The organism is Sphingopyxis sp., assembly GCF_025869345.1.
Lineage (GTDB): Bacteria > Pseudomonadota > Alphaproteobacteria > Sphingomonadales > Sphingomonadaceae > Sphingopyxis.
Window position 1 is genome coordinate 1 of record NZ_JAOZVW010000070.1, and the last position, 42,051, is coordinate 42,051.

At 66.3% G+C, this 42,051-nt stretch carries 37 protein-coding genes and 1 pseudogene; 20 read left to right on the top strand and 18 right to left on the bottom strand.

Annotated elements, in window-relative coordinates; genetic code table 11:
• The 11 genes from OJI97_RS07480 to OJI97_RS07530 form a co-directional block, all read left to right on the top strand.
• Positions 1-1,482: DNA methyltransferase (locus OJI97_RS07480; protein WP_297662433.1), on the top strand; the 1,482-nt coding region annotated here is incomplete at its 5' end.
• Positions 1,475-3,595 (top strand): DEAD/DEAH box helicase family protein, encoded by a 2,121-nt coding sequence (locus tag OJI97_RS07485; RefSeq protein WP_297662434.1) that lies wholly within the window; start codon positions 1,475-1,477, stop codon positions 3,593-3,595. The genes OJI97_RS07480 and OJI97_RS07485, both read left to right, overlap by 8 nt.
• A gap of 32 nt (positions 3,596-3,627) precedes the next feature.
• Positions 3,628-3,837 carry a hypothetical protein gene (locus OJI97_RS07490; RefSeq protein ID WP_297662435.1) on the top strand — a complete coding sequence of 70 codons (210 nt, stop codon included), beginning with the start codon at positions 3,628-3,630 and terminating at the stop codon, positions 3,835-3,837.
• 297 nt (positions 3,838-4,134) lie between these two features.
• Positions 4,135-4,899 carry an SDR family oxidoreductase gene (locus tag OJI97_RS07495; protein WP_297662436.1) on the top strand — a complete coding sequence of 255 codons (765 nt, stop codon included), beginning with the start codon at positions 4,135-4,137 and terminating at the stop codon, positions 4,897-4,899.
• 10 nt (positions 4,900-4,909) lie between these two features.
• A complete protein-coding gene (locus OJI97_RS07500) occupies positions 4,910-5,542 on the top strand; it encodes a glutathione S-transferase family protein (RefSeq protein ID WP_297662437.1) in 633 nt (210 codons plus the stop codon).
• Positions 5,543-6,523: a thiamine pyrophosphate-dependent dehydrogenase E1 component subunit alpha gene (locus OJI97_RS07505; RefSeq protein WP_297662438.1), complete on the top strand. Its 981-nt coding sequence runs from the start codon at positions 5,543-5,545 to the stop codon at positions 6,521-6,523. It abuts the gene before it with no gap.
• Positions 6,520-7,509: an alpha-ketoacid dehydrogenase subunit beta gene (locus OJI97_RS07510; RefSeq protein WP_297662439.1), complete on the top strand. Its 990-nt coding sequence runs from the start codon at positions 6,520-6,522 to the stop codon at positions 7,507-7,509. The genes OJI97_RS07505 and OJI97_RS07510 overlap by 4 nt, the downstream gene beginning before the upstream one ends.
• Positions 7,510-7,513: 4 nt before the next feature.
• Entirely contained in the window at positions 7,514-7,744 is a 231-nt protein-coding gene (locus tag OJI97_RS07515; protein ID WP_297662440.1) for a biotin/lipoyl-containing protein, read from the top strand.
• Positions 7,741-8,133, top strand: coding sequence for a nuclear transport factor 2 family protein (locus OJI97_RS07520; RefSeq protein ID WP_297662441.1), 393 nt, complete (start codon positions 7,741-7,743; stop codon positions 8,131-8,133). Before OJI97_RS07515 ends, OJI97_RS07520 begins: the two co-directional genes overlap by 4 nt.
• 4 nt (positions 8,134-8,137) lie before the next feature.
• On the top strand, positions 8,138-9,787 hold the full coding sequence (locus tag OJI97_RS07525; protein WP_297662442.1) for an FAD-dependent oxidoreductase: 1,650 nt from the start codon (positions 8,138-8,140) through the stop codon (positions 9,785-9,787).
• Positions 9,784-10,704 (top strand): SDR family oxidoreductase, encoded by a 921-nt coding sequence (locus OJI97_RS07530; protein WP_297662443.1) that lies wholly within the window; start codon positions 9,784-9,786, stop codon positions 10,702-10,704. Before OJI97_RS07525 ends, OJI97_RS07530 begins: the two co-directional genes overlap by 4 nt.
• Before the next feature lie 83 nt (positions 10,705-10,787).
• Here the strand turns inward: OJI97_RS07530 and OJI97_RS07535 are convergent, their stop codons facing one another.
• Both OJI97_RS07535 and OJI97_RS07540 read right to left on the bottom strand, forming a co-directional pair.
• Positions 10,788-12,212, bottom strand: a complete 1,425-nt coding sequence (locus OJI97_RS07535) for an aromatic ring-hydroxylating dioxygenase subunit alpha (protein WP_297662444.1) — start codon at positions 12,210-12,212, stop codon at positions 10,788-10,790.
• Positions 12,213-12,230: 18 nt separating this feature from the next.
• A complete protein-coding gene (locus OJI97_RS07540; protein WP_297662445.1) occupies positions 12,231-13,460 on the bottom strand; it encodes an aromatic ring-hydroxylating dioxygenase subunit alpha in 1,230 nt (409 codons plus the stop codon).
• Between the two features lie 99 nt (positions 13,461-13,559).
• Between OJI97_RS07540 and OJI97_RS07545 the strand changes: the two genes are divergently transcribed.
• A complete protein-coding gene (locus OJI97_RS07545) occupies positions 13,560-14,096 on the top strand; it encodes a VOC family protein (protein ID WP_297662446.1) in 537 nt (178 codons plus the stop codon).
• A gap of 34 nt (positions 14,097-14,130) precedes the next feature.
• Here the strand turns inward: OJI97_RS07545 and OJI97_RS07550 are convergent, their stop codons facing one another.
• The 9 genes from OJI97_RS07550 to OJI97_RS07590 all read right to left on the bottom strand — a co-directional run bounded on the left by OJI97_RS07550 (position 14,131) and on the right by OJI97_RS07590 (position 24,045).
• Entirely contained in the window at positions 14,131-14,901 is a 771-nt protein-coding gene (locus OJI97_RS07550; RefSeq protein ID WP_297662447.1) for a LuxR C-terminal-related transcriptional regulator, read from the bottom strand.
• A gap of 92 nt (positions 14,902-14,993) precedes the next feature.
• The gene (locus OJI97_RS07555) at positions 14,994-16,202 is read right to left on the bottom strand and encodes an acyl-CoA dehydrogenase family protein (RefSeq protein ID WP_297662448.1); all 1,209 of its coding nucleotides are present in this window, start codon (positions 16,200-16,202) and stop codon (positions 14,994-14,996) included.
• Between the two features lie 8 nt (positions 16,203-16,210).
• Positions 16,211-17,359 (bottom strand): thiolase family protein, encoded by a 1,149-nt coding sequence (locus tag OJI97_RS07560; RefSeq protein ID WP_297662449.1) that lies wholly within the window; start codon positions 17,357-17,359, stop codon positions 16,211-16,213.
• On the bottom strand, positions 17,356-17,748 hold the full coding sequence (locus tag OJI97_RS07565) for an OB-fold domain-containing protein (RefSeq protein WP_297662450.1): 393 nt from the start codon (positions 17,746-17,748) through the stop codon (positions 17,356-17,358). Before OJI97_RS07565 ends, OJI97_RS07560 begins: the two co-directional genes overlap by 4 nt.
• Positions 17,745-18,806, bottom strand: a complete 1,062-nt coding sequence (locus tag OJI97_RS07570; RefSeq protein ID WP_297662451.1) for an acyl-CoA dehydrogenase — start codon at positions 18,804-18,806, stop codon at positions 17,745-17,747. Before OJI97_RS07570 ends, OJI97_RS07565 begins: the two co-directional genes overlap by 4 nt.
• On the bottom strand, positions 18,803-20,047 hold the full coding sequence (locus OJI97_RS07575; RefSeq protein ID WP_297662452.1) for a cytochrome P450: 1,245 nt from the start codon (positions 20,045-20,047) through the stop codon (positions 18,803-18,805). The genes OJI97_RS07570 and OJI97_RS07575 overlap by 4 nt, the downstream gene beginning before the upstream one ends.
• A gap of 75 nt (positions 20,048-20,122) precedes the next feature.
• The gene (locus OJI97_RS07580; RefSeq protein ID WP_297662453.1) at positions 20,123-20,899 is read right to left on the bottom strand and encodes a ThuA domain-containing protein; all 777 of its coding nucleotides are present in this window, start codon (positions 20,897-20,899) and stop codon (positions 20,123-20,125) included.
• On the bottom strand, positions 20,896-21,912 hold the full coding sequence (locus OJI97_RS07585; RefSeq protein WP_297662454.1) for an NADP-dependent oxidoreductase: 1,017 nt from the start codon (positions 21,910-21,912) through the stop codon (positions 20,896-20,898). Before OJI97_RS07585 ends, OJI97_RS07580 begins: the two co-directional genes overlap by 4 nt.
• Before the next feature lie 9 nt (positions 21,913-21,921).
• Positions 21,922-24,045, bottom strand: coding sequence for a molybdopterin-dependent oxidoreductase (locus tag OJI97_RS07590; protein WP_297662455.1), 2,124 nt, complete (start codon positions 24,043-24,045; stop codon positions 21,922-21,924).
• Positions 24,046-24,159: 114 nt separating this feature from the next.
• Here OJI97_RS07590 and OJI97_RS07595 point away from each other — a divergent pair, with 114 nt between their 5' ends.
• Positions 24,160-25,158 carry an NADP-dependent oxidoreductase gene (locus OJI97_RS07595; protein WP_297662456.1) on the top strand — a complete coding sequence of 333 codons (999 nt, stop codon included), beginning with the start codon at positions 24,160-24,162 and terminating at the stop codon, positions 25,156-25,158.
• 10 nt (positions 25,159-25,168) lie between these two features.
• Complete coding sequence (locus OJI97_RS07600; protein WP_297662457.1) at positions 25,169-25,978, top strand: SDR family NAD(P)-dependent oxidoreductase; 810 nt, start codon at positions 25,169-25,171, stop codon at positions 25,976-25,978.
• A 9-nt stretch (positions 25,979-25,987) separates the two neighbouring features.
• Here the strand turns inward: OJI97_RS07600 and OJI97_RS07605 are convergent, their stop codons facing one another.
• The 5 genes from OJI97_RS07605 to OJI97_RS07625 all read right to left on the bottom strand — a co-directional run bounded on the left by OJI97_RS07605 (position 25,988) and on the right by OJI97_RS07625 (position 33,181).
• Entirely contained in the window at positions 25,988-27,574 is a 1,587-nt protein-coding gene (locus OJI97_RS07605) for a fatty acid--CoA ligase (RefSeq protein ID WP_297662458.1), read from the bottom strand.
• 21 nt (positions 27,575-27,595) lie between these two features.
• Positions 27,596-29,059 (bottom strand): carotenoid oxygenase family protein, encoded by a 1,464-nt coding sequence (locus tag OJI97_RS07610; protein ID WP_297662459.1) that lies wholly within the window; start codon positions 29,057-29,059, stop codon positions 27,596-27,598.
• Positions 29,060-29,185: 126 nt separating this feature from the next.
• The gene (locus OJI97_RS07615; RefSeq protein WP_297662460.1) at positions 29,186-31,579 is read right to left on the bottom strand and encodes a TonB-dependent receptor; all 2,394 of its coding nucleotides are present in this window, start codon (positions 31,577-31,579) and stop codon (positions 29,186-29,188) included.
• 139 nt (positions 31,580-31,718) lie between these two features.
• The gene (locus tag OJI97_RS07620; RefSeq protein ID WP_297662461.1) at positions 31,719-32,435 is read right to left on the bottom strand and encodes an SDR family NAD(P)-dependent oxidoreductase; all 717 of its coding nucleotides are present in this window, start codon (positions 32,433-32,435) and stop codon (positions 31,719-31,721) included.
• On the bottom strand, positions 32,432-33,181 hold the full coding sequence (locus OJI97_RS07625; protein ID WP_297662462.1) for a glucose 1-dehydrogenase: 750 nt from the start codon (positions 33,179-33,181) through the stop codon (positions 32,432-32,434). Before OJI97_RS07625 ends, OJI97_RS07620 begins: the two co-directional genes overlap by 4 nt.
• Before the next feature lie 140 nt (positions 33,182-33,321).
• Here OJI97_RS07625 and OJI97_RS07630 point away from each other — a divergent pair, with 140 nt between their 5' ends.
• A complete protein-coding gene (locus tag OJI97_RS07630; RefSeq protein WP_297662463.1) occupies positions 33,322-34,953 on the top strand; it encodes a GMC family oxidoreductase in 1,632 nt (543 codons plus the stop codon).
• Here the strand turns inward: OJI97_RS07630 and OJI97_RS07635 are convergent.
• Positions 34,950-35,711: a ThuA domain-containing protein gene (locus OJI97_RS07635; protein ID WP_297662464.1), complete on the bottom strand. Its 762-nt coding sequence runs from the start codon at positions 35,709-35,711 to the stop codon at positions 34,950-34,952. The genes OJI97_RS07630 and OJI97_RS07635 overlap by 4 nt on opposite strands.
• Before the next feature lie 124 nt (positions 35,712-35,835).
• On the opposite strand from OJI97_RS07635, the gene OJI97_RS07640 reads away from it, so the two are divergent.
• Together OJI97_RS07640 and OJI97_RS07645 are read left to right on the top strand one after the other, a co-directional pair.
• The gene (locus OJI97_RS07640; RefSeq protein ID WP_297662465.1) at positions 35,836-36,618 is read left to right on the top strand and encodes an SDR family oxidoreductase; all 783 of its coding nucleotides are present in this window, start codon (positions 35,836-35,838) and stop codon (positions 36,616-36,618) included.
• Between the two features lie 117 nt (positions 36,619-36,735).
• A complete protein-coding gene (locus OJI97_RS07645; protein WP_297662466.1) occupies positions 36,736-38,766 on the top strand; it encodes a TonB-dependent siderophore receptor in 2,031 nt (676 codons plus the stop codon).
• Between the two features lie 2 nt (positions 38,767-38,768).
• Here the strand turns inward: OJI97_RS07645 and OJI97_RS07650 are convergent, their stop codons facing one another.
• Complete coding sequence (locus tag OJI97_RS07650) at positions 38,769-39,998, bottom strand: histidine-type phosphatase (protein ID WP_297662467.1); 1,230 nt, start codon at positions 39,996-39,998, stop codon at positions 38,769-38,771.
• A 151-nt stretch (positions 39,999-40,149) separates the two neighbouring features.
• Here OJI97_RS07650 and OJI97_RS07655 point away from each other — a divergent pair, with 151 nt between their 5' ends.
• The 3 genes and pseudogenes from OJI97_RS07655 to OJI97_RS07665 form a co-directional block, all read left to right on the top strand.
• Positions 40,150-40,464, top strand: coding sequence for a PepSY domain-containing protein (locus tag OJI97_RS07655; RefSeq protein ID WP_257546629.1), 315 nt, complete (start codon positions 40,150-40,152; stop codon positions 40,462-40,464).
• The gene (locus tag OJI97_RS07660) at positions 40,464-41,129 is read left to right on the top strand and encodes a response regulator transcription factor (RefSeq protein ID WP_297662468.1); all 666 of its coding nucleotides are present in this window, start codon (positions 40,464-40,466) and stop codon (positions 41,127-41,129) included. Before OJI97_RS07655 ends, OJI97_RS07660 begins: the two co-directional genes overlap by 1 nt.
• A pseudogene (locus OJI97_RS07665) lies at positions 41,126-42,051 on the top strand (hypothetical protein); the annotation flags it as partial. The gene OJI97_RS07660 and the pseudogene OJI97_RS07665, both read left to right, overlap by 4 nt.

The window sequence follows — 42,051 nt, forward strand, 5'->3', positions numbered from 1 at the left end:
CGGCCGGGCGGCGTCATCGCCATTTGCATCGATAATCGTGAACTCTATCGCCTTGGCATGTTGATGGATGAGATTTTTGGCGAGGACAATCGCCTCGCAATTATTAATTGGCAGAAGACGGCTGCGCCACGTCCCGACAAATCGCACGTATCAACGTCAACAGAGTATGTGCTGGTTTATGCGAAGGATTTGGCCAAGGCGCGCACACTTTCGCCGGGGCGCACTGAGCAGGATAACAAGCGCTACTCGAATCCTGACAACGACAGCAGCGGCATTTGGCGCGAAGGCAATCTGACTGCGCGGAGCTCGTCGCCGAAGGATGAGTACGGGATTCAATCGCCTTTCACGGGCGAGGTCCATTATCCGGCGGGGCATGGCTCTTGGAGGCATCCGAAGAGAAATATCAAAGCGTGGCTCACTCAGTGGGGCACCAGCTATGAGGAGCGCGATATTGGCGATGGTCGCGCGCCCGCTTTGATGGTCAAAGGTGGCTCTTCAAATTCCGTATCAGCCACAGTGGCAAAGAAAGCCAGTGCACGGCTTGGTAAGGATGAATGGCCCTTTGTCTGGTTCGGTCGGGATGGCCAAGGGCGTCCGCGTGTGAAGACCTATCTCGAGGGCATCAAGCGGGGCAAGGTTCCTGTCACCTACTGGGCTGAAGAAGAGGAAGGATACCCGGTGGAGCTGGATGCGGCGTCATGGGGGTATAAAGAGTCAGGACGCACTAGCGACGGCGTGAGCGAACTCACGTCGATTGTCGGGGCTGGGCATGGTTTCACGACTGTAAAGCCACTCAAATTATTCAAAAAGCTGATCCAACTTTGGTGCCCTAACGGTGGCCTTGTGCTTGATGCGTTCGCCGGGTCTGGCACGACTGGTCACGCAGTTTTGCAGCTCAACAATGAAACCGGCGGAACGCGTCGCTTCATCATGATCGAACAAGGCAATAGCGAAAAGAAGGATCACTACGCCAAGACCCTGACTGCAGATCGCATTCGACGAGTGGTTGAAGGAAATTGGGCTTCTGGCTCACAACCCGCACTCGGTGGAGGGTTTCGATTTATTCAGCTCAAAAGGGAGAAGATCGACGCGGTCGCTGTCAAGGCTCTCGCACGCGAGGAGATGATCGACCTGCTCCTTAACAGCTATTGGGACAAGGCTGAAAAGGCACGTTCGTACCTTCATAGATATTCGATCGGGTCACACCAGTATCTTTTTGCCACGAACCCAAAGAACGAGGGCTTTTTCCTCATCTGGGATAACCCTGAAACCCCCTCAGTGCTAAACCGCGAAGCGTTTCGAGCTATAGCTGCCGAAGCTAGTGCAGCAGGGCTCGCGGAGCGTTATCACGTATACGCATCGATAGCGCCCTATACGGGCGCAGGTGTAGAATTTTATAAAATTCCTGATCGAGTATTGGAGCATATCGGATTCAACGCGCGGGCTGACGCCTATACAAATGCGGCGGACGACAATGCTTGAACTCAAGGTATTCCAAGCAGCCGCTGCCAAGCAAATGGTCGACCGGTTCTCGTTCTACGCAAGCCATCCTGACCGCCCCCGCAAAGGAAATATGCCGCGCCCATTTTTCCAAGCGCTCTCAGCTCTGACAGGTGCGGGGAAGACTCCTGTTCTGGCCGAGACGGTTATGCGGATGAGAGCAAACCTCCACGCCGAGCCAATCGTTCTCTGGATGTCAAAGGCTCGCTCGGTGGTGGGTCAAACACTGACCAACTTCTCCGAGGGCGAGAAATACAGCCATTTGGTAGAAGAGTTTCGGGTGCTTCCGATTGGGAACATTACGCCCGCGCTGCTGAACGACCCCACCGCGCCGTTGCTGATCACCACAACAACCGGGCTCTTCAACAACAAGGAGCAGGCCGAGGGTAACCTACACATTTATAAACGAGACAATGACACCTTCGGCGACGAGAGCCCTTGGGAAAGATTGATTTCCCGCCCTGGCGCCGGCGCACGACGCCCTCTCATTGTCGTATACGATGAGGGACATAATCTGTCGGAGCAGCAGGCGGAAATAATAGCAGAGCTTCAGCCCGACGCTTATCTGCTGGCGAGCGCTACGCTGAGGCTTCCGACGAATTTTACAAAATCGGTCGTGAACCCCATCAAGCTGTGGGTCGAAGAAGCCGATGATGTCGACCAATTCCAGAAGTTAGCAGCAGCGGACGATCATGGCACGGTCGAACCGGAATTGTTCATTACTACGTCCGTAGACAGCGAGAAGGTAGTCAAGGCGCAGTTGGTAAAGCTGGCGCTGCAGTTTGATGGAACCACTGCCGCGATGTCGCAGTCTCTCGACGAGCTGTTCGAGCGGTTGAACTTGCTCGAACAGGCTGTGGATGTGGCTCAGCTCAATTTTCGACCCAAGGCAATCTACGTCTGCAAAACGAACATTACGGATGACGGTTCGCGAGACGATCCTTCGCTGCCTTTTCTAAAGCGTGAAGCGCCTCCGATTCGAATTTGGCGCTACCTTGTCGAGCAGAAGGGTGTTCTCCCTGAACGAATTGCGATTTATGCCAACCTTGCCTTTGATGCCGGGACGAAGCCTGACATCGTCAATCTCTTCTCGAAAGGCGACAATGATTTCGATCAATTTGCGGCCGGTGATTACCAGCATGTGATCTTCAATCTCGGCCTACAGGAAGGTTGGGACGATCCTGCTTGTTACCTAGGCTATATCGACAAAAGCATGGGTTCGACTATTCAAGTTGAGCAAATTATGGGGCGCGTGCTCCGGCAATTTGGTGCAAAACATTACGACGATCCGCTCTTAAATACGGCTCATTTTTTTGTTCGGGTAGATCGCGAGAATGTCTTCACCGAGACAATCGACAAGGTCAAAGCAAAGCTCAAATCTGAAGGCGCGCCGCTCACCATCTCCGACAACTTTGGAGGGGCCGGGGCCGCATCGGAAGGTATAGAGCCGCGAGAACTGGAAGGCGTCAGTCTCCATCATATTTTCGTCGATTCAGAGGCCGCACGAACCCGTTTGGCAGAGCTACTCGATGACTTTCCGACGTTCGTCGAGGGCGACGCTAACACCATTGCGGGAGCGAAGGGCGCCTCTGCTGTAATTGAGGTCGTTGGTGACAACGTTCCTCAGCCAGTTTTGTGGCAAGAAGGCGGCAACACCAACCCGGTTAGATTGCGGTGGCTTGTCAGCACCGCAATGAAATCGCGCTCATCGAGAGTTCTGGCGATAGCCGATTTGCATGATTTGAAATTCGATGTGCGGGTTCAGGCACAGAGCAAAGCGGACAAGCTCGCTGACAAGCTTGCTGAGGATGCCACAGAGGCATTCTACGCACTTGCCGAACTAGTTTATGAGAGCAATATGCCATTCACGTTCGGCACGACCCGTGTCGGCAAAAAAGCGATAGGGTTCACTCACTCGCTATATCCTCGGTACAGCGGCCTGAATAAGTTTGAGCTGCCTTTCGCCACGGCGTTGGATACGCAAGGGCTCCCTTGGCACCGAAACCCCTCGTCAGGCGGTTTCACATCCCGCTACTGTCGCAAGGCGATACAGCAAATTTCTACCCCGACTTCATCGTGTGGAAGAAGGGTATGATCTACTGTCTCGATACGAAGGGAAGTCATCTATTGTCCGACGCGGTTGCGCGGAAGCTTTTCGATATCCAAGAGGACCATAAGACGAAGCTTCTCACTCGGTTTATCAGCGAAGGAAAGCAGTCCACGCTTCGCGGCAAGCCGTTGCCGGGCGGCTACACGGTCTGGAAAATGAAGAGCGGAAACCCTACGCCCGTTTATGTGAATTCGCTGGATGCGGCAGTGAAGGAGTGCCTTCGCTAACATCCGCTACGCTGGCAAGGCGCACTACCGTCCGGCGCGATTGGCGAGGCACTTTCATAGCGTTATAGGAAAGGCGTATTGCTCATCTTCGTTGAGAGCGGTGCGCCATTCCTTCCTTTCGCTCTTTCGAGCCGACTTGGCGGTGGCCGGGAAGGCGCGGGTCTTGATGCGCGACCATCACGCACGGCTTTCGCGTCGGCGGCGCCGAAAGCACCTCGTCCGCTCCCATTTTTGCTGATGTCTCGGTTCGGAGGATCGCGTTACTCTTTCCGGCAAAATGCGGATGAGGAGGATGCGATGGATCTGGGTCTGGCCGGCAAGAAGGTGATCATCAATGGCGGGGCGCACGGGCTCGGGCTCGCGTCGCTCAAGGTTTTTGCGGCCGAAGGCGCCGACGTCGCCTTCCTTTCACGCGATGCCGGAAAGGTAGAGGCGGCGGTCGCGGCGATCGACGCCGCGGGGCCGGGCAAGGTGCATGGCGAGCCGTTCGACATGACCGGCAATCCCGACGGCTATCGCGACTGGCTGACCCGGGCGTGCGATACGCTCGGCGGCTGCGACATCTTCATCCACACCGCGAGCTCGTCGGGACAAGGCGCGACCGGCGACTGGCAGCGCGGGCTCGATATGGACATCATGGGCGCGGTGCACGGGGTCGAGACGCTGACCGAGGCGCTCGCGGCGTCGGGATCGGGATCGATCATCTTCATGGCGTCGACCGCGGCGGTCGAGACCTTCATCGTGCCGCAGGCGTTCAATGCGCTGAAGGCGGCGCTGATCACCTATGGCTCGCAGCTCAGCCAGGCGCTCGCGCCGCGGAACATCCGCGTCAACATCGTCTCGCCGGGCGCCATCTATTATCCCGGCGGCAATTGGGAGACGATCAAGGGGGCGGTGCCGGCGCTTTACGATGCGACGCTCGCGCAGATGCCGATGGGGCGCTTCGGCGAGCCCGAGGAGGTCGCGAAGGCGATCGTCTTCATGGCCTCGCCCGCCTGCCCTTATATGACCGGCGCGCATCTCGTCGTCGACGGCGGCTTCACCAAGCGCGTCCAGTTCTAGGCCGCGCGCGGTGAAGCTCTATCAATCGCTCGGCCCCAATCCGCGCGTGGTGCTGATGTATCTCGCCGAGGCCGGGCTGACGGTCGACCGGCAGTTTGTCGATATCATGGCGGCCGAGAACCGCCGCCCCGATTTTCGCGCCAAAAGCCCGCTGGGCCACACCCCCCTGCTCGAGCTCGACGACGGCCGCTGCCTCGCCGAAAGCATCGCGATCTGCGAATATCTGGACGAAACGCGCGCTGCGCACGCATTGCTCGGCGAGGCGGCCGAGGAGCGGGCGCGGACGCGGATGCTGGTGCGGATGATCGACCAGCTCGTCGTCGTACCGATGACCGCGGGCTTTCGCGGCGCCGAGGGCCTGGCGATGTTCGGGAGCCGCCTGCTCTGCCTGCCCGATGCTGCCGCCGACCTGAAACGGCTCGCCGCCGACGGGCTGGCGCAGATCGACGGCATCGTCGGCGCGGGGCCGTGGGTGGCGGGCGCGCGCTTCAGCCTCGCCGACATATTGCTCTATTCTTTCGTCGAGTTCGGCGGCGCGGTCGGCCAGCCGCTCGATCCCGCGCTCGCTCATCTCGCCGCCTGGCGGGGCCGCGTCGCCGCGCGACCCAGCGCCAACCCCCAGCAGGGCATCGGAGACAGCTGAATGACCGATACGACGATCGATCGCGACACGCTTCGCGATATCTATACCCGGACGATGCGCGTCGCGCGCGCCGACGAGAAATTCCGTTCGCTGCTGATGACCGGCAAGCTGGCGGTCATGTATTATACGGTGCGCGGGCAGGAACTGGTGTCGGCGGCGGCGATGGCCGCGCTCGAGCCCGGCGACTATCTCGTCACCACCTATCGCGGCCAGCACGACCAGATCGCCAAGGGCGTGCCGCTGAACCCGCTGTTCGCCGAGATCGCGGGCAAGGCGGGCGGCACCTGCCGCGGCAAGGGCGGGTCGATGCACATCACCCATCCCGAAAGCGGGGTGATGGTGACCACCGGGATCGTCGGATCGGGGCTGCCGATCGCCAACGGCCTCGCGCTCGCGTCGCAGAATCGCGGCGACGGCAAGGTGACGGTCGTCTGCTTCGGCGACGGCGCGACCAATATCGGCGCCTTTCACGAGGCGATGAACATGGCGCAGCTCTGGAAACTGCCCGTCATCTTCCTCTGCCAGAACAATCGCTATGGCGAACATACCGCCTTCGCCGACCATACGAAGGTCGATTCGATCGTCACCCGCGCCGCCGCCTATGGGATGCAGGGGGTCAAGGTCGACGGCAACGACGCGATCGCGACCTACAAGGCGGCCAAAGCGGCGGCGGACCGCGCGCGCGCGGGCGAGGGGCCGACGCTGATCGAGGCGATGTGCTACCGGATGATGGGGCATTTCTTCGGCGCCGACTTCTCCTACATGCCGCAGGAGCATCTCGCCGAAATGGCGGCCGAGGACCCGCTGCCACGGCTGCGCCGGCTGATGCTGGACCACCAGTTCAGCGAGGCCGAGCTCGACGCGATCGTCGCCGACCTCGACGCGCAGATGGACGCGGCGGCGGAGTTCGCCGCGAACAGTCCGCTGCCGGGGCCGGAGGAAATCCGCAAGGATGTCTTCGAAGAGGAGATTGCGGCATGAGCCAGATCACGATGACGCAGGCGCTGAACCGCGCCCTCGACGAGGCGATGGCCGAGGATGAGGGCGTGATCCTGCTCGGCGAGGACGTCGGCGCGAAGCAGGGCGGCGGGGTGTTCAAAATCTCCTCGGGCCTCACCGAAAAATATGGCGAGCACCGCATCCGCGCGACGCCGATTTCGGAGCAGGCGATCGTCGGCGCCTGCGTCGGCGCGGCGCTCGCGGGCTTTCGCCCGATCGCCGAGATCATGCTGATGAACTTCACCACCGTCGCGATGGACCAGATCGTCAATCACGCGGCGAAGCTGCGCTTCATGTCGGGCGGACAGACGAATGTGCCGCTGGTGATTCGCACGACGACCGGCGTCGGCGTCGGCTTCGGCGGCCAGCATTCGGACATGCTGGAGGCCTGGTTCGCGCATGTGCCGGGGCTGAAGATCGTCACGCCGTCGAACGCCGCCGACGCGCAGGGGCTGATGCGCGCGGCGATCGCGTGCAACGACCCGGTGATCTTCATCGAGAATATCCTCTGCTATGGCCTGAAGTCCGACGATCCGGGGCCGGGGCATGTCGTGCCGCTCGGCCAGGCGGCGGTGGCGCGCGAGGGGAGCGACTGCACGATCGTCACTTATGGCCGCACCGTGCTCGACGCGCTCGAGGTCGCGGGCAAGCTCGCCGACGAAGGGATTTCGGTCGAGGTCGTCGATCTCCGCACCATCGCCCCTTATGACGAGGCGATGGTCACGGCGTCGGTGGAAAAGACGGGCCGCGCGGTCGTGCTGCACGAGGCGGTCAAGCAATATGGCACCGGCGCCGAGATCGCCTCGCGCCTCAACGAGGCACTGTTCGGCAAGCTGAAAGCCCCGGTGACGCGCATCGGCGGCGCTTTCTCGGCGGTTCCGATGGCGAATGCCCTCGAACAGGCGTGGATACCGAACAAGGATGCGATCGCCGATGCGGTGCGCGCCGCCGTGAACTGGAAGGGCTGAGGCGATGGCGGAGGAATTGCGCATCCCGAAGATCGGCATGTCGGCGACCGAAATGACGCTGACCGAATGGATGGTCGGCGACGGCGAGCGGGTCGAGATCGGCGACGTCATCTATACGGTCGAGACCGACAAGACGACGGTCGAGGTCGAGGCGCAGGTCGCGGGGACCATCCGCCCGACGGGGGTGGAGGGTGCGGTCTATCCGGTCGGCGCGCTGGTGGGGACGATCGAATGACCCCGCTCGACGCCAGCAAGGCGATGTATGCCGAAGTCGCCCGGGGCAATTGGGACGCGGTCGCCGATTATATGGCCGACGATTTCGTCATCCACGAACCGGCGTCGCTTCCCTATGGCGGCGAATGGCGCGGGCGCGACGCGCTCCAGCGGCTCTACGCGCATGTCATGGGCTATTGGGACGATCCGGTGGTCGCGTGGCAGGAACTGGTCGGCGGCGAAAAATACACCGTTGCGCTGCTCCACTTCACGGTGACGGCGCGATCGAGCGGCAAGCGGTTCGAGACGCATATCGCCGAAGTCACCCGCTTCGACGATGCCGGCAAAATGGCGTCGATGCGCATCCATTATTTCGACACCGCCGCCATGGTCGAACAATTGAAGGCATAGGGTCATGAGCGAAGCGCCCCACGTCCTCGTCCTCGGCACCGGCGGCGCGGGGCTCACCGCCGCGATTTCGGCGCACGAAGCCGGGGCGAGGGTCTCGCTGTTCGAGAAGGGCGATCGGGTCGGCGGGACGACCGCCTGGTCGGGCGGGATGATCTGGATTCCGAACAATCATCACGAAAAGACGCTGGGCGTCGAGGACAGCCGCGCCAAGGCGCTGACCTATCTCCTGTCGATGTCGCACGGGCTGATGCAGCAGCCTCTGGTCGAGGCCTTCCTCGACCATGGGCCGGAGATGGTGGCGTTTCTGGAAGCGAATACGCCGGTGCAGTTCCGGCCGATTCCCGAGTTTCCCGATTATCATGCCGAATTTCCGGGCGGGATGCCGCACGGCGGGCGCTCGCTCGATTGCCCGCTCTATTCGTTCCACGAATTGGGCGAATGGGCTGCGAAGGTGACTATGTCGCCCTATTATCCCTCGCCGCATTTCTCGATATACGACACACCGCTCGGCCAGGCGAAGCCGCAACCGCTCGCGCCCGAAGAGCTGCAGCGCCGGATCGACGGCGACCTTCGCGGCAGCGGGCAGGCGCTGGTCGGCCGGTTGCTGCGCGCCTGCCTCGATCGCGGGATCGAGCCCAGGACCGGCCATCGCGCGGTGCGGCTGCTGATGGACGGGAATTGCGTCGCCGGCGCCGTATTCGAGACGGCGGACGGTGCGGTCGAGATCTCCGCCGATGCGGTGGTGCTCGCGACCGGCGGCTTCGAATGGGATGCCGACCTGCTCCGCGCCTTCATCCGCGGGCCGCTGACGCATCCGCTGAGCCCGAAGACCAACACCGGCGACGGCCTCAGGATGGCGATGCGCGCCGGCGCGATGCTCGGCAATATGCGCGAGGCGTGGTGGATGCCCGTCGCCGAGGTGCCCGAAAGCGAGTGCTCTACCGGCAAGACGCTCGTCGCGGGGCAGCGCAGCCTGCCGCATTCGATCATGGTCAACCGCAAGGGGCGGCGCTTCACAAACGAGGCGGCGAATTACAATGCGATCGGCGCCGCGTTCCACGATCAGGACGTCAGCGCCTTCGACTATGCGAACCTGCCGTGCTGGCTGATCTTCGACCAGCGCTATATCGACCGCTTCGGCTTCGGGATGATCAGCGGCGAGCGCGGCGTCGCGCCGCCGCAATGGGCGATGCGCGCCGAGAGTCTGGATGACCTCGCGGCACGGCTCGGCATCGACGCGGAGGCGCTGAAAGCGACGGTCGAGCGCTTCAATGCGCATTGCGCGAGCGGGCGCGATCCCGATTTCGGGCGCGGCGACGCGGCGCACGACCAATGGTGGGGTGATCCCGACGGACGCGGCTCGACCGCCGCGACGCTCGGCCCGATCGGCGAGCCGCCTTTCTTCGCGGTCGAGATCAAGAGCGGCGCGCTCGGCACCAAGGGTGGACCGCAGACTGACGCGGCCGCGCGGGTGCTGAGCGTCGACGGGGTTCCGATCCCCGGCCTCTATGCCGCAGGCAACGTCATGGCGTCGGCGATGGGCATGACCTACGGCGGGCCAGGCGGGACGATCGCGCCGGGGATGGTGTTCGGCTTCCTCGCGGGGCGCGATGCGGCGGCCTGCCCGGCGAAGCAGGTGGAGAGCGCGGCATGAAGACGGTCATCGTTCTTGGTGCCCCCGCCGATCAGGGGATTCCGCTGGTCGCCGCGCTGAAGGCGCGCGGGCTTGCGGTGACCGCCGGGGTGCGGCGGCCGGGCGCGATGGCGACGACGGTGCATCCCGACGTGCCCGAAGTCGCCGCCGACCTGTTCGATGTCGAAAGCCTCATCGCCGCGTTCAGCGGACAGGACGCGCTGGCGATGCATCTGCCGTTCGAGTTCGACCGCGCGCGCGCCGCGACGATGGGCCGCAACATCGCCGCCGCGGCGCGCGCCGCGGGCCTGCGCAAGATCGTCTTCAACACGAGCTGTTTCGTCGCCGAGCGCGACCTCGACCTCTCGGCGCACGACGGGCGGCGCGATATCGAGCGGGCGATCCACGACAGCGGCGTGCCTTATGCCGTCATCGAGCCGATGGTGTTCATGGACAATATCATCCGCATCTGGTCGCGCCCGGCGATCGTCAACAGCGGGATATTCGCCTATCCTGCGGCCGGGACGCTGAAGATCAGCTGGGTCTGCCTTCAGGATGTGGCGGCCTATATGGTCTCGGCGCTGCTGCATGAGGATCTGATCGCCGACCGGATCGCGGTCGGCGGACCCGAAGCGCTGACCGGCGCCGAGGTTGCCGAGCGGCTGAGCGTCGCGGCGGGACGCCCGGTGCGCTTCCAGAGCCTGTCGCCCGACGAGTTCGCCGCGCGGATGAGCGAGCTGGTGACGGGCTCGCGCGATGTGCAGCCGTTCAGCATCTACGACGGGATGGCGAAATTCTATCGCTGGTACAACGACCAGCCGGTGTCGCCGGTGGCGCTCGATGCGGTGCCCGCGGCGCGGCTGCTCGGGGTGACGCCGACGTCCTTCGCCGACTGGGCGAAGCGGCAGGACTGGTCGCCGGTCAAGGTTCCGGCTTAGGCGGTCATTGCGAGCGCAATGAAGCAATCTAGGGCGGTTTACGCCACTCTGGATTGCTTCGCTGCGCTCGCAATGACGAACGACTAGGGCAATTGCCCGCTCACATATTTCCCCAGCGTGCGGTGGAAATGCCGGATGCGGCTTTCCTGATAATGGCCGAGTTCGATCACGCCGTTCGGCGACGATTTCATCCCTTCCTGCACATAGGGCAGGTTTTCCATATCCTGATCGAACACCCCGGCGAGCGCGGCGCCGATCAGATGGCTCGCGCTGGTGAAGGGCTGGTCGTCGGGGATCAAGTGCATCGACGCCGAGCGCGGCGCCTTTTCGCCCTTTGGCGTGCGCATCAGGATGCGGACCTCCATCAGGCAATGGTCGACGTCGCCCCACGGCCGCCAGCGATAGACGATGTTCGGCACCAGCCCGCCCCACGGTGCCCAGTTGGGAAAGACATTGTAGGTGAAATTGTCGAGCATCTCGCTGTCGGTCGCGTCCGAATAATCATGCCCGTTCATCGCCGAAAAAGCGTCGCGATTCGCCTGCGCGAGCAGCTTGCGCGCCAGCATCGGATCGTCGGGGTCGAAACCCTTGAGGTCGTGCGGCGAGCCCGTGCTGCGCCGCGCGCGGCTGTCGCCGGCGCCGATGAAATCCTCGAGCGACTTCAGGACATAGAATTGATCCTTGCCCTTGATGTGCGGCGACATCGCCCCCGCCGGGGTGATCGCGCGGTTGAGGAAATCGCCGTAGAGGTCATAGCGGGTGTTGGCGTCGGCGGTGAAGCCCAGGATCTGCGGATGGGTGACGATGCTGTGCCACGCCTCCATAAAGGCCTCGGAGACCGCTTTCCAGTTGGCGGGGATGACGCGGCCGATCCACGCGCCGGTGTGGCATTCGTCGAGCCGCCAATTGTCGAAATGCTCGATTCCAGCGCCGACCCATTCACGGAATGGGGGCAGGTCGTGATTCTCGCTGACCAGGATGAACCCCTGCCAGCGGTCGACCTTCAGTTCGGGCAGGCTCATGTCCCTGTCTTCGAGATGCTGGAAGTCCCACGCGCAGGGCGCCTCCTTGAAACGGCCATCGTGGTGCCAGGTGAAGCCGTGGAAGGGACAGCGCAGGTTGACCGCGGGGCCGCTTTCGGTGCGGAGTTTGCGGCCGCGGTGGAGGCAGACGTTGTAGAAGGCCTTCACCGACCCGTCCTTCTGGCGGACGAGCAGGATGCTCTTTTCGTTGATGTCATAGACGACCGTGTCGCCGGGATCGGGCATATCCTCTTCGCGCGCGGCGAACTGCCAGACGTTCGGCCACATTTTTTCGCGTTCCAGCTTCGCCCAGTCCTCGCTGACATATCGCTCGATCGCGATCGGCGCGTCGCCGAGTTCCTGGTTCGATTCGATCAGCAGATAATCGGGCGCGCGCCGCGTATCGGCCTTCAGCATGTCGGTGTAGCTGGTGCCGGGGCAGCGGTCGTCGCGGTTCTGGTCCTGGGGAGGCGAAAGGTCGTTCATCGATAGGCTCCGGAAAGGTCAGGCGATCTGGTCGAGCGGCATCTTGCAAGCCGCGGCGATCGAGCGGTGGACGCCGTGCAGCGCCGGCTCGTTCGCGCCGAGCACGACATGGAAGTCGGCGGGCGCGGTCATGAGGTTGGCGTAGCCGCTGCTCGCGACGCGATAATCCTCGGTCTGCACGACGGTCGCGGTCGCGTCATAGGCCATCTCGCACATCGCGCGATGCTCGTCGCTTTCGATGCCGAAGGGGGCATAGACCGCGAACTGGCAAAACATTTTCCCCGCGCCATCGGGAAAGAGGCGAAAGACCTGGGTGAAATAGACGCCGGGGGTGACCGCGCCAAAGAAGATGACGGTGTTGGGGAAGAGAAAATGGACCCCGCCATAATCGGTCTCGGGCCATTCGCTCTCCTCCTTGCCGACGAGCGCGCCGATCGACAGGTCGGGAAAGCTGACGCGGTGGTGGCGGCCGATCGGTTCATAGACGTTGCGGTCGCTGTAATGCGTCCCGCCGATCGTCGAGGCGTGGAGCATCTTGAAATGATAGCCCTCGCCATAGGTATCGAGCGCGAATTTCCAGTTGGAATCGGCGGTGAGGATACCCTTCTTGACCGGCTCGGCGCGGTGGAGTTCGAGCTGCGCGAGGACGGGGCCGAAATCGCCGAGATGCGCCGCGGCGTCGATCGGTTCGCCATCGGGATCGGCGCGGACGAAGATCAGGCCGAGATGTTCGGCGCAGGGCAGTTCGATGAGGTTGCGGGCGCCGATCTCGCAGCCCGCGAACCCTTCCTTGCCCGGCTGGCCGACCAGCGTGCCCGCGGGGTCGAAGGTCCAGGCATGGAACGGGCAGACGATGCGCGGCCGCGTGCCGCGCCACGGCTCGCGCTCCTCGACCAGCTTCGCGCCGCGGTGCGTGCACATGTTGAGGAAAGCGCGCGCGATGCCGTCCTTGCCGCGCGCGACGAGGATCGACGGGCCGACCGCGTCGAAGACGAGGCAATCGCCGGCTTCGGGAATGTCGCCCGACAGCCCCGCGACGATCGGCTCGCCCCGAAAGATATGCGCCATTTCGGCGGCGTGGCGCCCCTCGCCGGTATAGATCGACTTGTGCAGCGGCAGCGGCGCGGCCGCCCGGTCGGTGCGGTTCTCGGCGACGATGGCGACCAGCTTGCGCAGCCCCGCGCGTGCATTGCGCTTGCGGACGGCGAACCAGTCCTGCGATGCGATCTTCGGATCGGACTCGGCCATGGCATCCCTCACAATTTGCCCAGTATGATTCCGGGTCCCGAACAGCTTATCGCACAAAGCCCGGCGCTTGTGCGCTATCGCTTTTGAGGGGAGAGACCGATGGCCGGACCCGAAACGCTCGCATCGCTCGGCGACATCATGCAGCTCGCCTATGTGCCGTCGGATTTCGACGCCGCGCTGCGGCATTGGACCGCGGTGATGGGCGCGGGGCCCTTCTTCCTGCTGCCCGACGTGTCGCTTGCCGGCGGACATTATCGTGGCATGCCGAGCGATCCGGTCTTCACCATGGCGCTCGGCTATTGGGGCGAGATGCAGATCGAACTGATCCGGCCGGAGAACGATGCGCCATCGATCTATCGCGGCGACTATGCGGTGGGCGAGGGGTTGCACCATGTGTGCGTGCTGGTCGATTCGATCGCCGAAGCACGGGTGCGCTGCGAAGAGGTCGGCGCGGAAGTCATCTTCGAGGCGCCCGTCGGCGATACGGGCGGGGTGATCTATGCCGATCCCGGCACCGGGCCGGGGACACTGGTCGAACTGCTCGAACCGCAGGCGGGCACCCGCGAATTGTTCGCGATGATGCGCGACGCGGCGAAGAACTGGGACGGAAGCGAGCCGCTAAGATCGCTGGGATAAATCTCCCCTTCCGCTTGCGGGAGGGGGATAGAAGTCAGCTGTTCGCGCCCAGATATCCCAGCTGCCCGGCCTTGAAGATCGTCTGCGCGCGGTTGACCGAGTTCAGCTTCTCGCCCGCGCGGTGAACGTGATAGCGCACCGTCGCGTGGCTCAGCGAGATGATCATGCCGATTTCGCGGTCGGTCTTGCCGATCGCCGCCCAGCGCAGGCATTCGACCTCGCGCTTCGACAATTCGCAGTCGGAGGGGATGCGCCGCTTGGTCCGCATCGCCGAGGCATAGCCCGCGATGAAGCGCCGCGTCGCCGCGCCGAGGATATGGCCGATCTCCGCGAACATGTCGCTTAGGTCGACGATATCGGGGCTCGTCGGGTGATAGCTGTTCGCCGAAATCTGGCCGAAGGGCAGATGAACCGGCACGACGATCGCCGCCTTGTAGCGCGCGTTCGCGGCGAAATAGCGCGAAAGGTCGATATCGTCGAGATAGGGGTTGGGATTGGCCGTGCGAAAGCCGTCGCCATTGCACCAGAAGGGCTCGCTTTCATACCGGCACGAACGCGGCAAGGGCGAGTGGAGCGCGAGCCGGTGATCCTCCCACCAGCGCTCGCCGTCGCCGAGCCAGCCGAACAGGTCGGCGGCGAGGACCGCACCGTCGGCATCGACCATCGTTTCCTTGGACGCGATGTCGTCGCAGAGCGCGGCGCGAAGGCCGTGCGACGCCGCGAAATCGCGCAGGACCACCGCCGCGTCATGGATATCCTCCACGCAGCGGACCGTGACCGCTTCGACAAGCGCCCTGACCCTCATCGGAGGGGGGCGTCCGTCGTCCGGCAACCGGGCTGCCTCGGCTCCCATGGCCGGAACTATTTCACACTGGCCGGCAAGTCGCAATGCATGTGTCATAGGCGTAGCACCGTCTTGGCTATGATGTTTTTCTGAACTTCGCTCGATCCGCCAAACACGGTCCAGGCGCGGCTGTTGAGGTAGCGCGCGGCGGCGATCTGCGCGTCGGCGTCGCCGATCGCGGGCGGCGCTTCATTGCCGTAAAGCGGGCGCGCCGTCGGCAGTTGCAGCCCGTCATAGCCGTGCAGCTCCATCGCCAGCCCGTCGATCCGCTGATGAAGCTCGGACGACAGCAGCTTGACGAGCGAGGTCTGCGGCCCCGCCGGGCGCCCCTTCGCGATGTCGGCGAGGATGCGGAGCTCGGTGGTCTCCAGCGCCTCGGCCTCGAGCCGCAGCCGCGCGATCCGCGTCGCGACCTGGATATCGCCGGCGAGCGCGCCATTGTGCCCGCTCGGCGCGATACCCGCGAGCGCCTCCAGATGGTCGATCGCGCGGATCAGCCGCGGCGCGTGGAACGAGCCGCCGCGCTCGTTCTCCAGCAGGAATTTGGCGATCGTCCAGCCCTGACCTTCGTCGCCGATGCGGTTGGCGACCGGAGTGCGCGCGCCGTCGAGGAAGACCTGGTTGACCTCATGGTCGCCCGCCATGGTGATGATCGGGGTGACGGTGACGCCGGGCTGGTCCATCGGGATCAGCAGGAAGCTGATCCCAGCCTGCTTGCGCACGTCGGGATCGGTGCGGACGAGGCAGAAGATCCAGTTCGCGTGATGCGCGTGGGTGGTCCAGATCTTCGATCCGTCGACGACATAGTCGTTGCCGTCACGGCGCGCGCGGGTGCGCAGCGAAGCGAGGTCGGAGCCGCTCTGCGGTTCGGAATAGCCCTGGCACCAATAATCGGTCCCGGCGCGGATCGCGGGGAGGAAGCGGTCCTTCTGCTCCTGCGTCCCGAAGGCGCAGATCACCGGGCCGACGAGGCGGAGGCCGAGCACCGACAGCGCCGGCGCGCCCGCGACCGCGCATTCCTTTTCGAAGATATAGCGCTGCATCGGCGTCCAGCCGGTGCCGCCGCAATCTTCGGGCCAATGATAGGCGACCCAGCCCTTGTCGTTGAGGATGCGGTGCCAGACGAGGCCGATGTCGGGCTCGACGAAGACGCCGGGCGTGCGCCGCGCGCCTTCGCGGACATGGTCGGGCAGCGAGGTGCGGAGGAAGTCGCGGACCTCTTCGCGAAATTCCAGTTCGGCCTTGGTGAGATCGAGATCCATGCGTTCGACTAGCGTTCGAGGATCGCCACCGCCGACAGGCCGGGCGCTCCATAGACATGACTATAGCCCACTTTCGGGCCGTTCGGGACCTGCCGCTCGCCGCCGCGACCGCGCAGCTGCACCATATTCTCATAGACCTGCCGCAGGCCCGAAGCGCCGATCGGCTCGCCGCAGGCCAGGCAGCCGCCGTCGGTGTTGATGGGCATCCGGCCTTTGATCTCGCTCCATCCTTCGGCGAGCCATTGTTCCTGCTCGCCGTCGGCGCAAAAGCCGTTTTCGGCCATGTGCATGATCTCGGCGCCGCTTTCGGTGTCCTGCAATTGCGCGACCGAAACATCCTCGGGGCCGATCCCCGCCATTTCGAAGGCGGCGCGGCTGGCGATCTCGGTCGGCTTGCCGCCGCCGCCGACGCGGATCGACGGCGCGAAGACCTCGAACGATCCTTCGGGGCGCGTGCGAAAGGCGATGCTCGCGATCCGCACCGCGTCGGCGCCGAGTTCGCGGACCTTCTTCGCGCTGGCGAGGATCAGCGCGACCGCGCCTTCGGCGGGCGAGCAGAACATATATTTGGTCAGCGGATCGTTGACGACCGGCGCGTTCAGGATCGTGTCGAGATCGACCGGCGAGCGCCGCCAGGCATGGTCGCAGAGCGTGCCGTTGCGAAACGCCTTTTCGGCGACGAGCCCCAGCGTCCGCCGGCTGATGCCGTGGAGCGCCATGTAGCGCTGAATCTTGAGCGCGAAGAATTGCGTCGTCAGCATCATCCCCGTCTCGCCATACCAGTCGGGGAGGCCATATTCGGCGGGCTTGGCGTTGAAGGCGCCGCGCGGATGCTTGTCGAAACCGACCGCGAGCGCGATGTCGCAGGCGCCCGCGGCCACCGCGTTGCGCGCGGCGGCGAGCGCGCTGCCGCCGGTCGCGCAGCCGTTCGCGACATTGATGAAGGGAACGCTCGTCAGGCCGAGCTCGTTGACCATGATGTCGGCCGATCCCGCCGCCGCCGAGCCGCCATAGGCATATTCGACGTCGCCCCATTCGATCCCGGCGTCCTCCAGCGCCGCGCGCACCGCGAAGACGCCCTGGTCGCGCCCCGAGCGGCCGTCGGTGCGGCCGAAGGGGTGGATGCCGGCGCCGATGATATGGACGTCGTCGTTCATGGCTGGCGCTCCGGGCGAAAGGCATAGATCGACCGCGCGTCGTCGAAGGGGACGACGGCGAATATCATCGCCATGCCGATGACGAGATCGGCCGGGGCGGCATCGACGATGCGCGTCTCGACGATCACTTCGCCGGGCAGTTCGACATAGCCGATCAGGAAGGGCTGGAACGGCTGCGGGCCGCTATAGGGTTCCTTCGGCTCGAAACCCTGCGTCGTCCACGACCAGAGCGTGCCCTGGCGCGACAGCAGGGCCGGCTCGACGCGCGCGGCGGCATCGCCGTCGGGCATGGGGAAGACGATCTCGCCATCGGCGCGGCGGCCGCCGATCAGCCGCGGTTCGGCTTCGTCGGTCCACAGGCCGGGCGCGATCGGGACGCGCGCGCTCATGCCGCCCTCGCATAAGCGGTCAGGCAGAGCGTCTGGTCGCCCAAGAGTCTGTCGAGCAGCATGACGCGTTTCAGCGCATGGCCGATCGCGAGCTCGTCGGTCTGCCCCATGCCGCCGTGCATCTGCACCGCCTCGAGCCCGATCCGCATCGCCGCTTCGCCGACGAAGGCCTTGGCACCCGCGGCGATCCGCGGCCATTTCGCATCGTCGGTCGCGGGGTCGAGCATCGCGGTGCGCAGCACCATCGAACGCGCCTGTTCGAGCGCGGCATAGCATTCGACGAGCCGGTGCTGGAGCGCCTGGAAGCTGCCGATCGCGGCGCCGAACTGCTGGCGCTCGCCGACATAGGCGAGCGTGTCGTCGAACATCGCCTGCGCGAGGCCGAGCATCTCGGCCGCGGCGAGCAGGCGGACATCGCCGATCACGCGGTCGAATCCGGTCGCGGGCAGATCGAACAACTCGGCGGGAACGCGGTGCAGGTCGATCGTCGCCGCGCGCGATCCGTCGATCACCGGATAATCCTGCCGCACGATGCCGGGGGCGTCCGCCGCGACCCGCGCCAGCCGGTTTTCCGTCGCCGTGACCAGCAGCGTGTCGGCGAGCGGCGCGCCGAGGACGAAGGTCTTCGCACCCACGAGGCGCTCGCCGTCGACTCTGGTCCCTGCGGCTTCGGTTTCGTAGCGGCGCCCGGGCTCGGCAAAGGCCACCGCCGCGACGCGCGCGCCCGCCAGCAGATCCCCGACCAGCGCGCCGTCGTCCGCCGCCGCGGCGAGCCGGATCGGCAGCACGCCGTTTTCGAGCCAGGGATCGATCGCGAGTCCCTTGCCCAGCGCTTCGGCGACGAGCGCGAGATCGACCATCGTCCCGCCGATGCCGCCCATCGCCGCCGGTGCGGCGAGCGCCAGCAGGCCGAGGTCGGCGACCTCGCGCCAGCGCGTGCGCGGATAGCCGCCGTCAGCTTGTCGCATCGCGTGTCGCGCCGCGATATCGACCGGGCCGAGGAAGCGGCCGATCGTGTCGCGGGTCAGCCGCTGGTCGTCGTCGAGGTCGAAATTCATGCGCGCCGCCGGAACATGATCGGCAGGGTGGTGAGGCCGCGCAGCAGCATGTTCGGCGGCCAGCTCGGCGTATGGCCGTCGGCGAGGCGGAAATCGGTCAGGCGTGTCAGCAGCTCGGAATAGGCGACCGCCATTTCCTTGCGGCTCAGCATATTGCCGATGCACATATGGATGCCCTTGCCGAAGGCGAGGTGGCTGCGCGCGTTGGCGCGTTCGATGTCGAAACGGTCGGGGTCGGGATATCTGGCGGGATCGCGGTTCGCTGCGGCATAGCGCAGCTGCACCATCGCGCCCCTGGGGATCGCGACGCCGCCGAGCTCGGTGTCCTTCAGCACGCGGCGCCACATGCCCGCGGTCGGGCTTTCGATGCGCAGCACCTCTTCGACGAGGTTGAGGATCGTGCGCTCGTCGCCCGCGTCGGCGGCGGCGACCGCCTTGGCCATCTGGCCGGGGTTTTCGATGAGCTGCAGCAGCCCGCCGGCGAGCGCCGAGGTGGTCGTCTCGTTCCCCGCCACCATCAATTGCTGCATGATCGACAATATTTCGGCGTCTTCGAGCGGGCGCTCGCCATCGACCTCGGCATGGACGAGGTCGGAGAGCAGGTCGTCGGTGCGATTGGCGCGCCGCTCGTCGATCTTCGCCTTCACATGGTGCTGGAATTCGACGACCTCGCGCGCACATTCGAGTTCGCGTTCCTTGGGGATCATCCGCCCGAGCCGGTCGACGAAAGCGTCGGACCAGCGTTTCACGCGGTCGAGGTCCTTCTCCATGCCGATCTGGCTCGCGATCATCGCGACGGGCAGGGGGATGCCGAAATCGCGGACGAAATCGCCTTCGCCCTTTTCCGCCATCGCCTCGATCAGGCCGACGACGACGCGGCGCATATCCTCCTCGATCGCCGCGACGCGCTTCATCGAGAAGGCGAGGTTGACGAGCTTGCGAAAGCGCGTGTGAACGGGCGGGTCTGCGGTGAGCAATGTGTCGACCTGCGGCCAGCCTTCGGCGAGGATCGCGGCGACATCGCCGTCCTCGGCCATCGCGCCCGACAGCGTGGCCTGGAAATCGTTCGAGAAGATATCGACCGCGCCCGTCGCCTGCACACAAAGATCATAGGAAAGGACGAGGAACATGCCCTCCGACAAGGGGACGACGGGACTCTTGGGCAGCCAGGCGCGATAATAGTCGAACGGGTCCGCGATGACCTGCGGGTCGAAAAAACTGCTTGCGGCGATGTCGTTCACGCGCCTCTTCCCTCGATCTTCTCTTTATGCGTCCGACTATATGCAGCGGTTCCGGCCGCGCGATGCACATTTTCGTTAGGCCGCTGCGACATGGCCGAGTGCATTGGCGATCAGGCGGCGGAGGTTGGGATCGGCATAGGCGGCGGGGCCGTCGCCGGGCTGGATATAGACGAGGCGGCCGTTGCCGACGGGTTTTTCCCACGCGATCAGGTCGCTTTCGGGGCGGTGATCCCAGCCGCTGTTGCTGAACATCCGCCCGGCGACCGCCTCTGCCGCCGAATAGAAATTGTCGCGGACGAAACGATGGTCGGCGCGGAGCAGCGGCGTCACCGCGCCCCACACCGGCGCGAGATAGAGCTCGTCGCGGAGCGGAAAGCGCGGCGGCAGGCCCGCCGTCACCGGATGGCCGGGATCGAGCACGACGGCGTCGTAGCGCACGTCGTGGCGATAGCCCGAATCGAGATGCCGCTCGCCGTTCGCCTCACCCGGCGCATAGAGGAAGCGCCCGCCGATCATCGCCGCCCATTCGGGCCATTCGGCCCAGCCGGCGATCGCATGGTGCATCGCGACCGCGCCGCCGCCGCGCGCAAAATGGTGGGCGATCGCGCGGCGATAGGCGAAGGAGGGCGGTCGCGTCACGGCCCTGCCGCCCTCGAAGCTGTAGCCGGGCATGTCGTAGAAGAGGATCGCGTCGGCGTCGTCCGCGGCGCCCGCGCCGACCGCCGCTTCGGCCTCGGGATGGATCAGGTGCGTGACCGCCCAGCCGTCCAGGCTTGCGAGCAGAGCGGCGAAAGGTTCGGCCTCATAGGGATGACCGCCCGACAGGACGAGAAGGCGATGCGCGGCGCTCATGCGATCTTCAGGATCATCTTGCCCTGATTGCTCCCCGCGAACAGCCGCATGAAGGCGTCGAAGCTGTTCTCGATCCCCTCGTCGACATGCTCGTCGGCGACGAGCCTGCCCTGCTGGAGCCATGCCGCCATTTCGGCGCCGCCCTCGGCGAAGCGGTCGATATAGTCGGCGACGAGCAGCCCGCGCATCGCGGCGCGGTGGACGATGAGCTGCCAGATGTTGCGTGCGCCGACCTTGTCGGGGCTGTTATATTCGCTGATCAGCCCGCAGAGCCCGATGCGCGCGCCGTGGCGCAGGTTCATCAGCCCGGCGTCGAGAATGTCGCCCCCGACATTTTCGAAGATGACGTCGACCCCGTCCGGCGCCTCGGCGCGGATCGCGTCGGTTATGGCGTGGACGTCCTTGCCGCGATAGTCGATCGCGGCGTCGAAGCCGTAGCGGTCGATCAGCCGCCCGCATTTTTCGCCGCCGCCCGCGATGCCGATGACCTTGCCCGCGCCCTTGATCCTGGCGATCTGGCCGACGAGCGAGCCGACCGCCCCCGCTGCGCCGGTGACGAGCACGACGTCGCCGGGCCTGGGCTCGCATACCTCGATCAGACCGAAATAGGCGGTCATGCCGACCGCGCCGAGCACCGAGAGATAGTTGGTCACCGAGGGCACGAGCCCCGCATCGATCGGCTGGGTGAAGCCGCCCGCGACGCCGACTGAATAATCCTCGATCGCGTTCAGTCCGAGCACCCATTGGCCGGGCGCGAAGCCTTCGGCCTTGCTCGCTTCGACAAGGCCCACCGTGGTCGCGCGCACCGGATCGCCGAGCGGGATCGGCGGCATATAGCTCGGCGCATCGTCCATCCAGCCACGGATCGCGGGGTCGAGCGAGGCATAGTGATTGCGGATCAGGAACTGCCCCTCGGCGAGGTCGGGCAGGGGTTCGGCGACGAGCGAGAAATCCTCCCGCACCGGTTCGCCGTTCGGACGGCGGACGAGCAGGAAGCGGCGATTGTCGGGCATGAAGACTCCTCAGGCGGGGGTGATGGCGACCGGGATCGCGCTTTGCAGCGACTGGCCGGTGACGGGGTCGTAGCGCACGCTCTCGCTGACCAGCCGGTTGGTCGAGGCGCCATGCTCGCGTACGCCTTCGGGGCCGATGCCGGGATCGCCGAAGGCGTGCGCCATCGACACGACGCCGGGGCGCATGTTCGGCGCCGCGCGCGCGACCGCGACGACCTCGCCCGCCGCCGACCGGATGCGGACGATATCGCCGTCGCCGCACGGAATCCGCGCAAGGTCGTCGGGGTGCAGGAAGGCGGGATTGGTGGTGCGCTTGGCGCGCAGCGCGGGCAGATTCTGCCCGGTCGAATTGAAGCGGTGGCGGCTCCGCCGCGACACCATGCGCCACGGGAAATCGGGGGTCGGCTGGTCGGCGCCGCCATAGGCGATCAGCCGGTCGGGCATCCCGCCGGCGGCGAGGTCGAAGCGGCCGGGCGCATCGGGGTCGCCCGCTTCGACGATCGGGTGAAGCTCGGGATAGATCACCGCCTTGCCGTCCACCGTATCGGCGCGCACCCGGCTCGGCAGCGCCGCGCAGCCCGCGACCATCAGGTCGAGAAACGCCTCCTTGGCCGGCCGTTCGTCCATCGGGCAGGGGCCGCCCGCGAGCGGCAGGCCGGTGCCGAGCCGGTGCGCAAGCTCCCAGAGCATCTCCCATTCCTCGAGCAGACCCGCGGGCGCCTCGATCATCGCCTCGGTGTAGCGGGCGTAGGGGATTTCGTACCACCATTCGCTAAGGTTGCTGATATCCTCGCGCTCGAGGCACATCTTGGGGGCGAGGATATAATCGGCGCGCTTCGCGGTCGCGGACTCGGCGTTGACGTCGATCGCGACGAGCAGGTCGAGCCCGGCGAGCGCCCGCGCCATCTTGTCCTGGTCGGGAAAGGCGACGAGCGGATTGCCGCCGATCACGATCAGCGCGCGCACCTGCCCCTCGCCGGGGGTGAGCATCTCGTCGGCGAGGACGTTGCACGGCATCTCCATGCCGAGATGGGTGAGGCCGCGAAAGCGCGAGGCGGGGAAGCCCTTGCCATAGGGCGTCATCGGCGGCGCGACCTCCGCGCGGCGCGGCGTGACGGGGGTGAAGACGCGCGGGATCGAGCTTTTCTCGCCCTCGCGGCAGAATCGCCCGCAGAGGATGTTGAGCGCCGAGACGAGATATTGGGTGAGGGTGCCGTTGCCCGCCATTTCGGGGCCGGTGCCGGTGGACACGACGCCCTTGGTGCCGTTCGCGAACATTCGCGCTGCGGCGACGAGCTGATTTTCCTCGACCCCCGCGCGCGCGGCCGCCGCAGCAGGGGTAAAGGCCGCGACCGCGCGCTGCAATTCGTCGAGACCGTCGACGTAGCGCTGGACGAACGCCTTGTCGTAGAGGCCTTCGGACAGGATGACGTTGACGATCCCCGCGAGCAGCGCCGGATCTTCGCCCGGCCGCACCGGCAGATGGATGTCCGCGAGCGCGGCGACGTCGCTCTGGCGCGGGTCGGCGACGATCAGCTTCAGCCCGCCGGCGAGCGCGTCGCGCAGGCGGCGCGAGGGCGAGAAGGGCGGTAGGCCGCCCGGCGGGCCATAGTGCGAGACGATCGGATTGTTGCCGATGAAGAAAGCGACGTCGGCCTCGGCGAACGTGTGCATCCCGCCCATCCAGCTCCCATATTGCATGGTCGTATAGACCTTCGCCGGCTGGTCGAGTGTCACCGAGGTATAGATGTTGCGCGTGCCGAGTCCCTGCGCGAAGGCGAGGGCGCTGCCGACCCCGGCGCTGTTCTGGAAGGCGTAGGTGCCGCCATAGACGGCGACGGCGTGCGGGCCGTGTTCGGCAATGATCGCGCCGAGCTTCGCGGCGATCTCGTCGAGCGCGGCCGTCGTGTCGATGTCGGCGAAACCCTTGGCGCCCTGCTTCTGCGACACCGTCAGCCGCTGCGGCCCGTGATGCGCTTCGGGGAGCTGGCGGCCCTTGATGCAGCTATAGCCGCCGAACACCGGATCGTCGGGATCGCCCTGCACCTTCGTCACGCGTCCGTCCTCGACCGTGACCAGCATCGCGCAATTGGCGTGGCAGAATCGGCAGAAGCTGCGGCGGACCTCGGGCATATTTCTCTCCCTGATCGCACCCTACGCGCGGACGCCCTTCACGCGACTGGCACTTTTGGCGGTGGCTGGCGAAGCGCCGCGGGCGCAATTTCGGGGCGGACAGGGAGAGTATCGATGCCGACATCGCGCCAGTGGCTGCTCAACGGACATCCGCGCGGACGCGGGATCGAGGCGGACGATTTCCGGCTCGTCGAGACCGACATCGGCGCGCCGGGCGCGGGCGAATTGCTGCTGAAGACGCTCTACCTCGGTTTCGATCCGGCGCAGAAGGGCTGGATGGAGAATATCGCCGACTATGTCGCGCCGATGGCGATCGGCGACGTGATGCGTGGTAGCGCGATCAGCGAAGTGGTGGAGAGCCGCCATCCGGGCTTCGCCGTGGGCGATCTCGTCATGGGATCGACCGGCTGGACCGAATGGCATCTCTCGGCCGGCGAGGGGCTGGTGAAGATCGATACCGAACTGCCGCCGACCGCGATGCTGTCGGTGCTCGGGACGACCGGGGTCACTGCTTATTGCGGGCTGTTCAAGGTCGGGCGGCCGGTCGCGGGCGACACGGTGCTCGTTTCGGGCGCGGCGGGAGCGACGGGGTCGGTCGTCGGCCAGCTCGCGAAGATCGCCGGGTGCCGCGCGGTCGGCATCGCGGGCGGCGAGGACAAGTGCCGCTGGCTTGTCGAGGAAGCGGGCTACGACGCTGCGATCGATTACAAGGCGGGCGATGTGCGGCGGCAGATCCGCGAACATTGCCCCGGCGGCGTCAACGTGATCTTCGACAATGTCGGCGGCGCGATCCTCAACGACATGCTCGGCGAGATCGCGACCGGCGCGCGCGTCGCGGTGTGCGGCGGGATCAGCCGCTACGAGATGGGGACGCTGCCCGCGGGGCCGCAGAATTATTTCAACCTGATCTTCCGCCGCGGATCGATGGCGGGCTTCATCGTGCTCGACTGGGCGAACGAGTTTCCCGAAATCCGCCGGCGCCTCGAAGGCTTCGTCCGCGACGGCCGGCTCACCTATCGCGAGGATGTGCAGCACGGGTTCGAGAATGCGCCCGACACATTGCAACGCCTGTTCAGCGGCCGGAACCGCGGCAAGCAACTCTTGAAGCTGTAGGGAGATCGATATGGGCAGGCTGGCCGGCAAGCGCGCCGTCATCATCGGCGCGGCATCGACGGGGAATATGGCGCAGGTCACCGCGCGGCGCTTCGCGCGCGAAGGCGCGACGGTGATGGTCGCGGGGCGCAGGCCGGAACCGCTCGACGCGCTCGCGGCTGAAATCGGCGGTCATGCCGTGCTTTGCGACATCACCGACCGGACGTCGGTCTTCGCGCTCGCCGATGCGGCGAAGGCGACGATGGGCGGGGTCGACATCGCGATGAACGCGAGCGGATGGGGACTGCTCAAGCCCTTGCTCGACGTCACCGAGGAGGAATTGAACGCCATCGTCGCGCTGCAATTCACGGGGGTGCATCATTTCCTCCAGGCCTTCGTCGGCGCGATGCTCGCCAACGCGCCGAGCGGCGGGTCGATCATCCAGATTTCGTCGGCGACGACGCGCGCGCCGATCGGCAACCACGCCGCCTATATCGGCACCAAGACGGGGTCGGAGGCGCTGATCCGCTGCGTCGCCAATGATTTCGGCGCCGCGGGCATCCGCGCGAATATCGTCTCGCCGGCGTTCACCGAATCGCCGATGACCCAGGGCGCCTTCGCGACGCCGGGACTCGTCGACGCCTTTCTGCCGCGCTACCCGCTGGGGCGGCTGAACACGTCGGAGGATGTCGCCAACGCCTGCCTGTGGCTAGCGAGCGACGAGGCGTTCGTGACCGGCGAAAATCTGCAGCCGAACGGCGGTCTTACGCTGCGCGGCAATCCGCAGGAGGCGGATATTGCGGCGGCGGTCGGCGCGGCGATGGCGAAATTGCAGAGCTAGGCTGGCGCCCTAGCCGATCGGCCGTTCGTGCCCTTCCCAATAGGGCGCACGCAGTTCGCGGCGGAGAATCTTGCCCGACGGATTGCGTGGCAGCGCGGGGATGAAATCGACCGACTTGGGGCATTTATAGCCCGCGATCCGGTCGCGCGCCCAGCCGATGATCTCGCTCGCCCCGGCGGCCGCGCCGGGTTTCAGCACGACGCACGCCTTCACTGCTTCGCCCCACCGGACGTCGGGGACGCCGACGACCGCGACGTCGGCGACCGCCGGATGGCCGTAGATCGCATTCTCGACCTCGGCCGGATAGACATTCTCGCCGCCCGAGATGATCATGTCCTTCACCCGGTCGTGGAGGTAAAAATAGCCCTGCTCGTCGGTGTAGCCCGCGTCGCCGGTGCGCAGCCAGCCGTCGGCATCGATCGTCTCCGTCGTCGCCTCGGGCCGCCCCCAATATTCGCGCATGTTCGCCTGTGCGCGGATCGCGATCTCGCCGATTTCGCGCGGAGGCAGCGGACGGCCATCGGGGTCGATGACGCGCATCTCCACCCCGCGCAGCGGCTTGCCGATCGATCGCATCCGCTCGTTCCCGGCTGGGTCGTGGTCCTCGGGCGGCAGCGCGGCGATCGTGCCCGAGGTTTCGGTCATCCCGTACATCTGGACGAAGCCGCACTGGAAGATGTCGATGCACTGGCGCAGCAGCGCGAGCGGAATCGGCGAAGCGCCATAGGCGATATGGCGAAGGCGCGAGAAATCGACCTCGCGCGCGCGGGGCTGATTGACGATGGTCTGCATCGCCGCGGGAACCATGAATATCTTGGAGATACGATGGGCCTCGATCAGGTCGAGCACCCCGGCGGGATCGAACTCGCGCGTAATGACGCCGGTCGCGCCGTTGGTCATCACCGATATGCCATAGGCGGTGCCGCCGATATGAAAGCAGGGCATGGCGACGAGCGCCACGTCATCCTCCTCCCAGCGCTCCCATTCGGCCAGCAGCGCGGGATCGCGGTCGAGCCGCGAGCGCAGCACCGACCCGTTGGTCAGCACCGCGCCCTTGGGCTTGCCCGTGGTGCCCGAAGTATACATCTGGATCACCGCATCCTGCTCGCCGCGCGGCACGTCGGGATCGCCGTCGGTAAATGTGTCGCGCCAGCGCCGGTAGTCGGGAAAGCCGTTCGCCGCGCCCTCGATCGCGACGACATGCTCGACGCCCGGAAAGGCGGCGCGGTTCGCCGCGACCAGATCGGTGAATTCGGGCCCGACGAACAGGATGCGCGCGCCGCAATCGGCGACGATCCACGCGATCTCGGGCAAGGCGAGCCGCCAGTTGACCGGCGTCATCACCCCGCCGGCCTTTGCGGCCGCCATCAGCAGCTCGAAATACAGGTCGCTGTTCTTGCCGATATGGGCGACGCGGTCGTCGGGCTTCAGTCCCAGCGCGATCAGCCCGTTCGCGGCGCGGCTGCTGTTGGTGTCGAACGCGCGATAGTCGACCGTCCGCCCCTCGAAATGAAAGAGCGTCTTGTTCGGACACTCGCGCCCGCCCCGCCGCGCGATGTCGGCGACCCGCGCAAATGATACGACCTCTTGCGTCACCTTGCTTCCTGCTCCCTGCCTTCACGCATCCGCTTCGCCGAACGCCTCGCGATAGAGGCGGGAGTCGGCCGCATAGAAATTGCAATGGAATCCCGACGGAACGCGGAAGGGAATCCGCACGCTTGCAATCGGCCCCGCGGCGATGTCGAGCGCGGCGAAGATCGCCAGCTCGCTCGTCGCCGCGCCGGCGCGGTGGACGAGCGTCATCGCATAGCCATCGCCTTCGCCCTCGGCGCCCATCCTGGGCGCGAAGATCAGCTCGCCGCACGCGGCGCCCCTGCCGAAGTCGTAGACATCCTCCTGGCCGCCGACCGTGTCGAAGCGCAGCACCGCATCCATCCCCTCGGCGCGGCCGTCGCGGCTGTTGAGGTTGATGTTCGCGAAGGCGTGGCGCGAGGCGCGCGTCATGAAGCGGTCGTCGGGGCGCGGGAACTGGATGTCGCGGTCGTTCAGCATCTCTTCGGTGATCCACGTCCCGTTGCCGTTCGCGCGCGGATCGATCGTCCAGCGGCGAAGGCTCTGCTGCGTATCGCCGTGCGTCCGCTTCGCGCCGGTCTCGTCGGGGAAGAGCGCGGTGCCGTTCGCGGCGGCGACGTCGGCGATGATCCTGCCGTCCTGTTCCCAGACGTTGAGTTCGTGGAACATGTGGCGCGGCTCATAATCGAACCAGCGGACGTCGCGCGCCGATCCGTCGCGCGGCATCACCGCGAACCGGGTCGGGCGATCGTTGACCCAGGCGGTCATCGGCCCGCCCTTCATCGCGCGGCCGAGGTCGACGTCGATCGGGATGACCGGGAAGACGACCCAATTCTCGGTCAGGAAGAATGTGTGCATCAGTGCATTGTGCGGCATGTCGATGACCTCGGCCTTGCGCACGCTGCCGTCGGCGGCGATCACGTCATAGCGGATCTGCGCCGCGCCCATCGGCCCGTTGATCATGGCGCCGATATTGACGAGCTCGCCCGTGGCATGGTCGATCTTCGGATGCGCGGAAAAGCTGGTGGTGATCGTCCCGCCATAATGGTCCTCGCCCAGCGTCTCGAGCGTGCGCGGGTCGAGCGCGACCGCGGGCGCGCCCTCCATCAGCGCGAGCAATTTGCCGCCATGGACGATGATATTGGTGTTGCCGGTGTTGTAGCGCTTGCCGGCGACCGACGGGTCGGCGGTCATCGGGTTGCCGAACAGGCCGAACAGGCGCTTGCCCGCCGCCTTTTCGAGTTCGAACTTCTCGGTCCGCACCCAGCGGTTGAGCATCGATGCGCGGCCACTGGCGATGTGGAAGGCATAGACCATGCCGTCGCCGTCGAACCAGTGATACTCGCCCTCGCGCGTCGGGTAGAGCGGCTCGGGACCGTTGCGATAGAAGACGCCGGCCAGGTCGTCGGGGATCGCGCCGTCGACGATCAGGTCGGGGGCCGTCGCCTCGAACCGCACCGGCTGATGATGTCCCGACAGGAAGGGATGGTCGAAAAAGGCCTGCGTCATCCTGCTCCCTCGAAAAATCGGCTGTCGTTCGTCAAACCCGCCGTTCGCCAACAAGGGGCGGTGCCATGCGCCGCCCCTTGCTCCTTTGAATCCCGCCGTGCCCGTGGCGGGAAACACTCGCCTTGTTCAGAAACGGAAGCCGAGCTCGACGCCATAGGTGCGCGGCTGGATCGCCGCGCCGAAGGTGAAGAGACCTGCCACCGGCAGCGTCGACGACAGCCCCTTGTGGTTGGTGAGGTTGCGGCCGAACAGCGACAGGCTGACCTCGCGCCCTTCGCCGAGGAAGTGGGTGTAGCCGATCTCGGCCGACAGATTTTCGCGATCCTCGGTAAAGCAGCGGTTGTCGTTGGTCACCGCGCCGGGAACGACGGGCTTGTTCGGCGTGATGCAGGTGACATAGCGGCTCTGGTAGCGGAGCAGGGTCGAGGCATCGATGCGGCCCGACCCGACGTCCTTCGTATAGTTGAGCCCCGCCGACCACTGGATTTTGGGCGCGCGGCGCAGCGTCAGCGTCGACACGTCGTCGGGAATCCCGTCCGCCGCGCTACCCGTGGTCAGCCCGACGATGTCGTTGAAGAAGCTGTTATATTGCGCGTCGGTATAGCTGAACGAGGCGTTGAAGCTGAAGGCGTTCGACATCTGCGCGATGATTTCGGCCTCGAATCCCTTGATGTCGGCCGAGGAAGCGTTCTGCACTACCGTCTCCTGCGGGCTCGACGATCCCGGCGGGGCGGGTTGAACCACCTCTTCCTGCTTGTTGTTATATTTGGTGTAATAGAAGGCGAGGTTGGTGCGCAGCGTCCGGTCGAGCCAGTCGGCCTTCAGCCCGACCTCATAGGCGTCGACCGTCTCGGGCTGATAGGGGCCGAGCGAGGTCGGCGAGGCCGCGCGGCCGTTGAAGCCGCCCGAGCGGAAACCGCGCGAGAAGGAGGCATAGACCAGCTTGCCCGGCTCGATCGTATATTCGGCGTTGGCGCGCCAGGTGAACTTGCCGAAGCTGTCGCTGCCGCTGCAATTGTTCGCGGCGGTGTAGACCGGCAGCACGACCCCCGGGGCCGGGCTGAAAGTGCCGGTCGCCGCGACGCACGACTTGCCGTCGAAGCTCGGCAGGGTCAGCCCGACCAGCGCGCCGATGCGACCGAAATTGTTGAAGATTTCCTTCTTGTCGTCGGTGTAGCGCGCGCCGAGCGAAATCTTGAACGCGTCGGTCAGCCGGATCTGCGCGTCGGCGAAGGCGGCGTAGGATTTGGCGGTGTGGTCGACATATTGGCGCAGCACCGCGGTCGATCCCTGGCCGAGCACGACGCCGAAATTGGTCGACTGGTCGAGCTTGTAATTGCTGTTGAAATAATAGCCGCCGACCAGCAGGTTCACCGGGTCGAGGTCGGCGAGCAGGCGGATTTCCTGGCTGAACTGATGATAGCGCTGGTCGCGCTTGGTCTCGAAGAAATTGGCCGACGATCCGTCGAAATCCTGCGTCACCGATTCCTTGTTCTTGATATAGCCGGTCACCGAGCTCAGCGTCAGCCGGTCGCTGAGTTCGATGTCGACATTGCCGGTGATGCTGTCGGCGTCGTTGCGCACCGGCGTGTCGATCGCCGAAAAGGTCGTGTAGAGGCCGTGGTCGGGCAGCGCCCAACGGTTGCATTCGGCGAGCGGCGAAAAGCCCGGTACGCCGGGTGCGGCGCACAGCACCTCGCGGCTGGTTTCGGACAACGCCGACGACACGGTTTCGCCGCGCTCGCGGCTGTGCTGATAGGTGATCTGCGCGGTGATCGCGTCGCTCGGCGTGATGAGCGCGGTGACGCCGCCGGTCAGCGTTTCATATTTGCCCTGCCGCCGGTTCTGGGTGACGTTGAAATAATAGCCGTCGGTCTTGTCGTAATAGCCGAAGGCCTTCAGCGCGATGATGCCGCCCAGCGACCCCGTGTTGACGACCAGCCGGCCGCGCTTGGTGTCGAAATTGCTGTAGGCGAACTGGCCGCGCACGCCGAAGTCCTGGGTCGGCTTGGTGCGGATGACGTTGATGACGCCGCCGATCGTGTTGCGGCCGAACAAAGTGCCCTGCGGCCCGCGCAGCACCTCGAGCCGCTCGATGTCGAAGCTGTCGAGAAGCTGGCCGGTGTTGGTGCCGATGAAGACGCCGTCGACGACCACGCCGACCGCGGGGTCAAAGCTTTTTTCGATATCCTCGAAGCTGATGCCGCGGATCGAGATGGCGGCGGCGCTCGGCCCCGCGCCCACCGAATCGACGACGAGGCTGGGGACGCGGCCCGCGATGTCGCGGATGTCGTCGATCGTCGCCGACTCCATCGCCTTTTCGTCGAGCGCGGTGACCGCGATCGGGATCGACTGGACGCTTTCCGAGCGTTTTTGCGCGGTAACGACGATTTCGCGGATGGCGCCGCCGCTGTTGTCGTCCGCCGGGGCGTCCTGCGCGTAGGCCGGGGTGGCGATGGCGAGCGCGGCGAGCGACACGGTGGCCTGGATGGCGGGCAGCAATCGGACATGCGTGGTCATCGTCATTCCTCCCTCTCGCGCCGGCGCATAGGCTCGCCGATCACGTCGGCGGCAAGGTCCGCTGAATGCCGCGATTCAACAATCATCAAAAATATCAGGCATGCCGTAGCGGCGTGAAAGGCCCTGAATATGTGGGATTCTATTGCCTTTGCGTGGCTCCGCCATCGACGAAAAGCCCGTGCCCCGACATGAAGCGCGCGTCGTCGGAGGCCAGAAAGGCGGCGACGTCGGCGATGTCTTCGGGCTGCCCGAGGCGCCCCAGCGCGGCCTTGTCGATCCAGCGCTGCCGGAAAGCAGGCATCTCGGCAAAAGCGGGTGCCGTCATCGGCGTATCGATCGCGCCCGGCTGGATACAGTTCACCGTGATACCGAAGGCACCGACCTCCGCCGCGACCGATTTGGTCATGCCGAGCACCGCATGTTTCGATGCGCTATAGGCGGTCATCCCCGCCTCGCCGAAGCTCGACATCACCGATCCGATCAGGATGATCCGCCCGTGCGGCGAGCGCTTGAGCAGCGGCAGCGCGTCGCGCATCAGTCGGAAGACCGCGGTGACGTTCACCGCCATCATCTGGTCGAAAAATTCATCGCCATGTCCGTCGAGCATCTGCATCCCGGTGATGCCGGCGCAGGCGACGACGATGTCGAGCTGGCCGAAGCGCGCTTCGGCCTCCGCGACCAGCCGCGCGTTGATGCCGGACCCGGTCACGTCGGCGACAATGTCGACATCGCCTGCGCGGTCGGTGGTCAACACACGCGCGCCCTCGGCCGCGAGCCGGGCGGCGGTGGCGCGCCCGATTCCCGATCCGGCGCCGGTAACGAGCGCGGCCCGCCCCGCAAGGCGCCCGGCGATCACAGCGAGCTGCCGCCGTCGATGCGGAACTCGGCGCCGGTTGCGAAGGCCGACTCGTCCGAGGCGAGATAGAGGACGATCGCCGAAATCTCCTCGGGCTTGCCCAATCGTCCGATGGGATGCGTCGCGACCCAGCTGTCGTAAAGCGCCTGGCCGTCCTCGACCTGCGCCATCACCTTGTCGAGGATCGGGGTATGGATCGCGCCGGGATGCACCGAGTTGCAGCGGATGCCATAGCCCTGGCGCGCATAATGGAGCGCGATCGACTTGGTGAGATGGGTGACCGCCGCCTTGGCGGCGTTGTAGGCGGCGAGATCGGCCTGCGCGCGCACGCCGCACATCGACGACATGTTGATCACCGACCCGCCACGATCCTTCATCTTCGGGATCACATGCTTGCAGCCGAGGAAGACGCCGTCGACATCGACCGAAAATTCGTGGCGAAAGGCGTCGAGCGTCAGCGCCTCGATTGACCCGTGCGTGGTGATCCCGGCATTGTTGACGAGGATGTCGATGCGGTCGCAGGTGTCGAAAGCAGCGATCCATTCCGCCTCGCGCGACACGTCGAGCCGGACGAAGCGCTGGCCGAGGCCGGCGGCGAGCGCTTCGCCCGCCGCGGCATCGATGTCGGCGATCACCACCTCCGCGCCCTCGGCGACGAAGCGGCGGACGATGTCGAGCCCCAGCCCCGACGCGCCGCCGGTGACGAACGCCCGCTTGCCCGCGATGCGGCCCTGTTGCCCGGTCATCCCATTCTCCCTCGCCGCATTTTCCCATGCTCTGCCTTCGGATTATCACGGCGCCCGCGACCCGCGGGCCTATTGATTGCGCTAGGTGCCGCCCCGCCGCCGCGCTGCCAGTCTGGACCAGATATCCGGGGAGGCGCGGCATGACGGAAAGCTGGGACTATATCGTCGTCGGCGCGGGGTCGGCCGGCTGCGTCGTCGCCGAACGGCTGAGCGCCGATCCGCGGGTCCGCGTCCTGCTGCTCGAAGCGGGCGGCGCCAACGACAGCCGCTGGGTCGCGATTCCGAAGGGGGTGGCAAAGCTCGTCACCAACCCCGACCATATCTGGGCCTATGGCGTGACGCAGCCGCGCAGCCCCGGCGCGGCGGCGGGCGAGGTCTGGATTCGCGGCAAGGGACTGGGCGGATCGTCGGCGATCAACGGCATGATCTGGAGCCGCGGCGAACCCGCCGATTATGACGAATGGGAAAAGCGCGGCGGCACCGGCTGGAATGGCGAGACGATGACCGAGGCGTTTCGCCGTCTCGAGGATCATGGGCTCGGCGCCAGCGCGATGCGCGGTGCGGGCGGCCCCGTGGGCGTGGCGCCGAAAATCCACAGCTATCCGCTCGCCGAGACGATGGTGGAGGCGGGGGCCGAGATGGGGCTGATGCCGGTCGACGACCTCAACGCCGCGACATCGGACCGCGTCGGCTTTTATGCGCATAATGTCCGCCGCGGACGGCGCGAAAGCGCGGCGGCGACCTTTCTCGCCCGCGCGCGCAGGCGGGCCAACCTGCGCATCGTCACCCGCGCGCTGGCCGAGCGGCTGATCGTCGCGGACGGGCGCGTCACCGGCGTCGAGGCGGTGGTCGCGGGGCGGGCCGAACGCTTCGATTGCGCCGGCGAGGTGATCGTCTCGGGCGGCACGCTGGAAAGCCCCCTGCTGCTTCAGCGCTCGGGCATCGGTCCCGCCGATGCGCTGCGCGCCGCCGGGGTCGATCCGCTGGTCGACGCGCCCGACGTCGGCGGCCGGATGCGCGAGCATCTGGGGTTCAGCATGCCGCACCGCCTGTCGCGCGACGTCGGCAGCAGCCGCAGCTTTTATGGCCTCGGCCTCGCCCGCGCGATGGCGCGCTATTGGCTGACGCGCGGCGGGATCATGGCGACCGGGCCGTTCGAGGTCGGCGCCTTTCTCAATCTGACGAGCGCGGACCGCCGGCCCGACCTGCAGCTCTATCTCGGCGGCTACAGCTTCGCGCTCGGCGACGACAAGCATCCGGTGCCGCTGACCAGTATCGACCGCAAGCCGGGGATGACCATCTATGGCCAGCTCCTTCGCCTGACGAGCGAAGGGCGCCTGGCGATCAGCGGCCCCGGCAGCGATGCCGCGCCGGCGATCGAGCCCAATTGGCTGTCGACACCCGAGGACGAACGCACCGCGATCGCCGCGGTCCGGGCGATGCGGCGCTATATGGCGCAGCCCGCGCTCGCGGCCTTCGTCGAGCGCGAACTGCTGCCCGGCGCGGCGGTGCAAAGCGACGCCGATATCCTCGACGCCTTCCGCCGCCTCGCCACCTCGGGCCTTCATGGTGTGGGAACCTGCCGCATGGGCAGCGACAATCGCGCGGTCACCGATGCGCGGCTGCGCGTCAACGGCGTCGGCGGGCTGCGGGTCGTCGACTGTTCGGTGATGCCGTCGCCGGTCACCGGCAACACCAACGCGCCGGCGATGGCGCTGGCGCTCCGCGCGGCCGAATTGATCCGCGAGGATCGGCGGACGATGCGCGCCTAGACCCGCTCGCGCTCCTTGAGCCAGCCGATCCCGCGGCGCAGCAGTTCGTGGAAGACCGGCAGATCCCAGGCGCAGCGGTCGATCGTCGGCCACCAGTCCATCATCGGCTGCAGGTCGTAATGCCCCCGGCAATGGCCGAGGGTCAGATAGAGGACGGCGCCCGCGCCGTGCCGCTTGATGTAGAAGACCGGGTAAGTCCCCGGCGCGTCCTCGGCCTCGACGAAGCCGGTGCCGGGGCCGGTGCATAGGGTGTCGAGCAGGACGTGCAGATGCCCATGGGTTTCGAGGTGATAGAGTTCGTCGGTCGTCTCGAACGGCTCGATGCCGCGGGTCAGCGGATGGTCGGGGTCGGCGACGCGGACGGTATAGGGCTCGATCGCCGGGTGGCTGATGAACTGCGAGCCGAGTAGATCCATCATCAGCGGCGCCCAGCGCGGCGCCTCCCACAAGCCGCTGTCGAGCAGGCGCAGGATCGAATTGGTGCCGTGCAGCGCATACCAGCGGCCGCCGCGATCCAGCCAGCGTTTCAGCGCTTCCTGCGCGGGCAGCGACGGCGTGACGTCGCAGGTATAGGTGATCAGAATGTCGGCGGCCTCGATCGCCTCGATCGCTTCGTAATTTTCGAAGACGCGGGTGCGGATGCGCGGGTCCTCGGCGAGCAGCTTCAGCAGCTCCAGCCGCGCATAATCCATGTCGTGCCAGACGCCGCCGCAGATCAGCACGCAATCGATGCGGGGCGGATGCTCGCTGTCGCTCATCGGCTCTTTCTCCTCCTGTCCCGCCGGCATCATGCGGGCACGCCACGCCCGCGTCACCTTATTCTATTGATAGGTTTCGGCCGGGCGCGAAACTGGCAAAGAGGGCAGCGAGAGGAGAGGCGCGATGCGGCAGAGGCTCGACGGCAAGGTCGCTCTGGTCACCGGCGGGACGAGCGGGATCGGCGCCGCGACGGTCGCGCGTCTGGCGCGCGAGGGCGCGGCGGTGGTCTTCACCGGCTCCAATGCCGAAGCGGCCGCCGCCGTCGAGGCTGACACGGGTGCGGTCTTTCGCGCCCATCGCGTCGAGGATGCCGCCGCCTGGGAGGCCCTGATGGCGGAGGTCGAGGCCGAATATGGCAGGCTCGACATCGCCTTCGCCAATGCCGGGACCGAGGCGGGCGATGCCAGCGTCGAGGCGATCGGCCTCGATGCCTGGAACCATATCGTCGCGGTGAACCAGACCGGCGCGATGCTGACCGTCCAGCACGCGATTCGCGCGATGGCGAAGAATCCGCACGGACCCGCCGGTTCGATCATCGTCAATTCGTCGATGAACGCGCATCGCGCGATGGGCAATTATGCGGCCTATTCGGTGACCAAGGCGGCGGCGGTCGCGCTCGTCAAGTCGGCGGCGATCCATTGCGCGGGAAAGGGCTATGCGATCCGCGTCAACGCGATCCTGCCCGGCGTCGTCGAAACCGACATGATCCGCGGCGTCATCGACCGTTCGCCCGATCCCGCCGCCGCGCGCGCGGCGTTCGAGGGAATGGCGCCGATGAAGCGGATGGCGCAGCTGGACGAAGTGAGCGCGCTCGTCGCGTTCCTCGCCTCCGACGAGGCCGCCTTCATCTCGGGCAGCGACTATGTCATCGACGGCGCGACCACCGCCGGCATGATGGGGGTATAGGCGGGCCGGCCAAGCTGACAGCAGGCTGACATCGGCCGCGGCGCAATTGTCAGCGCGCCGGGCGGATAGGGAGCTTCCAAAGGGGGGATCTTCCGCCCGCCGAAGGGGCTCGCATTCGTGACATATGGCGTTCGCATCGCATTGCTGTTGTCGCTCGGTGCGGCGGCGCCGCCGCTGCCCGTGGCTGCGCAGGACGGCGCCAGCGCCGGGATCCCGTCCTATGACAGGCATTTCTTCGACCGGACGCAGCCGTCCAACGCCTATGAAATGGTGGCGCTGCTGCCGGGCTTCACCCTCGTCGAAGGCGACGGCGACGTGCGCGGCTATTCGGGCGCGGCGGGTAATGTCCTGATCGACGGCCAGCGCCCGGCGGGAAAGACCGATTCGCTGGGCGCGATCCTGAAACGCATTCCCGCCGCGCGCGTCGAGCGGATCGAGCTGATCCGCGCCGGATCGGCCAGCTATGACATGCAGGGCTATGCGCTGCTCGCCAATATCGTTCTGGCGAAAGCCGGCACGGTCAGCGGCCGGGTGGAGGCCGAGCAGGCACTCTATCGCCACGGGCGCCGCGCGCCGCGCGTTTCGGCGCAGGCGACGTTCGATGGGCAGCGCCGGGTGATCGACCTGTTCGGCACCGTCTATCGCGAGATCGACGACGAGCATGGCTTCGGCGTCCGCAACCGCTTCGCGCGCGATGGCACGCCGCTGCGCTTGGTCGATTACGCGCAGCCTGAGGGCGCCGACATCGCGCAGGCGACGCTCGCCTATCGCCAGCCGCTGTTCGGGGGGACGCTTCATCTGAATGGCCTCGTCCAGGACAAAAGGAAATTCGCCGACATCGCCTATGCCATCACCTTCCCCGCGCCCGATGCGATCACCGGCAGCGAGCGCGAACATGCGCGCACCTGGGAAGGGGGGCTGCGCTACGAACGCGCGCTCGGTGCGGCGAACGATCTCGAACTCGTGGGAAGCTATCGATCGGTGGCGACGGTCGGCATCGACCGCGAGGCGACCGCGACGGACAGCAGCGTCTCGGACGAACGCGCGAACGCCAGCGAGGCGATTCTGCGCGCCGCGCTTCGCCATCATCGTGGCGCCTGGGCGATCGAAATCGGTGCCGAAGGTGCGATCAACATTCTGGGCAGCCGCAATGCGCTGGTCGAGGACGGCGAGCCCGTCCTGCTGCCGCAGGCCAATGTCCGCGTCGCCGAGCATCGCGCCGAAGTCTTCGCGACCGCCAGCCGGCCGCTGGGCGCGCGGACCACCGCGGAATTCGGCCTGCGCTATGAAATGTCGCGCCTGTCGCAGACGGGCGACATCGACCTCGTCAAATCGCTTGCTTTCTGGAAGCCGCGCGCACGGCTCATCTGGACGCCGACGCCGAACCAGACGTTGCGGCTGCTGGCCGAACGCGAGGTCGGCCAGCTCGATTTCGGCGATTTCGTCGGCGCCGCTTCGCTGACCAGCGGCACGATCAGTGCCGGCAATGCCGATCTGGAGCCCGACAGCCTCTGGCGCATAGAGGCGACGTATGAGCGTCGTTTCGGCGCCGGGTCTTTCACGATCGCCGCGCGCCGCGAATGGATATCCGATCTGGTCGATCAGCTTCCGGTCGTCGTCGATGGGACCGTCTACGACGCGGTCGGCAATATCGGTGCGGCCCGGCGCGATATCGTCGAGGCGTCGCTCAAATGGCCGCTCGACGGGATCGGAGCCAAGGGTGTCGTCGTCACGGCCGACCTTGCCGCGCGGCGCGGGCGGGCGACCGATCCCTCGACCGGCGCGCGGCGCCATATTTCGGGCGATCTTCCGGTCGAGGCGAAGATCGCGGTGACCCACGACATTCCCGCGTGGAAGCTGCGCTGGGGCGGCAGCTATGCCTTTGCGCGCACCGAAACCGCGTTCAAGGTCGAGGAGGTCGAGGCCGACCGTCTGGCCGGGCGGCTCGACCTGTTCGTCGAATATCGTCCCGATGCGCGCTGGACCTTGCGCCTGTTCGGCAAGAATCTGACCGACAGCCCCGCAACGCGGACGCGCGACATTTATGCCGGCGTCCGCGGCGACAGCGCGCTGCGCTATCGCGAATTGCGGGTGCTGCGCAGCGGACGCTATGTCGGGCTGACCGTCCAGCGCAGCTTCGGCGGGTGAACCTACCCGCGCGGCGCGGCGAGCCGGGCGAAATCACTCCAGGCGCACGCGGTCGCCTCGACCGAATTGCCGCACCCCGGAATGGGAAGATAGCGGCGGAACAGCGTATCGTCCGACCCCAGCGGTTCGAGGTTGCGGAGCTGGTCCATCGTCTGCGCGCGATAGAAGGCGCGGACATAGCGGTCGCCCTTCGCATTGCTGACCAGTTCAAACCCCAGTGCGCTGCCGGGCGGAACCTCGTCGGCGGGATAGCTCGGCACCTGCCAGTGCAGGTCGAAGAAGCCGCCGAGGTCGGCGACGTTCGTGTCGTGCCCGGCGAGCAAGGTCAGCCGCGCCGGGCTCCGGTCGCCGAGCGCCGTGACGATTTCGCGCACGATCGGCGCCGCGGCGGCGGCGGCGATATAGCCGGGGCGATTCGAATAGCGGAATTTGAGCGGATGAAAGCGCAGCAACTGTTCGATCTCGGCGCGGCTCACGCGGCCCCAGCCGACCTCGGCCATCGGCTTGCCTTCCAGATATTCCAGCACCAGCGTCTGGCTCGCGGTCGATCCGACGTCGAGCGGGCCCTCGATCTCGGGGCGATCGTGCGGCTGCGCGACCAGCCGGCTCGGCTCTGCGATCAGCGGGCAGGCGGGCAGCGCGCAATTCAGCACTTTCGCGAGCAAGGTCAGTTCGCCGCGATGGCTTGCGGTTTCGGCGGTCAGCCCGCCCTCGGGCGCCTGGGCGAGCGCGGCATCGAACGCCCGCTTGCCGTCGAACGAAGCGGGGCCGCCGTCGAGCCCATGAAAGATCGCGTCATCGTCCGGACCGGCGGGATGCGCGACATCCGTCGCGCAGCCGGGCATGAACCCCGCGGCCCAGCTCTGCGCGGTCGCGATCGTGCGCTCCTTATAGCTTGCCTTGAGGACGATCGTGCCCGCCGCCGGGCATCCCTCGGGAAACAGACCGCGACCGCCGAAATAGAGGCGGTCGCTTTCGCCGAGCAGCTTGACCCCCGCCGCGCCGTGCGGCGTCAGCAGGCCGAAATCGACCGGCCAGTCGGGCCATGTTTCGGCCGAATAGCCGGGCGGCACCACCGCCGCCTTGGTTGGCGGGCGAACGCCGTGGCGCATCAGCATCACGACCTTTTCGAGCTTTAGCGACCCCGGCGCGGCAGGCGATGCGTCGGCGCCGGGCGCGGACGCGGCGCATCCCGTCAGCAGCGCGGCGGACAAAAGCAGGCTATGCTTCACGGGCTCTCTCCCTTATGGAATAAATTTATCGATCATGTATAAATCAGAAAAAATATTTCATCAATGCCCGGTATCGAGAAAATGAGACGCCGGACAATATGCCCGATGATGCTATCAGCTTGATGTCAGCCTGAGTGTGGCAAGGAAGGCCATGAGGAAAATCTATCTGCTTGCGGCCGCGATGGTCGCTCTCGCCACCCCCGCCCTGACGCTTGCGAGCGACAAGGACGATGAAGCCGATCAGCGCGCCGCCAGCGCGGCGCTGGCGCGCGGGGAGATCCTGCCGATCGTGCGCGTCCTCGCGATCGCGACCGAACGCGTCCCCGGCGACGTGCTCAAGGTCAAGCTGGAGCGCGAATCCTTCGGGTTCAAATATGAGGTGAAAATCCTCACCCGAAGCGGCAGGGTGCGCGAGGTCGAAGTCGACGCCCGCACCGGCCGGATACTCAAGATCGAGGATGATTGATGCGCGCCCTGGTGGTCGAAGACGATCCCGTCGTCGCGTCCGAACTGGTTCGCGGGATGACCGCGGCGGGGTTCGTCGTCGATCTGGCCGGCGACGGCCAGCAGGCGTGGTTCAACGGCGATGTCGAGGATTATGACGTCGCGATCGTCGACCTCGGCCTGCCGCGACTCGACGGTCTCTCGGTCATCAAGCGCTGGCGCGACGCGGGGCGGGGCTTTCCGGTCCTCATCCTGTCGGCGCGCGGCGACTGGACCGACAAGGTCGCCGGGATCGAGGCGGGTGCCGACGACTATATGGCGAAGCCGTGGGCGATGGAGGAACTGGTCGCGCGCGTTCGCGGGCTCGTCCGCCGCGCGGCGGGGCGATCCAGCCCGACGCTCGAGGCCGGGCCGCTCCGGATCGACACGCACCGGATGACCGCGACCCTCGATGGCGCCTTCGTCAAGCTCTCGCCGCTCGAATACCGGCTGCTCGACTATCTGGCCCATCACCCCGGCCGCGCGGTTCCCGCGACCGAGCTTTCCGATCACCTCTATGGCGATGCCGACGCCGAAAATGCCAATGCGATCGAGGCGCTGGTCGCGCGGCTGCGGCGCAAGCTCGGCGCCGATACGATCCAGACGCGGCGCGGCTTCGGCTATATTCTGCCGGCGACCGCTGCGTGACAGGCGGCTCGCTCCGGCTTCGGTTGCTCGCGGGGGCCGGGGTCGCGATCGCGCTGGCGCTGCTCGTCGCGTGGTTCGCGATGACCTGGCTGTTCGACGGCCATGTCGAGCGGCGCGTCGAGGACGAACTCCTCGTTCAGGTGCGGCCGCTTCTTGCCGATCTGCAACTGGCGCGCGGGGTGCCGGTCGCGGGGGCCGAGCCCGCCGATCCGCGCTTCGCGGTTCCCGCCGGCGGGCTCTATTGGCAGGCGTCGACCGGAGCCGGCGCGATCCGCTCGGTTTCGCTCTGGGACAGCCACCTGCCCGCCGCGGCGTCGGCGCCCGCCGACCGCTGGCGGATTCGCCGCGCCGCGGGTCCCTTCGGCCAGCAACTGCTGCTGATGGAACGCGCGATCCGCCTGCAGCCGCAGGAACCGCCGGTGATCGTCCAGCTCGGCTACGACCTCGCCAAGCTGGCGCCCGCGCAGCGCGAGTTCGGGCGCGAGATGGCGCTGTTTCTGGTGCTGTTGTGGGCGGTGCTCGCGCTCGCGGCCTGGGCGCAGGTCGGGCTCGGCCTCCGTCCGCTGCGGCGTGTCGGGCAGGAGGTCGAGCGGTTGCGCCGCGACGCGTCGGCGCGGCTTGGCGGCACCTATCCGCGCGAGCTTGCGCCGCTCACCGATTCGATCGACGCGCTGGCCGATGCGCGCGAAGCCGATCTGGTGCGTGCGCGCCGCCGCGCCGCCGATCTGGCGCACGGCCTCAAGACCCCGCTCGCCGCGCTCGCCGCGCAGAGCGCGCGGGCGCGCGAAGCCGGTGCGGCGGCGATGGCCGACGGGCTCGATTCGTCGAAAGCCGCGCGACGCGCCCCCAGGGAAGCCGAAGAAGGGCGGACGCGGCGGACGCGAAGAAGGTGCTGTCCGCGGGCATCCACGGGGCCGCCGTG

Bases quoted from the DNA above. Each gene is read 5' to 3' on its own strand.
- OJI97_RS07485 (WP_297662434.1), top strand. From the start codon at position 1,475: ATGCTTGAACTCAAGGTATTCCAAGCAGCCGCTGCCAAGCAAATGGTC.
- OJI97_RS07495 (WP_297662436.1), top strand. From the start codon at position 4,135: ATGGATCTGGGTCTGGCCGGCAAGAAGGTGATCATCAATGGCGGGGCG.
- OJI97_RS07505 (WP_297662438.1), top strand. From the start codon at position 5,543: ATGACCGATACGACGATCGATCGCGACACGCTTCGCGATATCTATACC.
- OJI97_RS07510 (WP_297662439.1), top strand. From the start codon at position 6,520: ATGAGCCAGATCACGATGACGCAGGCGCTGAACCGCGCCCTCGACGAG.
- OJI97_RS07515 (WP_297662440.1), top strand. From the start codon at position 7,514: ATGGCGGAGGAATTGCGCATCCCGAAGATCGGCATGTCGGCGACCGAA.
- OJI97_RS07520 (WP_297662441.1), top strand. From the start codon at position 7,741: ATGACCCCGCTCGACGCCAGCAAGGCGATGTATGCCGAAGTCGCCCGG.
- OJI97_RS07525 (WP_297662442.1), top strand. From the start codon at position 8,138: ATGAGCGAAGCGCCCCACGTCCTCGTCCTCGGCACCGGCGGCGCGGGG.
- OJI97_RS07530 (WP_297662443.1), top strand. From the start codon at position 9,784: ATGAAGACGGTCATCGTTCTTGGTGCCCCCGCCGATCAGGGGATTCCG.
- OJI97_RS07535 (WP_297662444.1), bottom strand. From the start codon at position 12,212: ATGAACGACCTTTCGCCTCCCCAGGACCAGAACCGCGACGACCGCTGC.
- OJI97_RS07540 (WP_297662445.1), bottom strand. From the start codon at position 13,460: ATGGCCGAGTCCGATCCGAAGATCGCATCGCAGGACTGGTTCGCCGTC.
- OJI97_RS07545 (WP_297662446.1), top strand. From the start codon at position 13,560: ATGGCCGGACCCGAAACGCTCGCATCGCTCGGCGACATCATGCAGCTC.
- OJI97_RS07550 (WP_297662447.1), bottom strand. From the start codon at position 14,901: ATGAGGGTCAGGGCGCTTGTCGAAGCGGTCACGGTCCGCTGCGTGGAG.
- OJI97_RS07555 (WP_297662448.1), bottom strand. From the start codon at position 16,202: ATGGATCTCGATCTCACCAAGGCCGAACTGGAATTTCGCGAAGAGGTC.
- OJI97_RS07560 (WP_297662449.1), bottom strand. From the start codon at position 17,359: ATGAACGACGACGTCCATATCATCGGCGCCGGCATCCACCCCTTCGGC.
- OJI97_RS07565 (WP_297662450.1), bottom strand. From the start codon at position 17,748: ATGAGCGCGCGCGTCCCGATCGCGCCCGGCCTGTGGACCGACGAAGCC.
- OJI97_RS07570 (WP_297662451.1), bottom strand. From the start codon at position 18,806: ATGAATTTCGACCTCGACGACGACCAGCGGCTGACCCGCGACACGATC.
- OJI97_RS07580 (WP_297662453.1), bottom strand. From the start codon at position 20,899: ATGAGCGCCGCGCATCGCCTTCTCGTCCTGTCGGGCGGTCATCCCTAT.
- OJI97_RS07585 (WP_297662454.1), bottom strand. From the start codon at position 21,912: ATGCCCGACAATCGCCGCTTCCTGCTCGTCCGCCGTCCGAACGGCGAA.
- OJI97_RS07590 (WP_297662455.1), bottom strand. From the start codon at position 24,045: ATGCCCGAGGTCCGCCGCAGCTTCTGCCGATTCTGCCACGCCAATTGC.
- OJI97_RS07595 (WP_297662456.1), top strand. From the start codon at position 24,160: ATGCCGACATCGCGCCAGTGGCTGCTCAACGGACATCCGCGCGGACGC.
- OJI97_RS07600 (WP_297662457.1), top strand. From the start codon at position 25,169: ATGGGCAGGCTGGCCGGCAAGCGCGCCGTCATCATCGGCGCGGCATCG.
- OJI97_RS07610 (WP_297662459.1), bottom strand. From the start codon at position 29,059: ATGACGCAGGCCTTTTTCGACCATCCCTTCCTGTCGGGACATCATCAG.
- OJI97_RS07615 (WP_297662460.1), bottom strand. From the start codon at position 31,579: ATGACCACGCATGTCCGATTGCTGCCCGCCATCCAGGCCACCGTGTCG.
- OJI97_RS07625 (WP_297662462.1), bottom strand. From the start codon at position 33,181: ATGACCGGGCAACAGGGCCGCATCGCGGGCAAGCGGGCGTTCGTCACC.
- OJI97_RS07630 (WP_297662463.1), top strand. From the start codon at position 33,322: ATGACGGAAAGCTGGGACTATATCGTCGTCGGCGCGGGGTCGGCCGGC.
- OJI97_RS07635 (WP_297662464.1), bottom strand. From the start codon at position 35,711: ATGAGCGACAGCGAGCATCCGCCCCGCATCGATTGCGTGCTGATCTGC.
- OJI97_RS07640 (WP_297662465.1), top strand. From the start codon at position 35,836: ATGCGGCAGAGGCTCGACGGCAAGGTCGCTCTGGTCACCGGCGGGACG.
- OJI97_RS07655 (WP_257546629.1), top strand. From the start codon at position 40,150: ATGAGGAAAATCTATCTGCTTGCGGCCGCGATGGTCGCTCTCGCCACC.
- OJI97_RS07660 (WP_297662468.1), top strand. From the start codon at position 40,464: ATGCGCGCCCTGGTGGTCGAAGACGATCCCGTCGTCGCGTCCGAACTG.